A 45,206-nucleotide genomic window follows, 5' to 3' on the forward strand; every position below is an offset into this window, starting at 1 on the left:
TTCGCCTTCCCAGTGGATGGCGACCTGGTCGCCGTGGCCGTCGAGGACGTGGCGGTCGACGCAGTTGTAGGCGACGTTGAGCTCGCCGTCGGCGAACCATTTGGCGACGGGGGCGTCGGACCAGTCGAGCACTTCGGTGAACGGGGTGTGCCAGTGGAGCCGGCGGGCTTGTTCGGCCCAGAACCCGAGTCGATCCTTCTCCGCGGCGGCGTAGAGATCCGCCTGAGCGTTCGCCTGAGCCGTGAACTCGGCCGAGGGTGCGTAGACGTCAGGGAAAAAGGGCATTTTCGCTGCTTTCGGATGAGGTGTCGAGGCGTTCCTACCGCTGCTCATCGCCGTCTCGGCACGCGGATGATGAGGGCGTCGCCTTGTCCGCCGCCGCCGCACAAGGCAGCGGCACCGATGCCGCCGCCACGACGTCGCAGTTCGAGCGCCAGGTGTAGTGCGATTCGAGCTCCGGACATTCCCAGCGGATGACCTATCGCAATGGCACCACCGTTGACGTTCACTTTGCTTGCGTCGATACCGAGCTCACGCGCGGAGGCGATACCAACGGCAGCGAACGCCTCATTGATCTCGATCAGGTCCAGATCCTTGGGATCGATCCCCTCCTTCGCACACGCCTTGTCGATTGCGCGCGCCGGCTGAGACTGCAGAGATGAATCAGGACCGGCCACGACACCGTGGGCACCGATTTCCGCGATCCACTCGAGCCCGAGGGCCTCGGCCTTTGCTTTGCTCATCACGACAACGGCGGCCGCACCATCGTTGATCGTGGAGGCGTTTCCTGCTGTGATGGTGCCGGTCTTGGCGAACGCCGGCCGCAACTTGGCGAGTGAGTCGGTGGTGGTGTCGGCGCGGATGCCCTCGTCCTGAGTAACCACGATTGGGTCGCCTTTACGCTGTGGGATCGACACCGGTACAACCTCGCCGTCGAAGATGTTGTTTTTCCACGCCGCAGCCGCACGTTGATGTGATGCCGCGGCGAATGCGTCTTGCTCTTCACGGGTGTTTGCGCCTGCGCCTTCATTGCAGGCTTCGGTGAGCCCGCCCATCGCCTGATTGGTAAAAATGTCGTACAACCCGTCGTACGCGAGATGATCGCGCATGGTGACATCGCCGTATTTGTATCCTGCGCGGGACTTCTCGAGCATGTGTGGAGCCTGCGTCATCGACTCCTGACCGCCGGCGACAATCACTTCGAACTCTCCCGCACGAATCATCTGATCTGCCAACGCGATCGCGTCGATGCCGGACAGGCACACCTTGTTGATCGACAAGGCCGGCACATGCATCGGAATGCCTGCGGAGACTGCGGCCTGACGTGCGGGTATCTGACCGGCACCAGCGGTGAGAACCTGACCCATGATGACGTATTCGACGAGCTCGGGGGCGACACCGGACTTGTCCAGCGCACCTTTGATCGCGATTCCACCCAGGTCAGAACCGGAAAAACTCTTCAACGCACCGGACAATTTGCCGACTGGGGTTCGGGCTCCGGCCACGATCACGGACGAGATGGGGTCGCTCATGCTGTTGAGTCCTTTTCATTCGTTGGCGGGCGACAGACATCTGTCACCGAAGTCGAATTATTTGGCGAATGTTGGTGCGGGCGTGTTATTTGCGATGGAAATGAAAGCGGACTCTTTCGGAACAAGTCGGTCGACGTGCACGTCCGGTTCATCTCACAGAGCCGTTCAGTTCCCACGCAATGAGCGCTCGTTCTTTCGGCGTCGTTCCTCCCCAGATTCCGTGAGGTTCGTGATGGGCGAGTGCATAGTTGGCGCATTCGACACGAACTGGACAGTTCGAGCAGATGCGCTTGGCTTCCGTTTCCGCTCGATGCCGCTGGGGACCACGTAGTGACTCCGACGGAAAGAAGACCGAGGAGGCGTAACCATGGCAGTTCCCACTCCTCTGCCAGGCCCACACCTCCTCGGTCGGCACCGCAAGAATCGCTGTGCCGGTTCGGTATCGACGCATGATCCCGTCGACCAGTTCAGGCGACAACGTCACGGGTGCGGGAAGTGTTCGAGGATACGGTTGGCTGTGCTCGTGTCGACTCATTTCAATACGCCTACTAATCGATCTGGGCATCGCCCAGCAGTGCGCCACCGGGTGTGGCTACCGTGGGTCATTGGTTTCCTGTTTTCTCCATCAGAGTGAGCTACCACTGTCGGCTGTTGACGGCCTTGTACGACGCGATGGTTCCTGCAAACGTGTTGGACCGTAGTCAATCTGCGTTGTTCGACTCGTCGAAGACTTGTTGGACTACCCGCATAGCGGCAAGTGCAGCGGGTGCCCCGCAGTAACCCACGGCGTGGAGAATTGCCTCGGCGATTTGTTCACGAGACAGACCGTTGGTGAGCGCCCCCCGAACGTGTCCTCGAAGTTCGTCGTGGCTGCGCAGAGCGGTCAGCATTCCAATAGTGACCAAACTTCTTTGGGCTCTGTCCAGTTGCGGCCGCGACCACAAAGCGCCCCAGATATGTTCTGTGACAAAACTTTGTATGTCTTCCGAGTCGGTTCCTCGGGCGCGGTCGAAGGCACCCTGAACGAAGTCGACACCCATAACGGCCGATCGAACAGCTATCCCTTGCGCGAGCCCAGGCGTCGGTGCGTCATCACGCATCTACGGCCCCCGGTGACAGCGACTGATCCGCCCGTCGAACGTCTCCCTCACGTACCCGCGCGAGTATGCGACGAGCGTGTTGGATGACTGGGGCATCGACCATGTGCCCCTCGAAGGAGAAGACACCGCGATTGGTCTCCGCCGCGGCGAGCACACGCCCCGCCCAATCGATTTCCGTCTCGGCCGGGGCATAGGCCTCACGAATCACGCCAACCTGGGTGGGATGGATCGCTACTTTGCCGTCGAACCCGACTGCGACAGCGTCGTCGGCCTCGTCGCGTACGCCTGCCAGGTCGCCTATGTCGAGAAACACCGAGTCCAGCGCGAAAACGCCCTGTGCTTTTGCCGCCAAGAGTGTTTGCGATCGAACATGCTGTGCGACGTCGCGGTAACCGCCGTAGTTGAACCTACTGGAGTTACCACCAAGCGCCGCGACGAGGTCTTCGGCACCCCACATCGCTCCGACGGCGTTGTTGGCACCCAGCGCAACGTAGCTGTTTATCGCACCGAGAGGCGATTCGATCAGCGCAATCACGAGGCGCGGAGCGAGCGCTGCGATTTGTTGTGGGCCCTCGCATTTGGGGAGCATTACGATTTGGTAGTCAGTACGATCGAGTGCAGCGAGATCGGCTGACCAGTCCGCGCTTCCCTGGGGATTGATTCTGACGACTGTGGTGGCGGGGTCCAACGGTGTGGAGATGAGGGCTTCTCGTGCTGCGGCCTTGTCTGCTGGTGCCACACCGTCTTCGAGGTCGAGGATGACAACGTCCGCGCGAGCGGCGGCCTTGGCGAACCGTTCCGGTCGATCTGCCGGGCAAAACAACCAGGCAGGCCCAGGCGAAGACCACGTCATGACGGTTCCTCAGTGGGCCGCAATCGTACAAGGGTTTTGCGGACAGCCACGGCGACGATGTCTCCGTGCTGGTTTCGTCCGGTGTGGGTGAAGGTCACGATGCCTTCGCCGGGTCGGGACTTGGATTCACGTTTGTCGGTGATCGCGGTCTCGGCGTAGAGGGTGTCGCCGTGGAACAGCGGTTTGGGGAACGACACCTCCGAGAAACCGAGGTTCGCGACGATAGTTCCCTGCGTCAGTTGGGCGACCGACAAGCCCACGACAGTGGAGACCGTGAACATCGAGTTCACCAGGCGCTGCCCGAACGGCGTCGACTCGCTGAACGCCGCGTCGAGATGCAGTGCTTGCGTGTTCATCGTCTGCGTCGTGAACAGGGTGTTGTCGGCCTCGGTGATCGTGCGTCCCGGCCGGTGTTCGTAGATTGTGCCGAGTTCCATCTCCTCGAACCACAGGCCGCGTTGGCGAATCCGCTTGTCGCTCACAGTCCCAGGCTCCGCGCGATCAGCATCAGCTGAACCTCGGTGGTGCCTTCGCCGATTTCGAGGATTTTGCTGTCGCGGTAGTGCCGTGCGACGACGTACTCGTTCATGAAGCCGTATCCGCCGTGGATCTGCGTCGCGTCGCGGGCGTTGTCCATTGCGGCCTCGGAGGCGACGAGCTTGGCGATGGACGCGGCCTTCTTGAACGGCTTGCCCGCCAACATCAGTGCTGCCGCGTCGTAGTACGCGGTTCGAGCGGTGTGTGCGCGGGCCTCCATGCGGGCGATCTTGAACGAGATCGCCTGGTTGCGGGCGATCGGGGCACCGAACGCCTCGCGTTCCTTGGCATATTTGACGCTCTCGTCGACGCAGCCTTGAGCGGCACCGACCGATACTGCGGCGATCGCGATGCGGCCCTCGTCGAGGATGTGCAGGAAGTTCGCGTACCCGCGGCCCTCCTGGCCGAGCAAATTTTCCTGCGGGACTCGTACATCGGTGAAGCTGAGCGGGTGTGTGTCGGAGGCGTTCCAGCCGACCTTGTTGTAGGCCGGTTCGGCGACGAAGCCGGGGGTGTCGGTGGGAACGAGGATCGAGGAGATCTGCTTGCGTCCGGTCGCCTCGTCGACTCCCGTCACCGCGGTGACGGTGACGAGCTCGGTGATGTCGGTGCCGGAGTTGGTGATGAACTGCTTGCTGCCGTTGATGATCCAGTCGTTGCCGTCACGCTTGGCGGTGGTCTTGGTGCCGCCCGCGTCGCTGCCGGCACCGGGCTCGGTCAGACCGAACGCGGCCAGGGCCTTGCCTGCGGTGAGTTTGGGCAGCCACTGCTGCTTCTGTGCGTCGTTGCCGAAGCGGTAGACGGGCATGGCGCCGAGGGAGACGCCGGCTTCGAGTGTCATTGCGACGCTCTGGTCGACCTTGCCGAGCTCCTCGAGGGCCAGGCACAGGGCGAAGTAGTCGCCGCCCATGCCGCCGTATTCCTCGGGGAAGGGCAGACCGAACAGGCCCATCTCGGCCATCCCGGCGACGACCTCGTACGGGAAAGAGTGCTCGGCATCGTGTTTCGCCGAGACCGGGGCCACGACCGTCCGGGTGAAGTCGGCGACGGACTTCACCAGTTGCTGGTACTCGTCGGGCAGATTCGACGACGACAGATGATCGGTCATGATGGGTCCTCTTCGGTGTCGGTGGGAACGATTCGGGCGAGGAGCTGGTCGACGCGGACCTGATCTCCCACTGCAACAGTCAGTTCGACGGTGCCGTCGATCGGAGTGGTGAGTGTGTGTTCCATCTTCATGGCCTCGACCACGACGATCGCGGTGCCCGCCGTGACGGTGTCTCCGGATTCCACCGCAACTGCAATGATCGAACCGGGCATCGGTGAGAGAATTTCGGCATCGCCGGAGTGCGCGTCCTGTTCGCGGACACTGGGTTCGGCGACGGCGCGAAGTTGCCACGTTCCGCGGGAACTCGATACCCAGGTCGAGGCCCCGTCTCGTGCGAACGTGAGGGATTCTCGGCGGCCGTCGATAACAACGTTCACGATGTCGGCGGTGGACTCCGCGTGCAGCGACTTGGGAGGGTAGTCGTCGATGGCGACCTTCGCCGAGTCCGGTGTGCCGGAGATGGACACGTGCGCGGCTCTGTCGCCGACTACGAGGCGGAGGACGAACGGCGTGTGTGCCCCGACTCGCCATCCCGACGGCGATGCCCAGATGTCATCGCCTGCGGTGCGCCAGAGCTGTAGCCAATCCACTGCGGCAGCAGCAATCAGTGCTTCGTCGGTGACGGGAGCTGCGATAAAATCCTCGACGCGGCGGTCGAGCAGTCCGGTGTCGAGCTTGCCGGCGCGAACATCGTTGTCCGCGAGCAAGAATCGTGCGAATTCGATGTTGGTGACGACACCGAGGACCGCGGTCTCCGACAACGCTCGGTCGAGTGTGCGGAGGGCGCTGGGACGGTCGGGTCCGTAGGCGATGACCTTCGAGAGCATCGGGTCGTAGTTGCTGCCGACTTCGGTGCCGACAGCAAGCCCGGAGTCGATGCGCACGTTCTCGCCGGCGGGTTCGCGTAGCCCGACGACGGTGCCTCCCGTGGGGAGGAATCCGCGGCCAGGATCCTCGGCGTAAACACGCGTTTCGATTGCGTGCCCGGTCAAGGTGATGTCGTCCTGCGTGATCGTCAATGCTTCACCGGCGGCGATCCGGACCTGCCACTCGACGAGGTCGAGGCCGGTGACAAGTTCGGTGACCGGGTGTTCGACCTGCAGACGAGTATTCATTTCCATGAAGAAGAAGTCGTCGGGATGGTCGGCCGAAACGATGAACTCCACCGTCCCGGCACCGGTGTAGTCGACACTGCGGGCAGTGTTGCAGGCGGCCTCGCCGATACGTGCCCTGGTTGCCTCGTCGAGTAGAGGGGACGGCGCTTCTTCGATGACCTTCTGATGTCGGCGCTGCAGACTGCACTCGCGTTCACCGAGATGGATGACGTTGCCGTGTTGATCGGCGAGGATCTGTACCTCGATGTGGCGGGGCCGCAACACGAAGCGTTCGAGGAAGAGGGTGTCGTCGCCGAAGGAGGATGCTGCTTCCCGTCGCGCGCTGGCCAGCGCTGCGGGTAGATCTTCGGTGCGTTCAACCAGGCGCATGCCTTTGCCGCCGCCTCCGGCCGAAGGTTTGACCAATACCGGGAATCCGACATCCTCGGCTCCGATGATGAGGTCGTGATCGGTTAAGCCGGGTCGAGAGATACCGGGTACGACGGGGACACCGAAGGCGCTGACCGCGGCCTTGGCGGTGATCTTGTCGCCCATCACCTCGATTGCTCGGGCCGGCGGTCCGAGGAATGCGATATCGGCGGCTGCGCACGCAGAGGCGAAATCGGCATTTTCGGACAAGAAGCCGTAACCCGGGTGAATGGCCTGTGCGCCGGTACGTTTCGCTGCGTCGATCACCTTGTCGATGACAAGGTAGCTCTCGCGTGCGCTTGCAGGTCCGATGCGCACGGCGGTGTCGGCTTCGGCAACGTGGCGGGCACCTGCGTCGGCGTCGCTGTACACCGCGACGGACCGAATACCCATGCGGCGCAACGTACGCGCTACTCGTACAGCGATCTCGCCGCGGTTGGCGATCAGGACCGTATCGATCTGCCTCGTGCTGGTGGTCATATCACTCACATCCTGAAAACGCCGTAGGAGACCGCTTCGAGCGGCGCATTGGCGCACGCCGAGAGAGCGAGCCCGAGAACTTGCCGAGTGTCGGCCGGATCGATGATGCCGTCGTCCCAGAGCCGGGCCGTCGAATAGTAGGGATTGCCCTGATCTTCGTATTGCTGGCGGATGGGAGCTTTGAACTTCTCCTGGTCTTCTTCCGACCACGGCTTACCCGACGCATCCAGTTGGTCGCCCCGGACTGTGGCAAGGACGGACGCTGCCTGCTCGCCGCCCATCACCGAGATGCGCGCGTTGGGCCACATGAACAAGAAGCGTGGTGAATAGGCCCGCCCGCACATGGAGTAGTTGCCCGCACCGTAGGAACCGCCGATGACGACGGTGATCTTGGGAACCCGCGCGCAGGCCACGGCCGTCACCATCTTGGCACCGTGTTTGGCGATACCGCCTGCCTCGTAGTCACGGCCGACCATGAAGCCGGACAGGTTCTGCAGGAACACCAAGGGGATGCTGCGCTTGTCGCACAGCTCGATGAAGTGGGCACCTTTCATGGCCGACTCGGCGAACAGAACGCCGTTGTTGGCGATGATTCCGACGGGGTGGCCGTGGATGTGGGCGAATCCGGTGACGAGTGTCTTGCCGTAGTCGGCCTTGAACTCGTCGAATCGACCCGCGTCGACGACGCGGGTGATGACCTCTCGCGCATCGTATGGGGTTCGTGGGTCGGTGGGAACGACGTCGTACAGCTCGGTCTGAGCGGCAATGGGTTCACGCGTGGGGAGGATGTCCCACGGGACCGGGGTGCGCGGGCCGAGCGTGGAGATGATGGCGCGGACTCGCTTCAGTGCGTCGCGGTCGTCGTCGGCGAGATGGTCGGTGACGCCGGAGATCTTCGAGTGCAAGTCTCCACCGCCGAGTTCCTCGGCCGTGACGATCTCACCCGTGGCGGCTTTCACCAGCGGGGGTCCGCCGAGGAAAATTGTTCCTTGGTTCTTGACGATGATCGCTTCGTCGCTCATCGCCGGTACATAGGCACCGCCCGCGGTGCACGAACCCATCACCGCCGCGATCTGTGCAATTCCTTTGGCGCTCATGGTCGCTTGGTTGAAGAAGATGCGGCCGAAGTGGTCGCGGTCGGGAAACACCTCGTCCTGACGCGGGAGGAATGCGCCACCGGAGTCGACGAGGTAGATGCACGGGAGGGTGTTCTGCAGGGCGATTTCTTGAGCGCGGAGGTGTTTCTTGACCGTCATCGGGTAGTAGGTGCCGCCTTTGACGGTGGCGTCGTTGGCGACGATGACGCATTCGCGCCCCGAGACGCGGCCGATACCGGCGATCACACCGGCACCGGGGCACTCGTCGTCGTAGAGACCATTGGCGGCCAACGGTGAGATCTCGAGGAACGGGCTACCGGGATCGAGGAGCTCGTTCACCCGATCGCGGGGCAGCAGTTTTCCGCGAGCCACATGACGCTCGCGCGATTTCTTGTTTCCACCGAGCGCGGCTCGGGCGATTCGTTCGGCGAGCTGCTTGCTCAGCAGTTCGTGCTCGGTTCTGTTGGCGGTCAGTTCGATTGCCATATGGTGCGCGCCTCAGTCGTCGTCAAACCAGGTGATTTCAGTTAATCGCATGTAACTAATCGTATAGTAAACTACGATTAACTGAACTGTCCAGTGGCTGAGCAGAAATGATGCGATGACAACGCAACCGACGCACCACACCGAACCCAAACCGACGACGCTGCGCGAGCAGCGCAAAGCCGAAAGACGGTCACAGCTCTTGTCCGCCGCGGCATCGTTGTTCGCCGCGCGGGGATTCGCGTCCGTCAGACTCGAAGATCTCGGTTCTGCCGCGGGAGTAAGCGGCCCTGCCGTGTATCGACATTTCCCGAACAAGGAAGCAGTTCTCGTCGAACTGCTGGTCGACATCTCGGAATACCTCCTGGGCGGGGGCCGTGACGTGGTGGCGCGTCACACCGCTGCTGACGTGGTCACCAATAGAATCATCCTGGCGGAGCTGATCGATTTTCACATCGACTTCGCTCTAGGATCACCCGCCCTCATTCGCATTCAGGATCGCGACCTGTACAACGCACCGGAATCTGCGCAAAGACGAATTCGCCGCATGCAGCGGGAGTACGTAGAGCTGTGGGTTTCGAGCTTGTGTGCCGCAGAACCCAGAACGAGCGAGTCGGATGCCAGAACTAAGGCCCATGCGGTGTTCGGATTGATCAACTCGACTCCATACAGCGCAGGCAACACTCCGTCGAAGAATACGAAATCTCTACTGCGGGTGATGGCAATGGGATCACTCGGGTTGAGTACCGCCGAAAGATGAACTGGCGTGTCTTCCCGGTCCGCGACCTGCATCTGGTTCCCGAGCGGCTTTGCAGTGTTTCGATCGAAAAGGTCTTCACGGAGCGATGATTCGCGACATCGCGACCTCCGCGTACCCACCCTCAACCATAATCACTCGAGCGAGCACGCGACGCTGGCAGCGGTGTGCGATCTGGCAACTCGCGATCTTCCGATCGGATGTCTGCCGCGCGACGCTCTGCGGGTTCACGATCATCCGCCGACAGCCTCACACGCATGGTGGAGTTCCCCTCCTCGTGGGTAGTCAATGGCTCGATGCACCACCTTTTGAAGGTCATAGCGCTCGGTGCGTCGACATTTCGGCCATCATCGCCAACGCGTCAGCGACTGACGGACCAAGGACTCGAGGTGACATGCATGTCAATTTGAATTGGCCTTATCTGGCGCTCGGACTCCCCGATTCGCCTCACCGATAGTGTAACTGGCAACGAAAGTACACTTGACTATCAAGTCACACGGTGATGTCATGTGTTGGCGGTCACACTCAGACCGCTTCCTCCAATGTTCAGGAGAAGCATGAAGATCGGAATCATCCAGGTCCCAGCCGATCACGACCACGATCCAGCAGTGGTAGCAAGGCGCGCCGAAGAATTGGGGTTCGATTCCTACTGGCTGGGTGACCATCCAGTTGTCCCAGTCGACGAGAACCTCTTGAACTATCCCGGACGGTGGGAGGAAGGGGCCAACGAACCTCCGTCGCTGGTAATGAGAGAGTCTGACCCGCTGATCTGCCTGGCTCGTGCGTCCGCTGCCACCAGTACGATCAAATTAGGAACGGGAGTGCTTCTTCCTGCCGAACGAGGGGCTATTCTTGCTGGCTCGCAGATCGGAACACTCGACAACATAAGCGGCGGTCGGCTCCTACTCGGAGTCGGCACAGGTTGGAACGAGACGGAATGTGTTGTCATGGGTGGTGATTGGAAACGGCGATGGACCCAGGTCACCGAACACGTCGCCGCTATGAAAGCTCTGTGGACGACCGACCCATCGGAGTTCCATGGGGAGTACGTTGATTTTCCGCCAGTTCGATCATTCCCGAAACCATTGAGCAAACCACACCCTCCGGTTCTACTGGCTTCGATGGGATCACCGAAAGTGTTCCGCCGCATCGCCGAGTGGGGTGACGGCTGGATCCCGATCGTCCAGTCTGCGGAGGAGCTTGCCGAGGGAGTTCAGCAAATGCACGCAGCCGCGGACCAGGTCGGACGACGCCGCGAAGATCTGAGTGTGACGGTGTTCGGACTGCAGGGGCAATGGCGGTCTCGCAGCGAGGTCGAGGCCCTTCACCGTGCTGGCGCAGAGCGTGTGGTCGTCTGGCTTCAGGACGTCCCGCTGGAGGACCTGTTGGCCGAGATGCAATCCCTGGCCGACGAGTTCGGTTTGCTCTCGACTGCTGCTGCGAAGTCCTGAGGACCGACCGTCTCGGCGTCAGGCACCGAGTGCAGCGCGCTCAAACATCGGTATCGAGCCAACCTGGCCATCTGATTCAGCGATGGCCAGGTCGAGCGCACCGGTTGCGAGTATGCGGATACCGATCATCGACGTCGTTGAGCTCCAAACGGCATCGGGGTCCGACGACGGTGAATGGGCAATCAGTAGGTGTAGAAACCACGTCCAGTCTTGCGTCCCAAACGTCCGGCTTCGACCATGCGGCGCAGCAGCGGCGGCGGTACGTATTGCGACTCTCTGAACTCGTCGTACAGCGAGTCCGTCACAGCCAGGATCACGTCCAAACCAACTGTGTCGCAAAGCTTCAACGGTCCCATCGGATGTCCGCATCCTGCCACCATTCCTGAATCGATATCCTCGGCCCGGGCGAAGCCGGACTCGAGCATCCGAATGGCAGAAACGAGGTAGGGGACCAGTAGTGTGTTGACAATGAATCCCGCACGGTCGCCCGAGCGGATCGGGTCTTTGGACAAGCGTTCGGCTACGTAGTTCGTGACGTAGCTAGCCACTGATTCCGAAGTTCGCAGTCCGACCACTATCTCGACCAAAGCCATCACGGGAACCGGATTGAAGAAGTGCATGCCAACGACGCGTTCCGGGTGCGCAGTCGCATTCGCGAGACGGTTGATCGGAATGGAAGAGGTGTTGGAAGCCAAAACAGCCGTGGGCGAAACGACAGCGTCAAGTCTACGGAAGAGCTCCGACTTCATTTCTTCGATCTCTGGAAGCGCTTCGATGACCAGCTCCCGGTCGACGAAGTCGTCGACCGAGAGCGTAGTGGTGATCAGACTCCGTGCGTCGTCGCAAGCTTTTTGCGTGAGCTTTCCTCCGTGGACGGCGCGAAGAAGCGAACTGTTTATCCTCGCGGCAGCAGCAGTAACTGCTATTTCGTCGCGTTCGAGGATCAGGACAGGGTCGCCGGCGCGTGCCACGACCTCGGCAATGCCGGCTCCCATTGAACCGCCGCCAACGACTCCAACTTTGGTCTCCACCGGGTACTCCTTCTGTCAGCAGCAATCGAAGTAGGTCTGTAGCGCACGTGTCTGTGCGCGGAGTCAGGCCTCGGCTTCGTGAGTCGGTGCGGATCGGACCGGTGTCGAAGGCACCGTCGAGACGCCGTCGATCGCGGCGATGTCCTCGAGTGTCCGTCCTTTGGTGCGTTCACCGAAAACCCCTATGGTCACTGCGGCGAGGCCGGACGCTGCTGCCAAGAATATGAACACGGACGTGAAGCCCAATTGGCCGAGGATTGCGCCGATTGCGAACATGCAGATGACTGTCGCAAGTCGTCCCACGCTACTGGGAATTCCAGTTCCCAACGCGCGCAGATGAGTTGGGAAAATTTCCGGGATGTATGTGTAGATGACCGCGGTGTTGCAGTAGAGCAGCAGGCTGATAGCGACTCCGGACACCGTGAAGACCACGTTGGAATCGGTGGTGCCGAACACGACCAGCAGTAGCGCCGTCAACAGATAGATGACCATGATGGCGGTACGACGTTCGACGCGCTCGATGAACAGAAACGCGAGTAGCGCTCCAGGGCAGGCCGCGATCGCGAGTATCGACGTGTAGGTCAAGCTGCTGCTTGTGCTGAATCCATGCTCGGTGAGAAGGATTGGCATCCACGAGTTGTAGCCGTAGAACGCAGATGTCGCGAAGGCAAGCGTCAGAGACATGACGACCGCCCGCTTGAGATAGCCACTGCGCACCAAGTCGCGGGCGGTACCGGCTGGAACTGCCTGCGCGGTGACCGGAGCGGGAAGTTCGGCACCTGTGATGTGCACCGACTGGCGTTCGATGGCGTCGACGATCTCTGCACTTCGCGCGTCGACCGTGACCCCGGGATTCTGCTCGATCCATCGAACCGACTCCGGCAACAGTCGTGTGGCAACCAGCGCGACGATCAGTCCACTGCCGCCGGCGACGAACACCAAGCGCCATCCGTTGTCGCCCATCGGTACAACCCAGCGACTCAGCCAGGACATCAACGGGATGCCCAGTAGTGCGACGGCCAGCAACAATGATTGCACTTTCCCGCGGTAATTGCGGGGGAACATCTCGGCAACGTAGGTCAGTGCCGCAACTGTCACGGCATAGAGGCCCGCTCCGATGAAGAATCTGTATGCCGCAAGTTGCATGGGGCCGCCGGATGTCGCGGACAGAATCGACAGGACCGAGTAAAAAACCGTTCCCCACACCAACAGGCGTTTGCGGCCGAAGCGATCAGCGAGAATTCCGCCGACCACTGCGCCCAGCGACATTCCGAGAAAGGCACTTGCGCTGATGAATGCGACGACATCGACGGACAGCCCCCATTGCTCACGTAGCGTCGGGGCGACGTAGGCAAAGGCGTTCAGATCAGCCATTTCGAACACCAGCAGGCCGGCAACGACTGCGCCCCATATCTTGTGGCGCTTCGTGAGGACTGGAATGCGGTTCAATCGTTCTGTGAGTGTGTACTCCGTGGTAGCCATACCCGGCTCGACTTTCTGCCTGAGGAACTCGATGAAGGAGCGTTGGACTGAACTGATGCCCTTGGGTCAGGAGACGCATAGGGCGTGCGCAGCAGGTTGTGAGCACAGATCTCCGCGACTTCCGCTGAGGTCGGCGAACCAGGGGCGGCAGGCCGAGAGCGCGGCCCCTGTCGGGCAGGCAGTCGGCAAATTCGTAGTCGTCGCTGTACGACGAGATCAGCCTGATCTGCGTCGGAGTGTAAAGTAGCTTTACTTGACATTTAAGTCAATAGGGTGGGTCTGTCAAGTAGTGGGCGAAGTGCCTGGTGTCCATAGATCCGAGTCAGCGAACTGTTCCGGTCCAATCGGGTTGACATGCGCTATCGCCGTCGAAGAAATCTTCAAAGCACGCGCACTCGAGCGCCTGCCCCGGTGTCGTTGAATAGACTGTTGCTGAACATATTTGGGAACGACCAGTAGTACGACCCGTATCGGATGTTTGTGGAGTACGGCTGCGATCGGTTGTGTTCTAGGCGTGGGGCTGTCATGCAAAGGGCGACGGTAAGTCTCGGAGGCTCAGAGCTGAGCTGTGGTTTTGACTGATGAGTCGAAACTAGAACCCGTGGTTTGCGGTCGGGGAGCAGAAATAGAGGTAGCGACCGCGCCGAAAATTCGTCGTCGGCCATCGTCAATTTACGATGGCGTCGACGGATGGTCTGGACTAACTATGACGGGGCTGCTACGCGAGCGCCGTGGCTTGCCCAGGATCGGTCCACCGTCCACCGTCCACCGGCAAGCTGACGCCGGTCCCGAAGCTGGCTTTGTCGCTCAGGAGAAACGAGATAACCTCCGAGACCTCCTGGGTCTCTCCCATGCGCGGAATGGATTGAAACCGACCGCATCGTTCAGTGCTTGATTGAGATCTTTGCTCGAATCCATCGGTTCTTTCAGCATGGGTGTGAACCACACCGGGGTGAAGGGCATTGACGCGAATGTCGCGTTTGCCGTTTTCGATCGCAGCAGTCATCGCGAGACCTTCGATTTCGGCTGTGGTGCTGGTGTACGCAGACATGTTTTCGAAGCCGATCAGTCCGGCACGGGAACCGGTGTTTGTCTATCGCCCCCGATCGAGCGGCGAGCGTGTCGGAAGCAACCGTTTTGATGGCCCGTTGAGACAGAAGGTGCAGCCGCAGTCGTGGGCAGCGGAGGTGCCGGGGTGCCTCGAACGGCTGTGGTGTGCGAACCTGGGAGTGTGGTCACTCCTTTACCGAACTCTCCGCGCCCCGCCGCGGAGCCTTCTGTTCTGCCACCGGACACTGCATCGGCCCAGCCGACCACTCCCCGCGGTCGACGCACACGCAACGCATTAGTGCACGCAGCTCGCGAAGTATTCGAGGAACAGGGCTTTCACTCCACCAAGATCGCCGACATTCCACGGCGTGCGGCTATGTCCCACGGCTCCTTCTACACGTACTTCGACTCGAAGCATGCGATTTTTCGCGAGGTCGTCAATGCAGCGATGGGGGATCTTTTTCAGGCGACGCGATCGGGCTTGGGTGACGGCGGATCGCCGGTCGAACGCATCCGAGCGGCGAACACTCGATACTTCGCCTCCTACGCGCGTAACGCCGGTGTTCTCAGAGCCATCGAAGAGGCGTCGTTTCGCGATCCCTACTTCCACGACTTGCTGGCGCAGATACGTGCGGTTTTCGTGGATCGAATCACGACCGGCATCCGGCGTCTGCAAGAGCAGGGGCTCGCCGACCCGAAGCTGGACGCAGAACGGGCCGCTGCAAGCTTGGGCGGAATGGCGGAACAGGCTGCGCGCCATGCCTTTCTGTTCGGCGATTCGTTTGTCGATGAGCTGACCGTGGATACGCTCACACGGCTGTGGGCACGCGGGATCGGGCTCGATCCTGATTCGCGCGACTGACACGTGTTTCGACCCAGATGGTCTGGCGCTCGACGGTCGAGTGGTCAGCTGTCAGGGACCGAGTGCACTAGTGAATTCATGGCACCGAGCCAGCGGTCGGTGTCGGTCGCACGGTTCATGTAGAAGCGGTGCACGTCGGGGTGGGGCAGGATTAGGAATCGGTCATCCAGGATCCCTTGAAACGCCTGCTCGGCGACCTCTTCCGGGCTGAGTGTGCCGGTGCGTTCAGCGACCTCCGCGAGTGCGCCCAGTCCTCCCAGCATTTGGGTTCGCACCGCTTGTGGGCAGATTGCTTGCACCACGATGCCGCGGTGTCGGTACGTCATGGACAACCACTCGGCGAACGCGACCGCGGCGTGCTTCGATGCAGCGTAGGGTGCCGCCCCCGGCATGGTGAGTAACCCGGCGGCCGAGGCAGTTATGACAAACCGGCCGCCTCCATTGCCGATCCACAAGGGGACGAGTAGTCGAGCAGCTCGAACGTGTGCCATCACATTGACATCCAGTGCCAGTTGCCAGTCTTCATCAGAAGCATCGATATCGCCGACGCCTGAAACTCCGGCGTTGGCGATGAAGACGTCGACCTGACCGTATTCCAAAGTCGCGCCGGCTATCAGGGCGGCGATCCCGTCCTTCGACGCGCAGTCGGCCGTTACTGCGATCCCACTTACCTCGCGCGCAACTGTTTGTGCGCCTGCATCGTCGAGGTCGTTGACGGTGATGTTGGCACCAGCGGCAGCGAGCCTTACTGCCAACGCTCGGCCGATCCCCCCGGCAGCACCGGTGATGATGACGGATTTGCCGGTCAGGGGGGTCGGGTGAGGCTCTGTGGGCATCCGGCATCTCCAAGGTGTGTTCGGGGCAGCTGCATACAGCCAATCGCATAGTCGACATTACAGTCAATAGTTGGTCGGTGCGGAACTACCTCTGCGGCAGGGATATCAGCCTTAACGTGGAGATTTAGTCGCCATTGACACAGTGAATGTAGGCAGGGGTGTTGACAAACAAGTCATGTTAGTGATGCGATGTGATGGTCGTCACCGCCAAGGTCGATCAGTGATCGGCGAGATCGGTGACACCCGATTTACCACCGGCCAGCGCCTCGATGTGCGCGGCAGAACAGGAGCGACCAGCCATGACTGTGGACAATGGGACGAGACCAGCGGGTTCAGTAAGCGGCGATCGAACGTCGAACGGCGCTGAGACAACGGTCGACGCCGTCATCGTCGGCGCGGGGTTCGGAGGGCTGCGCGCCCTGCACGAGATGCGTGAGCTCGGCCTGTCGTCAATCGTCATCGAGGCAGCCGACAATGTGGGTGGCACGTGGTTCTGGAACCGCTACCCCGGTGCCCGCACCGACAGCGAAAGCTGGGTCTATGCCTTCCCGTTCCCGGAGATCCAGGACGAATGGGACTGGACCGAACGATTCCCGACGCAATCCGAGGCGCTCGGTTATCTGAACTTTGTCGCCGACCGCCTCGACATGCGCCGAAATATTCAGTTCGAGACCCGAGTGACGTCAGCCGAGTACGACGAGCAGAGCAGCGAGTGGATCGTCCGCACGGATACCGGTGACACGTTCCGGTGCACGTATTTCGTACCGGCCGCCGGTCCACTATCGGTGCCCTACAAGCCGGACTTCGCCGGCCTGGACGACTTCCGCGGGGAGTGGCACGTAACCGGACGCTGGCCCCACGAGGGTGTCGACTTCGCAGGCAAGCGGGTCGCAGTCATCGGTACCGGTGCCACCGGCGTGCAGCTCATTCCCATCATCTCGCACACCGCGTCCGAGGTGACCGTCTTTCAGCGCACACCCAACTTCGTACTTCCAGCACGGAACTACACTCTGACATCTGAAGAACGGCAGGGCATCCGGGCGAATTACGACAGTATCTGGGAGAAGAGCCGACTGCACTTCTTCGGCTTTCCCATGGACATGGCGGGTCGGACAATCAATGACGTCACCCCAGAGGAAGCCCAGAAAATACTCGAGTGGGGCTGGGAAATCGGCGGCTTTCACTTCATCTTCGAAACCTTCGACGACATCCTGGTTGACCCGAAGTCGAATCAGGTCGTCGCAGATTTCGTTCGCGACAAGATCCGATCCATCGTCACAGATCCCAAGACTGCGGACCTACTGTGCCCGGAGAACTACCCCATCGCCGGCAAGCGCCCTCCGTTGGGACACTTCTACTACGAGACTTTCAACCGCGAGAACGTCACCCTCATCGACGTGAGCGAGACAGCGATCTCTGGAATCACAGAAAAGGGTGTCAAGGTCGGCGACCGCGAGTACGAAGTCGACATTATCGTCTTCGCCACTGGATTCGACGCAGTGACCGGCAGCTATCGAGGCCTGGACATCCGCGGACGAGACGGGCGAACACTGGCCGATGCGTGGACCGACGGCCCCCGCACCCAGCTCGGAATCGGTGTCGAGGGATTCCCCAACATGTTCATGATCGGCGGTCCCCAGACGCCGTTCGCGAACATCCCCGTCGTCATCGACGGCGTCGTGGAGTGGATCGGAGATGCAATCCGGTTCATGCGTGACAAGAACGTCGCGACCATGGAGCCGACAGGGGAGTCCATGGAAATCTGGCGTCAGACCGTCAATGCCATCGTCGACGCCACCGTCCTGTCTCAGGGGCCGAACTCATGGTTCCTCGGCGACAACATTCCCGGTAAGCCACGAGCCGCACTCTTCTACTTCGGCGGAGTCGGTGCCTTCCGTGAAGCGTGCCAACAAGTCGCAAGTGGTGGCTATGACTCGTACGTCTTCAGTCCTGCCCAATCTGTCGCTGTCAGCAACTGAGTCCGACCCGTCACCGAAGGAGACATCACTATGGGAACAGCTCAACCGAACGCGCTCTTCGACCTCTACACCGAGATGGGGGTTCGGATGGGTGCCGAGCCGCCGATGGATCTTCCCACCATGAGGGACATGCTCGAAGGTCTGGCGGTACTCGCAACCGAGCCCACCGACGTCACCTACGAGGACGTCGACGCCGGCGGCGTACATGCCGTAATGATTACACCCTCGGGTGCACAAACAGATCGTGTGATCGTGTACGCACACGGTGGTGGGTGCGTGACCGGCTCCTCGGCAAGTCACCGTAAGCTTGCCGCCCACCTTGCCAAAGCGGCTGGATCCAGAGCGATCGTGCCGGACTACCGATTGGCTCCCGAAAATCCGTTCCCGGCGCAGATCGAGGATCTGATCATCGTGCACCGTTGGTTGCGCGATCAGGGGTACTCACCGGAATCGACTGCCGTGGCGGGGGATTCGGCTGGGGGTAACCTATCGATCAGTACGGCGCTTCGTCTGCGGGAACTAGGAGAGCCGCTCCCGGCAGCGATCGTTGCATTCTCACCGTGGCTGGACATGGAAGTCACCGGTGAGACGATGAAAACAAATGCCGACAACGACGCGCTGATCTCGCCGGAAGTGAGCGGGATGATGGCCGGTATGTACCTGGGCGAAACCAAGCCGAACACTGCTTTGGCGAACCCCCTGTACGCCGACTTGGCGGGCCTGCCTCCTCTGTTCGCGTCCGTGGGCGACGCGGAAACGCTGTTGGACAATGCGCAGCGCATTGTCGAGCAGGCGCGCACAGCGGGTGTCGAAGCGACACTGGAGGAATCGCCAGGCCAGCAACACGTCTACGTCTTCATGGCCGGCCGATCCAAAGAAGCGGACGAGACCATCGGCAATGCCGGGGAATGGCTCAAGGCCCGATTCGGTCGATGAGCTCTCGGTGACACCCACATCTGTGGGTGTCACCGCTTTCGTGGCTGACCTGGCAGCTCGACCGTCTTGATGGGTCCGCGTCACCCATACATCCACAGCTCACATTCGAAACACTGAGGGATCACTATGCAATTCACTACTGAGCACGACGCGTTCCGCAAGTTGGTCCGTGATGTCGTCGAACGGGATATCGTACCCCATCTCGACGAGTGGGAGAAGGCGGGCGCCTTCCCAGCCCACGAGCTGTTCCCGAAGCTCGGTGACCTCGGTCTGCTGGGCCTCGAGTACGACCCGGAGTACGGCGGCCAGGGCGCTGACCACTCCTTCACAGTTGTCCTGTGCGAGGAGCTCTACCGAGCCGGCGCAGCCGGTGTGCCCCTTGCCATCGGGGTGCAGGCCATGATGGCGACACCCTCTCTCGCCGAGTTCGGTACCGACGAACTCAAGCGGCGGTATCTCGCCCCGGCTATTGCTGGGACGCAGGTCTGTTCTGTCGCAGTAACCGAAGCGGGCGCTGGTTCCGATGTCGCAGGCATCCGCACTCGCGCAGTTCGCGACGGCGACGACTGGATCATCAACGGCAGCAAGCTATACATCACCAACGGAACCCAAGCAGACTGGCTGTGCCTGCTTGCCCGTACCTCCGATGAGGGCGGCTATCGAGGCATGAGTCAGATCATCGTCGAAACGAAGTCACCGGGCTTCTCTGTCTCCAAGAAGCTGGACAAGTTGGGGAATCGCTCTTCCGACACCGCTGAGCTGTACTTCGAGAACGTCCGCGTTCCGGTGTCCAACACAATTGGTGAAATCGGGCGGGGGTTCCAGCAGCAAATGTCGCAGTTCGTGATCGAGCGGATGTTCGGCGCATACGGAGTGGTGGGGGCCTGCCAATGGGCGCTGGAACGAACTCGTGAATTCGTTCGGGAGCGCAAAGCGTTCGGCAAGTCCCTTTCCGACAACCAGTACATCGCGTTTCGACTCACGGAACTCGCCGCGAAAGTCGATCTGCTGCAATCGCACAACTACCAATCGGCCGACGCACATATGGCCGGCGAGGACATCATCCGACAAGCGACTGTAGCCAAACTCATGGCTGGGCGTCTAGCTCGGGAAGTTGCCGACGAATGCCTTCAGTTCCATGGCGGCATGGGATATATGGAGGAGACGTGGACCGCTCGATTCCTACGTGACAGTCGTCTCCATTCCATCGGAGGAGGCGCTGACGAGGTCATGTTGCAGGTGCTCGCCCGCAGGGACGGACTGCTTGCGTGACCAGTGATTCGGCAAGCCCGACTTTGCTGGCGGGCCCGGCCGATAATCGAACCAAAATCCGTAACTTCGTAGACATGAGTGGAATGATGAAGCAGGCGAACACAGTTCAGACCGGAGGCGATACTCGTGCGTCCTGATGTTACTCAGGTGAGTCAGTTGGAGCTCAACCTTGCAACTCGGATGTCGGTCGGCGACCTCCTGACCCGTAGTGCCCGCTTGTTCGGGCATCGAACGGCGGTCGCCGATTCCCGCGAGGAAGTGACGTACTCCCAACTCGACAGCGCGGCCGAGGCGTTCGGGCGCGGACTCCTCGAGTCCGGTGTTCGTCGCCAAGAGCCAGTAGCCTTTCTGCTCGGCAACTCCTGGCGCTTCCTTGCCAGCTTCTTCGGCTGCGCAAAGGCCGGAATTGTTGCGTTGCCGATGAATCTCATGCTCTCGACCGACGACGTCGCGTGGATTCTGAAGGACTCGGGCACCACTACGGTGGTTGTCGATTCGGCGTACGTTCCTCTGTTGGAGGCAGCGCTGCCGTCCGTGCCTGCGGTCACGCGAATTGTGCTTATCGGTGACGAGGTTCCAGCCACCATCTGTGGTCGCGAGGTCGTTCGATGGGACGACGTCGCGGCCGACCCGAGTCCGCTCGAAGTCGTTGTCGACGACCGCGACACGATGCATTGCCTGTACACCTCGGGAACAACGGCACGCCCCAAAGGCGTACTGACGAGCCATGTGTCCGTGTACGTTGCGCTGATGAGTAACGCTCTACAACTCGAGCATCGCCGCGGCGACGAGTTCAGCGTTTTCCCCGTCGTATTGCCGCTGTTCCACACAACGGCACTGGATACTTTGACGTTGCCGATTCTGCTGACCGGTGGAACCGTCCTCCTCCCCGCAGGTTTCGAGGCGGAGTCCTTCTTGGATCTAGCCGAGAGCCGTGCCGCTACACACGTCATGCTGCTGCCCACCATGTTCAGCGCCGTGCTCGACTCGCCGAGTCTGGCGACTCGAAATCTGTCCTCGGTTCGGATGTGTATCTATGCCATGGCGCCGATGCCGGAGGAGCGCATCGGCCTGATCGCCTCGGCGTTTCCCAACGCGAAAATTCTGTTGGGCTCGGGCCAAACAGAGGTCGTCCCGGCCACTGTGTTTCAGTTCCCATCGCACCAGAAGACGAAGTCTGCGTCGTGGGGTCCACCGGTTGTCACAGTCGATGCGCAGATCATGGACCAGTCCGGCCAACTTCTCCCAGCGGGCGAAACCGGTGAAATCGTCTACCGAGGCCCGCATGTCATGTCGGGTTACTGGAACAATGCGTCCGCAAACGCTGCGGCCTTCGAGCACGGATGGTTCCACAGTGGCGACCTCGGGCATGTCGATGAAGAAGGCGTGATCTGGTTTACCGATCGTGTCAAAGACATCGTCAAGACCGGCGGCGAGAATGTGTCCTCAGTCGAGGTGGAACGTGTGCTGCTGAGCTGCCACGACGTCCTCGAAGCAGCAGTGATCGGCGTCCCTGACGACCGATGGGGCGAGTCTGTTACCGGCGTCGTCGTGCCGGTCGATCCCAACATCGACGCCGAGGCGCTTGCCGTTCGCTTGCTGGCCCATTGCAAGCAACACCTCGCGGGATTCCAGGTCCCCAAGCGGATCGATGTGGTGTCGGGGCTTCCGAAAACGGCCACAGGCAAGATTCAAAAAGCTGTGCTGCGCGACAGCTTTCGCATCTGATCGGACACTGAATCAGTTCCCCGAGAGATCGTGGGTGCGCCGGGCGTCGGGTCAACCGACGCCCGGCCTCCATGTTGGGCCGATGTCGTCTCAACGCAACCACGTACAGCACTCAGTGCGCCGGCGAGCCGGCGCGACGAAAGGTCGCTCATGATTGTTGCCCACAGTACGTATTCGCGTCCTCTTGCCGACGAAGACAAGGGCCTTGTTGCAGAACACCTCGCCTTCATCAAGCAGGGATTCGACGACGGAACGTTTGTCGCAGCGGGGGCCCGCCAATCCTCGATCGGCGGAGTGGTCCTCGCCCGCGGGGTCTCCGAAGATGACCTCCGCACGCTGATGCAGCAAGACCCCTTCGTTCGGGTAGGGCTTGTCGACGAGTACGTGATGCTTCCGTTCGACGTGTCGATGACTTCGATCAACGCGCTCGAGGAAAAATGAGCCGGGTTCCCGAAGGCAGCACGGTGAATACAGTCGTGTCCGACGCTTTGAACGGTCTTCTCCGGCCGATGATGTTCGGTGAGATCCCCGTGAGCAACCGCGTGATCATGGCTCCATTGACGCGGCTGCGCGCTGAACCGGATGGCACGCCTGGCGAAATTGTTGCGCGGTACTACGCCCAGCGCGCCTCTATGGGTCTGATCGTGTCGGAGGGAACGTTTTTCACCGAGGCTTCGCGCGGCTACTTGGGGCAACCAGGGTTGGTCGACGATGCGCATCAGGCCGCCTGGGCTCGAGTTGCTGCGGCCGTCCACGCTGCTGGTGGAAAGATCGTGGTGCAATTGATGCACGCGGGCCGTCTCACCCATCCGGGCATAACGGGAGGCCGCGAAGTGCTGGCACCGAGCGCGATTGCAGCCCCTGGCACCGCGCGAACCGAGGCGGGCAAAGAACGCTTTCCGATACCTACCGCACTGACAACGGCGTCGGCTGGGGATGTCGCCCATCAGTTTGCCAGGGCGGCTGAGCGGGCCGTGGCCGCAGGTATGGACGGCGTCGAAATCCACGCAGCAAACGGATATCTGCTTCACCAGTTCCTTGCACCGAACTCCAACCAGCGCACAGACCGGTACGGCGGCACACCTCGAAATCGAGCCAGACTGGTCGAAGAGGTGATCGACGCCGTCGGATGTGCAATCGGCTCGGGCCGGGTGGGGCTGCGAATCTCACCAGGGCACGACGTACAGGGAACGCTCGAGACGGATCCGGCCGACGTGGTGGCAACGTACGGCACTCTCGTCGATCACGTGAATCGAGGCGACCTGGCATATCTGTCGATTTTGCACGATAGTCCAGAGGGAAGCTTGGTCCAGGAACTTCGTCGCCGTTTCGCAGGGCCACTTGTTCTGAACACTGGATTCGCCTCCATCACAACGCAATCCGATGCCTCGGCCATGCTTCGCGACGCGGGTGCCGACGCAGTCGCTGTCGGCCGAGCTGCGATCGCGAATCCCGACCTCGTCGAGCGGTGGCGCGACGGATGTGCGTTGAATGTTCCACGGCCCCAAACTTTTTACGTCGGTGGTCCCGAGGGGTATGTCGACTATCCCCGTCGTTGAGTGATCGCTGAGAAGGGGACTTGCACGGTCACCGTGCGGGCATCCTCAGGCCGCCGTCCAACCGGACAGTCTCGCCATTCATGTAGTCGTTCGTCAACAGCTCGAGCGCCAGTCGGGCGAATTCTTGGGCGTATCCGGCGCGCTTGGGAAAGACAGCACTTCTCGCCAAGTTGTTCTTGTAAGCGTCGCCCTGTGGCAAAGAGTCGAAGATCGGCGTATCGAACAATCCTGGCGCGATCGAGTTGACGCGGATGCCGAACTCGGCGAGGTCCCGCGCCATCGGCAGCGTCATACCCACCACGCCTCCTTTGGCCGCAGCATAGGGCGTCTGGCCGACCTGCCCCTCGAAGGCAGCGATCGAGGCCGTGTGCAGGATCGACCCACGCGTCGCTCCATCGGACGTCGGTTGGCTCTTCGCCATGGCAGCGGCAGCGAGCCTGGCGCAGTTGTAGGCACCGATGAGATTGACCTGAACTTCTCTCGCGAATGCGTCGAGCGGCAACGGGTCGAAATCGGCCGATACGGTCCGACGCTCTTGGCCGAAGCCTGCAGCGTTGACCAATGCACGTAGAGGGCCCATGGTGACCGCGGCCTCGACCGCAGCCGCGACGGATTTCTCGTCCGTGACGTCGGCTCGGCAGAAGCGGCCTCCGATGTCACCGGCTACTGCCTCTCCCCGATCGGTCTGCAGGTCGAGAATGACCACTCGTGCCCCCTGGTGGGCCAACAACCTGGCTGTTGCCTCACCGAGGCCGGAAGCGCCCCCGGTGACAATGGCGGAAGATTCGCTGAGATCCATGACGCACGCCTCTCGATCGGTCTGTGTACAACAACCTTACGGTTAACCTGACAACATAATCAACTATGCATTGATAGAGATGTCGAGTTGAACGCGGCACAGTGGATGGAAAGTTGTAGTAAATATGGAAAAATATGACTGTGAAGTCATATTCGAGACCCGACAGGTCCTCGGACGCTGGCTCCACTGGAACCCGTCGGCGCGGTCGTCTGGCGAGACGAATCAGGTCTGCGGTGCCGACTTGCCGGCTTCGGTGGAGGGTGTGACGCCGATTGCGCGCGCCCAAAGCTTCGTCAACGTGGTGACAGCAGTTGCTTCGTCGTATTCGACACCGTGCACAAACCACAGGAGCGTGAAGTTCTCGACCATCCCGCCCAGAATGCTTGCTGTCAGATCTGGGTCGAGGTCAGGGTCGGCGATCCCGCGTGACTGCAGCGATCGGATACCCGCTGCGTTTCTTCTCAGGAACGGCTCGCGTATCTGAAGCTTCAACTCGCGAAAGTACGGCTCTCTGATGGCCATTTCCTCGATGACTGCAATCAGTCGGGCGTTGCGCCTGGCGACGGCCAGATAGGTCCGATTGGCTTCCCGGATGCGGCTGTAGGGATCTGACGCAACATCGACGGAAGGCCTGGAGGCAGTGAACATTTCACCGGTGATAACGGTGAAGATCTCGCCGAGTATCTCTTCTTTCGTTTTGAAATAGTGGTAGAACACCCCGTACGACGTGCCGGCCTGGGCAGCGATGTCCGAGATGCGGGCATCGCGAAAGCCCATCTGCTCGAACGTCTCGCGTGCAGCATGTATCAACGCAGAACGGGTACGTCGGCCGCGAGCCGTGGACGGCGTCTGAACCGACGACGTGGTTTGCCCACGGCTGACGACGGACGACGGGAGCGGGGGAGAGCCGATTCGACGTGCCACTGAGTTCCTTCGATTCGAGGCCCGTGGGTGTCATCATCGGCGTCGACGGGCGGGTAGGGCCGGTGTGAATGCTGCTGTCGATAGTAGGGCGTCGTCAGTCGCGGGCCGGAGACACCGAAGAAGTGTCGTTCAGACGATCTCGAACAACCCGGCTGCACCCATGCCTCCACCGACGCACATCGAGACGACCACGTAGCGAACGTTTCTACGCTTTCCCTCGATGAGAGCGTGACCCACGAGGCGGGCACCGGACATTCCGTAGGGGTGTCCCACCGAGATCGCACCGCCGTCGACGTTGTACCTATCGGGGTCGATGCCCAGTTCGTCTCGGCAGTACACAGCTTGAGAGGCGAAAGCTTCGTTGAGTTCCCACAATCCGATGTCGTCGATGGTGAGGCCATGCGTAGTGAGCAGTTTGGGGATGGCGAACATCGGTCCGATCCCCATCTCATCCGGTGCGCATCCAGCAACTGCGATACCGCGATATACACCGAGCGGTTGGATTCCTCGCCGTTGTGCCTCGCTCGCCTCCATGAGTACCGCCGCCGACGCGCCGTCCGAGAGCTGAGAAGAGTTTCCGGCGGTCACCGTGGAGGTGGGGGACACCGCGCCGTCGGGAGTTACCGGTGGCAAGGTAGACAGTCCGGCCAAGGTGGTCGACGGTCTGTTGCCCTCGTCTGCGGTCAACGTGACTCGCTGTCGCTCGACTGCACCCGATGACTTGTCGGCCACCGTTCTGACCGACTCGAGCGGAACGATCTCTGCATCGAAGCGGCCGTGCTCCTGTGCGTACGCGGTTCGCTGTTGGGACAGCAACGCAAACTCGTCTTGTCGATCTCTGCTGACGGAGTACCGATCAGCGACTGTCTCTGCAGTGTGCACCATGGGCATGTAAATATCCGGCGTGTGTTCTTCGAGCCAGGGATCTGTCGCACGGTAGAAGTTCTGGTGGGTGTTCTGCACGAGTGATATCGACTCGACTCCGCCTCCGACGGTGATCGTCATTCCATCGTGAAGTATTTGCTTGGCCGCAGTCGCGATAGCCATCAGTCCCGATGAACACTGCCGGTCGAGTGTCATCCCTGGAACGGAGTCAGGTAGGCCCGCACGAAGTATTGCCTGCCGTGCGCCGTTGCCACCGGTACTGCCTTGCTGTACTGCACATCCGAGGATGACATCGTCTATTTCACGTCCGTCGACACCTGCGCGGTCGACGGCGTGAGTCAGGGCGTGAGCAGCGAGATGCTGGCCCTGAGTGTCGTTGAACGCGCCGCGGTAGGCCTTGCCTATGGGTGTACGTGCCGTCGAGACGACTACGGCTTCTCGCATGGTGTGAACTCGCTTCTGTGGATGTGGCTGGATCGGTGAACGATCAGGCGTGGTAACTGGTCGTGCCGGATCGACCGACGACGATCTTCGGTACGACGGCGCGGGAGGAGAGTCGTAGCAGCATGTCCACCATCTCGACGATGTCATCGACACGAATCATCGTTTCTGGAGGTATCCGGTCGTGCACCCAGATCGCCATGTCGGTGTCCACGAAGGCCGGTGCGATGGCGGTTGCCGTGACCCCCTTGCCCGACTCTTCGGTATTGAACGTCTCGACCAACGAGATCAACGCAGCCTTGGTCGCTCCGTATACAGCGAGCCCGGCCTCGGCATAGAGGCCGGTGATCGACGACAGCGCAACAACTTTGGCTCCTCGATCGGGATTCGAGGCTGCCGCGGCGCGCAACGACGGTAGGGCCTGCTGGAGCATGGTCAGCGGCGCGCGCAGGTTGATATCGAGGGTCTTGTCCAACCGTCGGAGTGGATAAGTGTCGATAGTTCCGGACGAACCGAAGCCGGCGTTGAGGATGAGCGCGTCGAGCGTCTCGAAATGCTCGGTGTGGGCTGTTACTACGTTCCCGGCGGCCTCTGGGTCTGACAAGTCTCCGGCGGCGACTACGACGTCACTCGCTCCTGCCGCGCGTAATTCGCGAGCGACCGAGTCGAGGCGTTCGGGATCGCGTGCGTTGATGGTGAGCCCATGCCCCTGCTGTGCGAGGCGGGTGGCGATTCCAAGACCGATGCCGCGTGTGGCTCCGGTGACCAGGGCGGTGCGAATCATGATGTTGACCCCATCAGCGCGTGTAGTCCTGCAGCGATGAACTCGGGAACCGACTCCCCGGCTCTGTCGAAACCGTCGCCCACGGTCGCGCCCACCAGGAAGCGATGGTGAATGCCTTCGGCGATGACGGCGAGTTTCAGGTAGGCGAGCGCCATATAGAAGTTCCAGTGTGCGAGGTCACGACCCGAGGCCAGTGAATAGCGTTGCGCGAGATCATCTATCGACGGCATCCGGTCGCTGGTCCATGCTGCCGGCTCGCCGATGACGAGGTCGAACGAGGGGTTGCGATAGACACACATCGTGGCCACGTCGGATAGTGGATCCCCGAGCGCGGACAACTCCCAGTCCACTACCGCGGCCACGTGCCCGACGTCGTCGAGACCGAGGATGGTGTTGTCGATTCTATAGTCGCCGTGCACGATCGACGCCTCGGAGTGGTTCGGGATCGAGTCGGCGACAGCTGTGTGCAAACGACTCAGATCCGTGCTCTCACGTGTTTTGACCCGTTCCCACTGCTTGGCCCACAGTGCAACCTGACGAGTGAGATATCCGTCCGGGCGACCGAACTGTCGCAGACCGACGGCGTCGATGTCGACCTTGTGGAGTCCTCCGAGAATTCTCACCAACTCATCGACACACTTGTCGAGATCGGTATCGGAGACATCGACGAGATCTGCTGTTGTCCGAACAACGCGGCCGTCGATGCGCTCTACCAGGGTGAACGGCGCGCCGAGGACAGACACGTCCTCGCACAAGACCACGGTGCCTGCAACGGGCACATCTGTTTTCTGCAGCGCCGAGGTGATGGTGTACTCGCGGGCGACATCGTGCGCGGAAGGTGTCAGACCCGCGGTAGGTGGGCGGCGTAAAACCCACCGCGAAGTATCGTCCGAAAGGAAGTACGTCAGATTGGATTTGCCGCCCGAGATGAGTTCGGCCCGCAAATCGCCTCGCAGTGGCACATCGGAGTCGTTCAGGTAGGCACGCAATTTCTCCAGGTCGAGGCCTCGATGCTCCGTGTCGCTCACGAGGATGCACCAGCTTTCTGCTTGGCTCCGGCCTTCTGCGCTGCTCCGATGGCGCGCCGTGCAATTGCCCAGCGGTGCACCTCAGAAGCGCCGTCGTAGATTCGGAAACCGCGCACCTCTTGCGCAAGCCGTGCCAAGGGCAGATCCCCGGATACTCCGAGGCCACCGCACATCTGAATCGAGCGATCGACTATTCGGAACACTGCCTCCGCGCCGAACGTCTTCGCGATCGAGGTCTCGTCGCCTGCATGCTCGCCCTGATCGAGAGCCCAGCACGCACGAATGAGCAGAGCTCGTGTCGCCGCGATGTCGATCTCGTTGTCGGCGACCATCTGCTGAATCATGCCGAGGGCACCGAGCTTGCCGCCGAACGCCTCACGATGGGCAACGCGTTCGACAGCGATGTCGTGAGCGCGGCGTGCAGCCCCCAGCCATCGCATGACGTGCGTCATCCGGGCCGGACCCAACCTGACCTGGACGTAACGGAATCCCTGGTCCACCTCGCCGAGAACGCCACTGTCGGGGACGAACAGGTCCTCGAAGAACACCTCGCAGTGGCCGCCGATCATGGATTTGTCCGGGGTCTCGATGTGGCGACCGACGGTCAATCCGGGCACCACGGAGGGGGTGATGAACATGGTGGCACCGCCCCGGTCCCCGGGCACACCGGCGGTGCGCGCAAAGATGATGAAGAAGCCGGCCCCCTCGGCGCCGGTAATGAAGTACTTGTGCCCGTTGATCTTCCATCCGCCGGGCACCTTGTCCGCACGGGTGGTCAACGCGCTCGGGTCGGAGCCCGCGCCGGGGGCAGGTTCGGTCATGGCGAAGGCCGAGCGCATCTCTCCGCGAGCGAGTGGAGCAAGGAAGCGCTCTTTTTGCTCCTTGTTCGCGATGTGGTCGAGCATGTGTACGTTGCCCTCGTCGGGTGCGGCGATGTTCAACGCGACCGGGCCGAACAGCGAGTATCCGCCCTCCTCGAAAACCGGTGCGCGCTCGACCATGTTCAGTCCATGGCCCCCGTACTCGAGCGGGACGTGCGGACCGAAAACACCCGCGTCTCGGGCCGCGGCTTGCAGTGTTTCGCGCAGTTCATCTCCGCCGGCGGCAGCGATATCGCCGTGGTGAAGATCCTCGACGGGCAGCACCGTGCTTCGGGTGAATTCTCGGGTCTTCTCGACCAGCGTGGTGACTTCGGGGGACATCAGAAAATCGGTCATGGTCAAACCTCCATCGACGGGATGCATCTCGCCGAACGTTCGTTGATCAGCGAGCGCGAGGACATGTATTCCACTCGCGTGGTGACGGTCAGGCTGTGGAGTCGCCGCCGGGTACAGCCCAGTACGGTGGCCGCTTTTCGGAGAATGCGAGCATGCCCTCTTGCGCCTCCGGGGAAGCGAAGTAAGACGCGGTCAGATTCAGCATCTGGGCGAATTGTTCGGCCAGGGTGGTCGCCGAGGGATGAAGCATCTTCTTGACGCCAGCAAGGGCCCGTGGAGCGCCGAGTCCGGTTGTTTCGGTGAGTCGGGCGACCGCGGTATCGAGACCGTCAGCTGTGGCGACCTCACTGAGCAGACCGATTCGAGCCGCGTGCTGGGCATCGAAAGTCTCACCGGTCAGGAACAAGCGATGCAGATCTACCGATGCCACGCGCAGTCGAAGCGGCACCGAGATGACTGCGGGAACCACCCCGATCCTTGTCTCGCTGAAGCCGAGTGTCACGGTGTCCGCGGCAACCGCGAAGTCGCATGACGCCACCAGCCCGATACCTCCGGCACGGGCCGGGCCTCTCAGTACAGCGATCACTGGCTTCGGGGAAGTCAACAGCATCGTCATCAGATCGACGAGCTCCTGCCCGGACCGCGAGGTGTCGCCGGTGCGGGCTTCCTTCAGGTCTGCGCCGGCGCAGAACACCGAACCGGTGTGGGTGAGAACCACAACGCGGGTGGCCTCGTCGTCGATTGCGGTGCGCACGTGACCGAGTAGATCGGATCGAAGTTGTGCCGAGAGTGCGTTCCGGTTCTTCGGCGAGTCGAGAGTGACGACAGAGACTCCGCCTTCGGTCGCGAGGTGCGCTAGTTCCGAATTGTGCTCAGGTGCGCTCATCGCGATGCTTGCTTGTCTTCTGCGGGAGCAGATTCAGGCGCGGTCGGCGGATTGTCGATGAAGGCCGCGGGGATGTCGTGATGGCGGGCGCGAACGAACTCGCCGAGTCCCTTCCCCTGCGAGTCGAGATCAAGGTTGGCTGCGACCCCTCTGCCGAGTAGTCCGACGATGGTCACTCCGCATGCGCGCAGATGCGGCAATTCCCACATACGTAACGAGCACTCCGCAGCTTCCGGGATCAGAGCCCGAATCGCGTCCTCGGTCCACCAGGACCTGAGCCAGTCGTGCTCCCGATCGTCGCGGGCCCACAGGCCGAGGGTGGCGTTGCCGGCTTTGTCACCGGACCGTGCCCCTACGACTGTGCCCAGCGGTTGGCGCACGGTCGGGCCGAATTCAGTCACTTGCGCTCCGACGACAGGTGCTTCGATCGGTTCTGCGGGCGGTGTGGTGGGAGCCGGGGCAACCTCGAACTGCTTGTCTCCCAGAGTTACCCGCTGATGGAAGGCGTCTGCAGGCATCAGCGTCGGCCAGAATACGGTGACTTCGCTGCCTGCCGCAGGCGGACCGGTGAAGTACAGGCCCGGATAACTCGCAAGTCCGGTCTCGATCGCTGCCCTCGGGAAAGCGCGAACCTTTTCCGGGGAGGCATCCGTGACCGAAATGGTCAGCAAGGCAACGGCTTCGTTCGTGCTCGCTGGATCGGACTTGTCGGCACGGAGAAGTCGGACCGTCACCATCTCGAAGGCTTTTTCGCCGCCGGCGATATTTGCCCACATCGCGCGCTGGGCAAGCTCTGCCTTGGCCTCGATGTTGGCACCGGTAAGCACGAACGTCACCTCGTTGCGCCATCCTCCGGAGACCAGTGCGCCCACCTTGATCGTTGCGGGTGCCGTTTCGCCGCGCACTCCCGAGATCTGAACGCGGTCCGTATCGAGCTGGGTGAGCCGAGCGGTGTCGAGCCGGGTGATGACGTCGGGGTTGGCGTATCGCGGTCCGTCGATTTCGTAGAGTAGCTGCGCAGTCACCGTTTCCACGGTCACCGCGCCTCCTGTGCCCGGGTGTTTGGTGATGACGCATGAACCGTCGGCGGCAATCTCTGCGATCGGGAAGCCGACGTGGGCCATGCCGTCCAACTCGGAGAAGAACGAGAAGTTTCCGCCGGTGGCTTGTGCCCCGCACTCGATGACGTGTCCCGCGGTAACGGCTCCGGCCAACGCATCCCAGTCGGTCCTCGACCAGCCGAAGTGCCACGCGGCCGGCCCGATGATGATGGCTGCGTCGGTGACTCGGCCGGTGACGACAACATCGGCTCCGGCATCGAGCGCCTCCTTGATTCCCCAGGCTCCGAGGTATGCGCTGACGACGTCGGGCTCGCGGTCGATGTCGGCGAACGATTGCCCGGTATCGAGGTGTGGTGCGTCCCAGCCACTTCGGCGGGCAAGTGCGAAGGCGTCGGTGGCGTCGTCACCGTCGACGACAGCGACCCGGACGGTTCGGCCGGCGCTTTGGGCGATGCGCCTTATCTCTTCGGCACAGGCGTGCGGGTTGAGACCACCTGCGTTGGAGACTATTTTGATGTGCCGGTCCAGGCAGGTGGCGAGCACGTCCTCCAGTTGCCGGACGAATGTGCGTGCGAATCCGGCTTCGGGGGAGCGTTTACGTTGTTTGACGAGAACGCCCATGGTCAGTTCCGCGAGCCAGTCACCGGTGAGTACGTCGACGGGTCCGCCGTCGACGATCTCGCGGGCCGCGGCGAGGCGGTCGCCGAAGAAGCCGGAGCAGTTGGCTATCCGCAGGGGGCGTGATTCGCTCATGAGGGATCCACCGCCGACAGAGTCACCAGAACGGTATGAGCCTCGACGTATTGGCCTACCTCCACGTGGATGTGCTCGACGGTTCCGTCCATCGCGGCCGTCGCCGGGTGTTCCATCTTCATCGCTTCGACCGTGACCAGCTTCTGTCCAGCGGTGACGACGTCGCCGATCTTCACGGCGATGGCAACGACTGTGCCGGGAATTTCGTTGACCGGACCCAACGCGGTTGCCGCTCCGGAATCAGGATCAGGAAGGCGAGGAGAACGCCGCCAACCCGACTGACTGCTCGAATCGTTGACCCAGATCGACTCGTCAGGATGGGTGACGACCGTGCAGGGATAGTCGACTCCGTCGTACTGCACTCGTACCGAGTCGGACGTGAGATCGAGGAGGCGAAACTCATGCCGTGTCCCGTCGATCTCTAGCTCGAGGTCGGCGTCCCCTGACCAACCATTCTGGTGGTAGCCGATCTCGATGGCAGTGTCGTCTCCGAGGCGGTGCCAGGTGGCGTGCGTGAGCGTCCGGGCGGCGAGCGGCCGGAATCCGGGACGGGCATGACCACGCATCGGGTCGTGGGCGGCGCGTCTCGAGGTGGACACGGCCACCGCCGCTGCGAGGTGTACCCGCTCAGCGGTCCTGGCAGCAGGATTCAGCAGGTGGGGATGATTGTCGAGAAAGTCGGTACGGGTGGCTCCGTCGAGGAAATCCGGATCACGGAGGAGCGCTGCCAGGAAGCTGCGGTTGGTCGTGACACCGTGCACGTGAGTGGCGTCGATGGCCGAGGCGAGCGCGAATGCTGCGTCGGTTCTGTTCCCGGCATGAGCGACGATTTTGGCGATCATCGGGTCGTAGAACGGGGAAATCTCGGCCGGGGCGACTATTCCGTCCTCGTATCGGAGTCCGATGCGGTCGGGATGGCTGTAACGGTGCAACTGTCCTGGAGTCGGGAGGTAGTCGTTCGCAGGGTCTTCGGCGTAGAGCCGTACTTCGATTGCGTGCCCGTCGATTCGGACGTCGCTCTGCTCGAATCCCAATGTTTCACCGCGCGCCACGCGCAATTGGAGTGCGACCAAGTCCATTCCGGTCACTTCTTCGGTGACGGGGTGCTCGACCTGTAGGCGGGTGTTCATCTCGAGGAAGTAGAAGCCTCCGGTCTCGTCGTCGTAGAGGTATTCCACTGTGCCGGCACCGACATACCCGAGCTCACGGACGAGTGACACTGCGGTCGAGCCCATTCGTTCGCGTGCGTCGGGTCCGATGACGGGTGAGGGTGCTTCTTCGAGCACCTTCTGATGGCGACGCTGAATGGAGCACTCGCGTTCTCCGAGATGCACTGCGTTGCCGTGCTTGTCGCCAAAAACCTGGATTTCGATGTGTCGTGAATACCGCAGGTACTTCTCGAGGAACACGGTCGAGTTGCCGAACAAGTTCGCGCCTTCTCGGCGCGAGGAGGCCACACCGTCGATGAGGTCCTCGGAACGTTCGATCAGGCGCATTCCCTTGCCGCCGCCTCCTGCCACGGCTTTGGCCAATAGCGGATATCCCACTTCGGCTGCTGCGCTCTCCCATTCCGAGGTGTCGTCTCCGGTGATGACCGCGTCGGGCAGGACTGGCACGTCTGCTTTGCGCGCCCATTCCTTCGCGCGGTCCTTGAGACCCATCACGCGCATCGATTGTGCGCTCGGGCCAACGAAATTGATGCCGGCTGCTTCACATGCCTCGGCGAATTCAGGGTTCTCCGAGAGGAACCCGTAGCCGGGGTGGACGGCGTCGGCACCGGTGCGCCGGGCGGCGTCGAGGATCTTGTCGACTTTCAGATAGGAGTCGGCGCTGCTGGACCCTCCGATTGCGACAGCGAAATCGGCGTCGGTGACGTGCGGTGATCGCGCGTCGGGGTCCGAGTAGACCGCGACGGTGCGAATGCCCATCGCGCGGGCGGTGCGAATGACACGCCGTGCTATTTCGCCGCGGTTGGCGACGAGCAATGTGTTGATCGGTGTGTGGTTCACAGAACTCTCACAATCGGAACGTAGCGAACCGGGACGTGCCGGTCACCGGTGCGGAATGTACGGCGGAAAGGGCGAGACCGAGAACGGCGCGGGTGTCGCGAGGATCGATGATCCCGTCGTCCCACAGTCGTCCGGTGGCGTATACAGCACCGGACTGACTCTCGATCAAGTCTTCGATCTCGCGGCGGACCCTGGCGTCGTCGGCGTCGCTGAACTCGGTGCCGGCACGCTGAGCTGCTGTTTTCTTGATGATGGACATGACCCCGCCGAGCTGTGCTCCGCCCATGACTGCGATGCGGTGGTTGGGCCAGGTGAAGACGAATCGGGGGTCGTATGCGCGGCCCGACATCGCGTAGTTTCCCGCGCCGTACGAAGCACCGATCATCAAAGTCACATGGGGGACAGTGGAATTCGAGACAGCATTGATCAGCTTCGAGCCATCCTTGATAATTCCACCTCGTTCTGCTGCCGAGCCGACCATGAAGCCGGTGATGTTCTGGATGAACAGCAACGGGATGTCGCGAGAATTCGCCAGCTGAATGAAATGTGCCCCTTTGTTCGCTTCATCCGAGAACAAGATGCCGTTGTTGGCGATGACACCTACCGGGAATCCCGCGATCGAGCCCCATCCGGTGACCAACTGAGTGCCGAACAGTGGTTTGAACTCGTCGAAGCGGGAGCCGTCCAACACGCGAGCAAGAATCTCCCTCACCTCCACCGATCGCTTCGAGTCGGCCGCAGCGCACGCGAGCAGTTCGCTCTGGTCGTGAACCGGAGGATCAGCGGGCAGAGTGGCACCCGGGCCGGCTTTGGTCCACTGCAGATCCGCCACGATCTGACGCCCCAATCGCAAGGCGTCGCGCTCGTCCTCGGCGAGGTAATCTGCCAACCCGGAAACGCGGGCGTGCATTTCGGCACCACCGAGCGATTCGTCGTCGATCTCCTCGTTGATCGCCATCTTCACCAGAGGAGGTCCGCCGAGGTAGACGGTGGCAGCTTCCTTGACGAGGACCGTGTATTGGCTCATACCGGGCACATAGGCACCACCCGCGGTCGAACTGCCGAACACCAACGAGATGGTGGGAATGCCCGATGCTGTGAGCCGGGTGATTTCGCGAAAGCTGCGTCCGCCGTTCACGAAAATATCTGCCTGCTTGGGTAGATCTGCCCCGCCGGATTCGACGAGCGTGATCACAGGTAGCCGGTTCCGGGCCGCGATGTCGAGTGCTCGGAGTTGTTTCGCCACCGCGTCCGGGTTGAGTGAGCCACCCTTCACCGTCGGCTGGTTGGCGATGATCATGCACTCGACACCGCTGACGGGTCCGATGCCGGTGATGAGCCGGCCCCCGGGCTGTTCGTCCGGGTCGTGTGCCCCTGCGTAAGTGGACAGTTCGAGGAACGGGGCGTCTTCGTCGAGCAGAAGATCGACGCGCTCGCGTGCGAGCAGTTTGCCGCGACCGCGATGGCGTTGGACTGCCTTCTCTCCGCCCGACGCAAGGACGCGATCAGCAAGAGCGGACAGAGGTTCCAGAGCGTCCAGCATCGCGGAACGGTCGAGCAGAAATTGCTCCGACCTGACGTCGAATCGTGTGGGTATGACCGTCATTGGTGCACCTCGATGAGTCGGAGATTCAGGGGTCGGCAGCGTCACGTCAACTGAGGGCATCAGCGCCGAGTGATCGGCAGAGATGCACCGACCTCGGTTGCATCGATGAGCTACATCCATCGAGACCTACACAACACCAAGTTGACTGACAAATCAAGTACGGATCCGCTGAAGATGGGTTCTACCTGGACGACTAGGTAGTCGCCCCTGATCGGCTAACCATGGACTGATCGGATCATCAACTACGGGCCCGCTGTGTCCGACTCTCGAACCGGACACCCTTTCGCTCGAGCCTTTCACCTCAGATTGCTGCAGTACTACGCCATGTAGGAAGGGGATATGAAGGGGGTTGTGCTCATCGATGAAGTTGATCCTGATGTCGATCTTGAGCAGTCGCGAGTACGTGCATTTCCTAGCCTTACTGGTAGCGACCGCAAAACTCCGATGGCTTCCTGGGCTCTCCGACGGCGATGGGGTCGAGGCATTGGGCGGCGCTCACATCGCTCGAGTCGGGGCATCTCGAGTCGCAGATCCTCGGCCACTTGTTGCAGGAGGTGAGGATTGTTTCGAAGGGCTGACGCTGACCTCGGTTTCATCGGTGGTCGTAAGCGGTCTGAAGTCGGCAGCACTACACATGAATTGATACTCGGACGTGATCCGGACCAGTCGAGAGGTGATCCTGGGCGGGTTACGGGGTGGTGTTTCCAGCTCCTGGCGGTGCCGGACAGTGTGCTGGTGCACGCGGATGGCACAGGTGCCAGTGCACAGGGCTGACGACGACGCGGTAGACCATTGGCGCTCGCTCACTGTGCCTGAAGTTTTTGACTTCGGTACCAGTCGAACCCGCGATCGGGTCTTGACTCTGCAGTCAAGTGATGATTAAGTGTGATCCAGATCGCACCCTCGGGATAAGGGGAAGACATTCGTGCCAGATATGCCGATGCGGTGGGTCGAATCAGGCGAATGCGGCAACTGCGGCAACTGCCTAAAGCCGGCAGCGATCAGCGTGTGGCTGGCCTCGGACGAGTCGAAGTACGTGTCCGGCCAAGAATTGGCTATCGATGGCGGTCACATGTTGTTGCCCGGCCTCAACATGGCCAATATCGCCGAGGCGGCAGCGGCAGCCAACGGCTAGCAGCCTGACCAAATCGTGGTCCCGGACCGGTTGGACCCAGGAGTGCATGCTGAACCGAACCGGCCCGGACCAGTTTCAACCACCCAACCTTCAGTTCGACCCAACTCGTCCCGGCCGCCGCCATTAGTCCGAATCGCAAGGAATACCGTTGAATAGCAATATTATTCAGAGCAAGTCGTCAGTGCAGCCGACCACACTGCCCGGGTTGCTCAGCGATGCATTGCCCGGGCACGAGTCGATATTTCTGCTGTGTTCGGATCGAAACTGGACTTACGCAGAGTTCTCCCGCACGGTCGACAGCCTTGCCTCGGGTCTTCTTTCACTGGGAATCCGACGCGGCGATCGCGTGGCCATTGCCGCACCCAACTCGGCGCAGTGGCTTCTTACGTGGTTCGCAGTCACCAAAATCGGTGCCGTTCTCGTCACGCTCAACGTGGCATACCGTGAGCGGGAATTCCGCTTCATGCTCAATCAGTCCGGGGCTGTCATGTTGATCAGCTGTGCTCGCGATGGCGAGTTCGACTTCGTCGATTTCTTGGACGAGCTGAGGCCACGTATTCCCACGGTGAGCCACTACGTCTTTCTCGGAGAGCGCGGATTCGAGGATAGCCGCCAGTGGGAGGATCTCTTGGTCGACGACGTCGACATTCAGGCGCTTACCCACGCCGAATCCTTGGTGGAAGAGCATGATCCGGCGGTGATTCTGTACACCTCGGGAACTACCGGAGATCCCAAGGGTGCCACGTTGACCCACACCAGCATCATTGCCTCCGCGCGCGCTCAAGCTGCACACCTCGATCAAACAAGCGACGACGTAGCGATCGGACACATGCCCCTCAACCACGTCGGCGGCATGACGTGCACTGTGGCTGCCGCCATGAGTGTGCGAGGCAAAGTAGCACTCTTGCCCAGATACAGCCCGACAGTGGCTCTGCAGGCTATCGAGCGGCACGCAGTGACGATATTCATCGGGGTACCCACTATGTACACCTTGGTATTGGATCTTCCGGAGTTTGCTGCTAGGGACACCTCCTCAATCCGCACGTGCGTGATCGGCGGTTCCAACGTGGAACCGGCAATGGGACGGCGCATTCTCGACACGTTCCCGGGCTCGCGGTTGGCCAACTTGTACGGACTTTCCGAAACGTCCGGAGGATGCATAATTTCTGCTGCAGACGACGACTTGGCCACTCTCGTCGAGACGCTCGGCGTCGGTATCGGTGACTTCGAGGTCCGCGTCACCGACGACGAGCACAACCCGCTGCCGTCGGGCAGTGAAGGTGAGTTACATATTCGAGGTAGGTGCGTAACCAGTGGGTACTGGGGAAACCCGGTCGAAACCGCCAAAGCGTTCCTCGATGACGGGTGGCTGGTGACCGGGGACATTGCTGTCATTCGGTCGGATGGGCGAGTAGCCCTGTGCGGACGGCAGAAAGAGATGTACGTGCGTAGTGGCTACAACGTGTATCCCGTGGAAATCGAAAATGTGCTGGCCGCAGACGAGACGGTTGCGATGTGCGCTGTCGTCGGCGCACCCGACACACTGCTCGGCGAAGTCGGGTACGCGTACGTGGTCCCGGTGCCGGGGAGCATCGTCGATGTCGATGCATTACTGGCCAAGTGTGCTAGCCAACTGGCCCGCTACAAGATCCCTGCCCGAATCCACATTGTGCAATCGTTGCCGCTGACTCCGTCCGGCAAAATCAAGAAGGTTGAGTTGCAGTCGGCGGCACGGGCGGCGGCGGAATCGAGTTGAGCGTTCTCGTTGTCGTCGTGAAGGTCTCGACAATCTGGGCGGACAGGAGAACCTCAATACCGTGCGCCTCTATCCCTGCTGGTGTTGGTAGAACGGGTTGTCCTCGGAAGCTGCGCGCAGCGCAACGCTCGCATACCGCTCGTATCAACACTGAACTTGAACGACCTGGAGGTGCCTCACTTTGAGGGGCGCATTTACGAGCGCGATTCGTCAACTACCCACGGTGTTTGACGTCACGTCGACCCGACTCCGGAGTCGCCCTGCGAAAATGCGCTTGGATTGCTCCGAACGGTGTCCAATCCAGGTCAAGCCAATTGGCTCTGAAAGGTCGTCGAGTCGTCTCGGCTATCGTCTACTCGATCAGATCGGAGTTTGCCGATCGGGATGCCCGGAAGTGAATGTAGTCGTATGCGGAGACGACTCCAGCACGCAGGAAGGGGTCTTGGTCCATCAGAGCCTTGACATGGTCCAAGTGCGCGAGAGGTTCCATCGGCCGGCGATCTGTTCCGCACCGATTCCTGGATTGGGAAAATCGTCTCCGAAACGCTGCGCGTCATTCGGGGCGCGCTTCATGTGCCGGACACCGGGGCTGTTACGTGTTGTCACTCACTACTGAGACGATTCGCCAGGCGGCAGCATCTCGTGCCAAAAGAAATACGTCGATTGCATTTGATGGCTCTTGGTGGATGAAATTCATCGTAAAATTCTGATGTACTACCGCGACGGAGCCGAATACGTCAACGGTTCGGGTGGTCGGTGTCTCTGTGTAGCCGTGGTCGCTGAGGTTGTGTTGCATTTGCGCTCGACTGTATTCCTCGAGGCTCATGACCGTAATTGCGTCATCCTGTGGAAACACGCGCAGCGCAAGGGTTGCAGATGGGACGAACAACCGGCAGAAGTCCTGCCATTGAGGCTGCTCTCCTGGCTCGAATCCGATCAGTTCGTAAGCTTCGTCGACGATCGAGCCGATACGTTCTTTCTCGGTCACTGGATCACCCGCGCATACAGTGTCGGGCCGATCTTCGGCAGTGCAGCGCAGGGTCCAGTGTGCGCTCCGAGATCCTCGACGTTGGCCTTCGCATTGTGGTGCTTACCGTTATGGGGCATGCCTCGTCCTTTCGGAGCGCTTGGTACGTAGTTCACGCCGTAGCCGGCCGGGGATCGATGACGAAAGCTCCGATGTCGCGGTGGGCAAGCGCCTCGCTGATGTTGCCGTGCAACAACTCTCGTGCTTCGATGTTCGATCTCAGGTGGGCGTCCATGTGTGCCGTGATGAGACCTCGCCACGCCTGATGCGCTTTGGCACCTGGGACAATTTCGTCCGCTGGTACGACCGATGCGGCGACGAGTGGCCAGTTGCCGCATTCGCGTTGTGGGAAGAATGCGGCAATTCGGTGTGCGAATTCGCGCAGCCACTCCTGGCCGGTGTCGATGTCGTCGACGAAGTGGTTGTGATCGGCGGATTGCAGCACCACCATTTGGCGATCTTGGGTAGGGACACGACGGAGAAGTTCCAGTTGACCGTCGAGCGGCAGGAGCGCATCGCGATCGGCGGCGAGGAGGAGTGTTGCAGCCGGTTGCTTCCAGTCCAGGTCCAGGAGTGCCCTGAACAGGTTGGATTCGTTCGGGACGACGGGGGAGCGCCCGCCGGCGGGGCACATGGGGACGATGGCTGCGATCCGGGCGTCGCTCGCCGGTGCTTGGAGTGAACTCCAGCCTCCGAAGCTTGCGCCGGTGATACCGACCGCGCTGACGTCGACATCGAGGGATGCTTCGGCTCGGTCGACGAGGAAGGTGATGTCGCCCTTCCGAGCATCTGCGATTGCTGTCAGGTGATCGTGGAGCGCGCGCGGGTCGGTGGGCTGCGTCTGGGCCGACAAGAATGCGTCGACGTCGGTGTACGTGCTCAGAACAACATCCGGAGAGACAACGATGTATCCGTGACTGGCCAGGTGGGTTCCGATGAACGTCGACTCGCGCCGGAAGCCGGCCCAACCGTGGATCAGCAGAATCAAACGGTGGGGTCCTGGTAGTGCGGGTGCGTTGCGTATCGCTGCTTGTTTCGAGAGCTCGACGTCCGTGTCGTTCTCTGTGACCCAGCCTGGGGTGAACGAATCCTGTCGTTGAGGATCTAGGTCGTGACCGCGGACTTCGTCTGTGGCCGGGTACCAGATTTCGACGGGTAGCTCGCGGTTGCGCTCGTCGTCGAACCACGAGTCCGTGCGTACGCCTACTGGATGTCGTCCGCGATCGAATGAGTTGTAGGTCATGAAGACTCCTGGTTGTGCTGATCTGGCGATGATCTGGGGTCCGCACTGTGCGGGGTTGTGTGATCGCGGCGGAGGAGTGCCCACGCCATCCCGCCGAGGAAGAGAAGGAACATCAGGGCCGAAACAATCACGTTGGCAGCGCCGGTGCGTGCGGTGAACAGTTCGATATTTGCGATGATTGCCGCGATGACTGCTGCCAGGCAAGCGGCGGCCAGTCCTGAGGTGACGAGGACGACGGTTCTGGTTCGGGATGGGGTCCGACGGTAGAAATAGCAGATGATTGCGATGCCGGCCAGAAGTTCGAGGAGAGGAATGCCGATGATGGCGGGGGTACTTCCAAGGATGTACAGATCGAGGTAGGGATCCCCGTTGAAGAATGCGAAAGCGGCGATGACGACGAAAGTCAGTGCGGTATGCGACACGCTTGCTTTCCACGGCGTTCCCGACTTCTGGCGAGTTGTGTTGAGCCACTTCGGGGCCATGCCGTTCGACCCCATGGTCGCCAGGTACCGCGCGGTGGCGTTGTGGAACGCGAGGATGGAAGCGAACCAGCTCGCAACTATCAAGACCTCGAATACTTTGACTGCCCAGGTGCCCACATATGTCTGAGTCGCTGTGAAGAACATGGTTGTCGGATCTGTGGCGGCAGCCGAGACTGCACCGATATTTCCGTACGCGGTGATCAATGCCCAAGTAACGAAGGAATACAAGGCCGCCAGCGCCACTATCACGAGGTATGTTGCACGTGCGATGGAACGTTTGTTCTTCACTTCATTGGAATAGATTGCAGTCGCCTCGAAGCCTGCGAAGGCAGCGAAAGTAACTGCGAACATTGCACCGCTGTGCCCTCCGAAGACTTCCTTCGGTTGCCAGGGTGCGATCGAGGGGCCCTCTGCCCCTCCTTGCCACACAATGACGCAGGCCACTACGAGGAGCATGGCGATCTCGACGACAATAATGGCCCCGAGGATCTTGGCGTTGGCTTCGATCCTCAGGATGCCGAACACACCCATCAATGCTGCAACTCCGAGCGCCCATACGATCCAGGGCACCTCGAAGCCCAGCAGATCTTGACTCGCGATGTCCGCGAACACGGCGAACGCACCAGTGGCACCGATCGCTGCAAGGGCGTAGGTCGCCACTGCGACGTACGCGGCTCCCACCCCGGGGACCCGGCCGATGCCTTCGACCACGAATTCGTACAGTCCGCCGACCCGTTGGACCCGTTGGGCCATGGCGACAAAACCGACGGCGAAGAGCAACAGGACGACAGCGGTGACGATGAAGGCGCCCACCGTGCCGATGCCCCCGCGTCCGATGGCCAGGGGAACGGCACTGAGCACGAACCCCACGGGAGCCGCAGCTGCCACGACGAAGAAGAGCAAGTGCGGGGTGCCGAGGGTTTTTCGGCGAGAGGGCTGCGCGGGAATCTCTGCGTTGTGCTCGATCGCGGCCATGGGTGCTCCTCCAGAAGCAATCGTGACTCGGAGGTCTTCGCGCCGTTGGGAAGTCATTCCAAGCGTCGCCAAATCGTTTTGGCGATTGCCGAGGAGTGTGCCAAATCGTTTTTGCGTTTGTCAAGCGGTGCGATAGTGTCACGTGCATGGCGGGCGGCGGTCGAGCGAAGATCACTGACGTTGCGAGAGCAGCGGGAGTCTCTGTCACGACGGTCTCGCATGCGTTGAACGGTAAAGGGCGGGTCGATGCACAGACCCGTAGCCATGTTCAGCAGGTGGCCGCGCAGCTGCAGTACGTGCCGTCCCGGGCAGCTCGTCACCTTGTAGCCGGTGGTTCGGATGTGGTCGGGCTGACATTTCCGTCGATCGCCCGCTTGCCCATCGGCGAGTTGATGAGCACGGATTGGTATTCGCAGGTTGCCCTGACGGCGAGTCAGGCCGCCTTCGAGCATGGCGGAGCTCTCACGCTCCTGCCGCCGTTCGTCGAGACGATGAACTTGTCGAAATTCGGCCTGCGCGGGGTAGTGGTGCTCGAGCCCACGAGGGGCGACTTGCGCACCGAGATGCTCCGACAGTCGGCGATCCCGTACGTCACGATGGGCCTCGACCCAGGCCATCCAGACGTGCTCACCGTGACCCCGGATACGGCCCACGGTATCGAGAAACTCTTGTCACATCTACGAGCCATGGGAGCTCAGCGGATCGCTGTTCTATCTACCGATAGCGGATGGCACAACGAGGTTGTTGCGACTGAGGCGGCGCGCGAGTGGGCAAGCGTGAACAGATGCGCACTCAAGCTTCGAACAGTCGCTTTGGCCGAACAAGACACGCGCGCTGGGATTGTCGGTGCCGCTCGAGCTGCTACTTACGACCTCCTCACAAGTGACGAGGTCCCGGACGCCATCGTCGGTCTGTTCGAGGACTTCGGCATCGGCATCCTCGACGCCGCTTCCCAGCTAGGCCTGCGTGTGCCGGCAGATTTGCTCGTCGCTCAAGATGTCGACGGCTTCAAGGCCCAGCATTCGCGCCCACCGATCACTGCGCTCGACTTGCACGCAAGTGAGCAGGTGGCTTCGGCGATCGATCTTCTCATCTCCGATTCCCCGTCCGCGTCGATCACGGTACCCACCACTCTTCGGATCCGGGAATCCTCGAGCCGCTGAGCATCGAAGCGGGACCCCCTTGCGCCCCGCTTCGCCTACCTTCACCGCGGAGACCAAACGCGTCCTCCGCTGACCTCTCGAAGGCATCTTTCGACGGTCTCGAAATCGACGTGCTTTGTTCGTGCAGTGCGGATATCTCTATGTCCTCTTCCCGGCGAGCATGAGATCGCGGGTCTCCTCTGGGGTGCTGGTGCGTGATTAGAGACCATCTGCCTCCGGGAGACCCGCCCTCGTTGGCGGCGTCACACGGGTGGGAATTTCAGTGAGCGTCAGTGGGGAATTTCGATGAGCGCCGTCACCAGTTCGGCTTGCTTCAGTGGACTTACACATGGGCCAAACTGGGATGTCACCCGAGGCGTGACGCAGGAACGATCCTGTTCCACGCCGCGTGAGTGGACAACGCCAAGGGGCGCGCTGGACAGACGAACTGAGCGGCTTGAGTGCTTTATGTTCTCCGTATGACCAACGGGGACTCGTTCACGGCATTTCCAATACGGATCGAGCAACGCACGCGGTTAACAGGAACGGTCATACGGCAGTCGACGCCAGGATTGACCGACCTGGTCGGGGCGGTGGGTGTTGTAGCCTCCACCGAGGAGCCGGTAATAATGGTTGCAATGGAGCTACCTCGAGCGCGGTCGGCACGTCGAAACAAATCCGAACAGGAAATCGAGGACGTCGCGGCTCTTGTGCGCGATCACCTATCGGTCCCGAATTTAGAGCGAATCAGTCCCGGGCCACTTAGGAACGAGCCACCGGATTGCGTAGTAACCATTGGCGGGCATGAATTCGCTGTGGAAACCGCTCAGTTGATGCTCCCGTCGAAGGCGAACTATCCCAATGCGGTCGGGCGTTGGAAACATTTCGAGCAGCTTCGGGAACACCTGTTTCGCCACAGTGGACGCTTACAGCCACGCCTCCGTCAGCATCGAGGTTCCATGGTGTCGGTGTGGTTCAATTTCGGCGGAGAGAACCGACTCCCACCTCGCGGCAAAGAGATTGAACAGATGATCGACCACCTAAAGTCGGTGTCCCCGCCCGCCGAGGAAGTTGTCAACCAACGATACCGGGCGTCGGACACGATACCGGCGAATACTGTCATAAATCAGAACGCGGCTTGGAGCGTTGGTTGCACTTGGGCGGCCTTGCCTGCGGACTACAGGTCGAGCCTGCGGGCGACTTTGGGATTCGACATCGGGTTGGCGTATCACGACACCTTTACACGGTCCGACCTTCGGGCCGAGGTGAAGCGAGTCGTGCAGCAGCACGATGACACCTGAGGTTCCCCCCGGAAAGTGGACAGTGGTTACGCGGCCATGACAGGCGCGATCAGTGACTGTTCGTAGTTGGCGGGGCTGAGCATCCCGATTGTGGAG

Annotated in this window: 39 protein-coding genes and 1 pseudogene; 13 read left to right on the plus strand and 27 right to left on the minus strand. The window is 61.2% G+C overall.

Annotation, left to right across the window (positions count from 1 at the left end; all coding sequences use genetic code 11):
* The 9 genes from CH286_RS16175 to CH286_RS16215 form a co-directional block, all read right to left on the minus strand.
* Window positions 1-285: acetyl-coenzyme A synthetase N-terminal domain-containing protein (locus CH286_RS16175; protein ID WP_303396149.1), on the minus strand; the 285-nt coding region annotated here is incomplete at its 3' end.
* Between the two features lie 44 nt (window positions 286-329).
* On the minus strand, window positions 330-1,532 hold the full coding sequence (locus tag CH286_RS16180) for an acetyl-CoA C-acetyltransferase (RefSeq protein ID WP_094609744.1): 1,203 nt from the start codon (window positions 1,530-1,532) through the stop codon (window positions 330-332).
* A gap of 148 nt (window positions 1,533-1,680) precedes the next feature.
* A complete protein-coding gene (locus CH286_RS16185) occupies window positions 1,681-2,097 on the minus strand; it encodes a WhiB family transcriptional regulator (protein WP_369597541.1) in 417 nt (138 codons plus the stop codon).
* Window positions 2,098-2,233: 136 nt separating this feature from the next.
* Complete coding sequence (locus CH286_RS16190) at window positions 2,234-2,632, minus strand: carboxymuconolactone decarboxylase family protein (RefSeq protein ID WP_094609745.1); 399 nt, start codon at window positions 2,630-2,632, stop codon at window positions 2,234-2,236.
* Window positions 2,625-3,485, minus strand: a complete 861-nt coding sequence (locus CH286_RS16195; protein WP_094609746.1) for an HpcH/HpaI aldolase/citrate lyase family protein — start codon at window positions 3,483-3,485, stop codon at window positions 2,625-2,627. The genes CH286_RS16190 and CH286_RS16195 overlap by 8 nt, the downstream gene beginning before the upstream one ends.
* Window positions 3,482-3,967, minus strand: coding sequence for a MaoC family dehydratase (locus CH286_RS16200; protein WP_217902932.1), 486 nt, complete (start codon window positions 3,965-3,967; stop codon window positions 3,482-3,484). Before CH286_RS16200 ends, CH286_RS16195 begins: the two co-directional genes overlap by 4 nt.
* Window positions 3,964-5,130, minus strand: coding sequence for an acyl-CoA dehydrogenase family protein (locus CH286_RS16205; protein WP_094609747.1), 1,167 nt, complete (start codon window positions 5,128-5,130; stop codon window positions 3,964-3,966). Before CH286_RS16205 ends, CH286_RS16200 begins: the two co-directional genes overlap by 4 nt.
* Entirely contained in the window at window positions 5,127-7,133 is a 2,007-nt protein-coding gene (locus CH286_RS16210) for an acetyl-CoA carboxylase biotin carboxylase subunit (RefSeq protein ID WP_094609777.1), read from the minus strand. Before CH286_RS16210 ends, CH286_RS16205 begins: the two co-directional genes overlap by 4 nt.
* A gap of 5 nt (window positions 7,134-7,138) precedes the next feature.
* On the minus strand, window positions 7,139-8,716 hold the full coding sequence (locus tag CH286_RS16215; RefSeq protein WP_094609748.1) for a carboxyl transferase domain-containing protein: 1,578 nt from the start codon (window positions 8,714-8,716) through the stop codon (window positions 7,139-7,141).
* A 115-nt stretch (window positions 8,717-8,831) separates the two neighbouring features.
* Here CH286_RS16215 and CH286_RS16220 point away from each other — a divergent pair, with 115 nt between their 5' ends.
* Window positions 8,832-9,473: a TetR/AcrR family transcriptional regulator gene (locus tag CH286_RS16220; RefSeq protein WP_094609749.1), complete on the plus strand. Its 642-nt coding sequence runs from the start codon at window positions 8,832-8,834 to the stop codon at window positions 9,471-9,473.
* Window positions 9,474-10,027: 554 nt separating this feature from the next.
* On the plus strand, window positions 10,028-10,921 hold the full coding sequence (locus CH286_RS16225; RefSeq protein ID WP_176458264.1) for a TIGR03619 family F420-dependent LLM class oxidoreductase: 894 nt from the start codon (window positions 10,028-10,030) through the stop codon (window positions 10,919-10,921).
* 182 nt (window positions 10,922-11,103) lie between these two features.
* On the opposite strand, the gene CH286_RS16230 is transcribed toward CH286_RS16225, so the two are convergent.
* The 3 genes and pseudogenes from CH286_RS16230 to CH286_RS16240 all read right to left on the minus strand — a co-directional run.
* Window positions 11,104-11,952: a 3-hydroxybutyryl-CoA dehydrogenase gene (locus CH286_RS16230; RefSeq protein ID WP_255182675.1), complete on the minus strand. Its 849-nt coding sequence runs from the start codon at window positions 11,950-11,952 to the stop codon at window positions 11,104-11,106.
* A gap of 63 nt (window positions 11,953-12,015) precedes the next feature.
* Window positions 12,016-13,326 (minus strand): MFS transporter, encoded by a 1,311-nt coding sequence (locus CH286_RS16235; protein WP_255182676.1) that lies wholly within the window; start codon window positions 13,324-13,326, stop codon window positions 12,016-12,018.
* Window positions 13,327-14,152: 826 nt separating this feature from the next.
* Window positions 14,153-14,512: pseudogene (locus tag CH286_RS16240) on the minus strand (SDR family NAD(P)-dependent oxidoreductase); the annotation flags it as partial.
* 153 nt (window positions 14,513-14,665) lie between these two features.
* Between CH286_RS16240 and CH286_RS16245 the strand changes: the two are divergent.
* Window positions 14,666-15,346 (plus strand): TetR/AcrR family transcriptional regulator, encoded by a 681-nt coding sequence (locus CH286_RS16245; RefSeq protein WP_255182677.1) that lies wholly within the window; start codon window positions 14,666-14,668, stop codon window positions 15,344-15,346.
* Window positions 15,347-15,390: 44 nt separating this feature from the next.
* On the opposite strand, the gene CH286_RS16250 is transcribed toward CH286_RS16245, so the two are convergent.
* A complete protein-coding gene (locus CH286_RS16250; protein ID WP_094609755.1) occupies window positions 15,391-16,182 on the minus strand; it encodes an SDR family NAD(P)-dependent oxidoreductase in 792 nt (263 codons plus the stop codon).
* 299 nt (window positions 16,183-16,481) lie between these two features.
* Between CH286_RS16250 and CH286_RS16255 the strand changes: the two genes are divergently transcribed.
* The 6 genes from CH286_RS16255 to CH286_RS16280 all read left to right on the plus strand — a co-directional run bounded on the left by CH286_RS16255 (window position 16,482) and on the right by CH286_RS16280 (window position 23,656).
* Complete coding sequence (locus CH286_RS16255; protein WP_094609756.1) at window positions 16,482-18,161, plus strand: flavin-containing monooxygenase; 1,680 nt, start codon at window positions 16,482-16,484, stop codon at window positions 18,159-18,161.
* Window positions 18,162-18,191: 30 nt separating this feature from the next.
* Window positions 18,192-19,097, plus strand: a complete 906-nt coding sequence (locus CH286_RS16260; protein WP_094609757.1) for an alpha/beta hydrolase — start codon at window positions 18,192-18,194, stop codon at window positions 19,095-19,097.
* 126 nt (window positions 19,098-19,223) lie between these two features.
* The gene (locus CH286_RS16265) at window positions 19,224-20,369 is read left to right on the plus strand and encodes an acyl-CoA dehydrogenase family protein (RefSeq protein ID WP_094609758.1); all 1,146 of its coding nucleotides are present in this window, start codon (window positions 19,224-19,226) and stop codon (window positions 20,367-20,369) included.
* Window positions 20,370-20,516: 147 nt separating this feature from the next.
* Entirely contained in the window at window positions 20,517-22,097 is a 1,581-nt protein-coding gene (locus tag CH286_RS16270) for an AMP-binding protein (protein ID WP_255182678.1), read from the plus strand.
* Between the two features lie 150 nt (window positions 22,098-22,247).
* Window positions 22,248-22,538 carry a YciI family protein gene (locus tag CH286_RS16275; RefSeq protein WP_094609760.1) on the plus strand — a complete coding sequence of 97 codons (291 nt, stop codon included), beginning with the start codon at window positions 22,248-22,250 and terminating at the stop codon, window positions 22,536-22,538.
* A 68-nt stretch (window positions 22,539-22,606) separates the two neighbouring features.
* Window positions 22,607-23,656, plus strand: a complete 1,050-nt coding sequence (locus CH286_RS16280; protein WP_094609778.1) for an oxidoreductase — start codon at window positions 22,607-22,609, stop codon at window positions 23,654-23,656.
* A gap of 28 nt (window positions 23,657-23,684) precedes the next feature.
* Here the strand turns inward: CH286_RS16280 and CH286_RS16285 are convergent, their stop codons facing one another.
* The 10 genes from CH286_RS16285 to CH286_RS16330 all read right to left on the minus strand — a co-directional run bounded on the left by CH286_RS16285 (window position 23,685) and on the right by CH286_RS16330 (window position 36,049).
* A complete protein-coding gene (locus CH286_RS16285) occupies window positions 23,685-24,455 on the minus strand; it encodes an SDR family oxidoreductase (protein ID WP_094609761.1) in 771 nt (256 codons plus the stop codon).
* A 222-nt stretch (window positions 24,456-24,677) separates the two neighbouring features.
* Window positions 24,678-25,379 carry a TetR/AcrR family transcriptional regulator gene (locus CH286_RS16290; RefSeq protein ID WP_094609762.1) on the minus strand — a complete coding sequence of 234 codons (702 nt, stop codon included), beginning with the start codon at window positions 25,377-25,379 and terminating at the stop codon, window positions 24,678-24,680.
* A 129-nt stretch (window positions 25,380-25,508) separates the two neighbouring features.
* A complete protein-coding gene (locus CH286_RS16295) occupies window positions 25,509-26,708 on the minus strand; it encodes an acetyl-CoA C-acyltransferase (RefSeq protein WP_094609763.1) in 1,200 nt (399 codons plus the stop codon).
* Between the two features lie 43 nt (window positions 26,709-26,751).
* On the minus strand, window positions 26,752-27,489 hold the full coding sequence (locus CH286_RS16300; RefSeq protein WP_094609764.1) for an SDR family NAD(P)-dependent oxidoreductase: 738 nt from the start codon (window positions 27,487-27,489) through the stop codon (window positions 26,752-26,754).
* On the minus strand, window positions 27,486-28,517 hold the full coding sequence (locus tag CH286_RS16305) for a phosphotransferase family protein (RefSeq protein ID WP_094609765.1): 1,032 nt from the start codon (window positions 28,515-28,517) through the stop codon (window positions 27,486-27,488). The genes CH286_RS16300 and CH286_RS16305 overlap by 4 nt, the downstream gene beginning before the upstream one ends.
* Window positions 28,514-29,734 carry an acyl-CoA dehydrogenase family protein gene (locus tag CH286_RS16310; RefSeq protein ID WP_094609779.1) on the minus strand — a complete coding sequence of 407 codons (1,221 nt, stop codon included), beginning with the start codon at window positions 29,732-29,734 and terminating at the stop codon, window positions 28,514-28,516. The genes CH286_RS16305 and CH286_RS16310 overlap by 4 nt, the downstream gene beginning before the upstream one ends.
* A gap of 88 nt (window positions 29,735-29,822) precedes the next feature.
* The gene (locus CH286_RS16315; protein ID WP_094609766.1) at window positions 29,823-30,620 is read right to left on the minus strand and encodes an enoyl-CoA hydratase-related protein; all 798 of its coding nucleotides are present in this window, start codon (window positions 30,618-30,620) and stop codon (window positions 29,823-29,825) included.
* Complete coding sequence (locus CH286_RS16320; RefSeq protein ID WP_094609767.1) at window positions 30,617-32,434, minus strand: acyclic terpene utilization AtuA family protein; 1,818 nt, start codon at window positions 32,432-32,434, stop codon at window positions 30,617-30,619. The genes CH286_RS16315 and CH286_RS16320 overlap by 4 nt, the downstream gene beginning before the upstream one ends.
* Window positions 32,431-34,443 (minus strand): ATP-binding protein, encoded by a 2,013-nt coding sequence (locus CH286_RS16325; RefSeq protein ID WP_217902933.1) that lies wholly within the window; start codon window positions 34,441-34,443, stop codon window positions 32,431-32,433. The genes CH286_RS16320 and CH286_RS16325 overlap by 4 nt, the downstream gene beginning before the upstream one ends.
* A gap of 7 nt (window positions 34,444-34,450) precedes the next feature.
* Window positions 34,451-36,049 carry an acyl-CoA carboxylase subunit beta gene (locus tag CH286_RS16330; RefSeq protein ID WP_094609768.1) on the minus strand — a complete coding sequence of 533 codons (1,599 nt, stop codon included), beginning with the start codon at window positions 36,047-36,049 and terminating at the stop codon, window positions 34,451-34,453.
* Between the two features lie 925 nt (window positions 36,050-36,974).
* Here CH286_RS16330 and CH286_RS16335 point away from each other — a divergent pair.
* Both CH286_RS16335 and CH286_RS16340 read left to right on the plus strand, forming a co-directional pair.
* Window positions 36,975-37,184, plus strand: coding sequence for a hypothetical protein (locus tag CH286_RS16335; protein ID WP_176458265.1), 210 nt, complete (start codon window positions 36,975-36,977; stop codon window positions 37,182-37,184).
* A 148-nt stretch (window positions 37,185-37,332) separates the two neighbouring features.
* Window positions 37,333-38,940 (plus strand): class I adenylate-forming enzyme family protein, encoded by a 1,608-nt coding sequence (locus CH286_RS16340; protein ID WP_094609769.1) that lies wholly within the window; start codon window positions 37,333-37,335, stop codon window positions 38,938-38,940.
* 592 nt (window positions 38,941-39,532) lie between these two features.
* Here the strand turns inward: CH286_RS16340 and CH286_RS16345 are convergent.
* From CH286_RS16345 to CH286_RS16355, 4 genes are read right to left on the minus strand one after another with little or no spacing between them, the layout of a single operon-like run.
* The gene (locus tag CH286_RS16345) at window positions 39,533-39,928 is read right to left on the minus strand and encodes a nuclear transport factor 2 family protein (protein ID WP_094609770.1); all 396 of its coding nucleotides are present in this window, start codon (window positions 39,926-39,928) and stop codon (window positions 39,533-39,535) included.
* Window positions 39,925-40,047, minus strand: coding sequence for a hypothetical protein (locus tag CH286_RS28230; protein ID WP_255182679.1), 123 nt, complete (start codon window positions 40,045-40,047; stop codon window positions 39,925-39,927). The genes CH286_RS16345 and CH286_RS28230 overlap by 4 nt, the downstream gene beginning before the upstream one ends.
* 32 nt (window positions 40,048-40,079) lie before the next feature.
* Window positions 40,080-41,210: an alpha/beta hydrolase family protein gene (locus CH286_RS16350; protein ID WP_094609771.1), complete on the minus strand. Its 1,131-nt coding sequence runs from the start codon at window positions 41,208-41,210 to the stop codon at window positions 40,080-40,082.
* Window positions 41,207-42,667 (minus strand): APC family permease, encoded by a 1,461-nt coding sequence (locus CH286_RS16355; protein ID WP_176458266.1) that lies wholly within the window; start codon window positions 42,665-42,667, stop codon window positions 41,207-41,209. Before CH286_RS16355 ends, CH286_RS16350 begins: the two co-directional genes overlap by 4 nt.
* 146 nt (window positions 42,668-42,813) lie before the next feature.
* On the opposite strand from CH286_RS16355, the gene CH286_RS16360 reads away from it, so the two are divergent.
* Window positions 42,814-43,830, plus strand: coding sequence for a LacI family DNA-binding transcriptional regulator (locus CH286_RS16360; RefSeq protein ID WP_094609773.1), 1,017 nt, complete (start codon window positions 42,814-42,816; stop codon window positions 43,828-43,830).
* 458 nt (window positions 43,831-44,288) lie between these two features.
* A complete protein-coding gene (locus tag CH286_RS27655) occupies window positions 44,289-45,110 on the plus strand; it encodes a hypothetical protein (RefSeq protein ID WP_141215853.1) in 822 nt (273 codons plus the stop codon).
* Window positions 45,111-45,206 lie beyond the last annotated feature (96 nt).

Source organism: Rhodococcus sp. WWJCD1, assembly GCF_002258735.1.
In the GTDB taxonomy this organism is placed as follows: domain Bacteria; phylum Actinomycetota; class Actinomycetes; order Mycobacteriales; family Mycobacteriaceae; genus Rhodococcoides.

Excerpts from the sequence above, each read along its gene's own strand:
- CH286_RS16180 (WP_094609744.1), bottom strand. The coding sequence starts at position 1,532 with ATGAGCGACCCCATCTCGTCCGTGATCGTGGCCGGAGCCCGAACCCCA.
- CH286_RS16185 (WP_369597541.1), bottom strand. The coding sequence starts at position 2,097 with ATGCCCAGATCGATTAGTAGGCGTATTGAAATGAGTCGACACGAGCAC.
- CH286_RS16190 (WP_094609745.1), bottom strand. The coding sequence starts at position 2,632 with ATGCGTGATGACGCACCGACGCCTGGGCTCGCGCAAGGGATAGCTGTT.
- CH286_RS16195 (WP_094609746.1), bottom strand. The coding sequence starts at position 3,485 with ATGACGTGGTCTTCGCCTGGGCCTGCCTGGTTGTTTTGCCCGGCAGAT.
- CH286_RS16205 (WP_094609747.1), bottom strand. The coding sequence starts at position 5,130 with ATGACCGATCATCTGTCGTCGTCGAATCTGCCCGACGAGTACCAGCAA.
- CH286_RS16210 (WP_094609777.1), bottom strand. The coding sequence starts at position 7,133 with ATGACCACCAGCACGAGGCAGATCGATACGGTCCTGATCGCCAACCGC.
- CH286_RS16215 (WP_094609748.1), bottom strand. The coding sequence starts at position 8,716 with ATGGCAATCGAACTGACCGCCAACAGAACCGAGCACGAACTGCTGAGC.
- CH286_RS16220 (WP_094609749.1), top strand. The coding sequence starts at position 8,832 with ATGACAACGCAACCGACGCACCACACCGAACCCAAACCGACGACGCTG.
- CH286_RS16225 (WP_176458264.1), top strand. The coding sequence starts at position 10,028 with ATGAAGATCGGAATCATCCAGGTCCCAGCCGATCACGACCACGATCCA.
- CH286_RS16235 (WP_255182676.1), bottom strand. The coding sequence starts at position 13,326 with ATGGCTGATCTGAACGCCTTTGCCTACGTCGCCCCGACGCTACGTGAG.
- CH286_RS16250 (WP_094609755.1), bottom strand. The coding sequence starts at position 16,182 with ATGCCCACAGAGCCTCACCCGACCCCCCTGACCGGCAAATCCGTCATC.
- CH286_RS16255 (WP_094609756.1), top strand. The coding sequence starts at position 16,482 with ATGACTGTGGACAATGGGACGAGACCAGCGGGTTCAGTAAGCGGCGAT.
- CH286_RS16260 (WP_094609757.1), top strand. The coding sequence starts at position 18,192 with ATGGGAACAGCTCAACCGAACGCGCTCTTCGACCTCTACACCGAGATG.
- CH286_RS16265 (WP_094609758.1), top strand. The coding sequence starts at position 19,224 with ATGCAATTCACTACTGAGCACGACGCGTTCCGCAAGTTGGTCCGTGAT.
- CH286_RS16275 (WP_094609760.1), top strand. The coding sequence starts at position 22,248 with ATGATTGTTGCCCACAGTACGTATTCGCGTCCTCTTGCCGACGAAGAC.
- CH286_RS16280 (WP_094609778.1), top strand. The coding sequence starts at position 22,607 with ATGATGTTCGGTGAGATCCCCGTGAGCAACCGCGTGATCATGGCTCCA.
- CH286_RS16285 (WP_094609761.1), bottom strand. The coding sequence starts at position 24,455 with ATGGATCTCAGCGAATCTTCCGCCATTGTCACCGGGGGCGCTTCCGGC.
- CH286_RS16295 (WP_094609763.1), bottom strand. The coding sequence starts at position 26,708 with ATGCGAGAAGCCGTAGTCGTCTCGACGGCACGTACACCCATAGGCAAG.
- CH286_RS16300 (WP_094609764.1), bottom strand. The coding sequence starts at position 27,489 with ATGATTCGCACCGCCCTGGTCACCGGAGCCACACGCGGCATCGGTCTT.
- CH286_RS16310 (WP_094609779.1), bottom strand. The coding sequence starts at position 29,734 with ATGACCGATTTTCTGATGTCCCCCGAAGTCACCACGCTGGTCGAGAAG.
- CH286_RS16315 (WP_094609766.1), bottom strand. The coding sequence starts at position 30,620 with ATGAGCGCACCTGAGCACAATTCGGAACTAGCGCACCTCGCGACCGAA.
- CH286_RS16320 (WP_094609767.1), bottom strand. The coding sequence starts at position 32,434 with ATGAGCGAATCACGCCCCCTGCGGATAGCCAACTGCTCCGGCTTCTTC.
- CH286_RS16330 (WP_094609768.1), bottom strand. The coding sequence starts at position 36,049 with ATGACGGTCATACCCACACGATTCGACGTCAGGTCGGAGCAATTTCTG.
- CH286_RS28230 (WP_255182679.1), bottom strand. The coding sequence starts at position 40,047 with ATGCCCCATAACGGTAAGCACCACAATGCGAAGGCCAACGTCGAGGAT.
- CH286_RS16350 (WP_094609771.1), bottom strand. The coding sequence starts at position 41,210 with ATGACCTACAACTCATTCGATCGCGGACGACATCCAGTAGGCGTACGC.
- CH286_RS16355 (WP_176458266.1), bottom strand. The coding sequence starts at position 42,667 with ATGGCCGCGATCGAGCACAACGCAGAGATTCCCGCGCAGCCCTCTCGC.
- CH286_RS16360 (WP_094609773.1), top strand. The coding sequence starts at position 42,814 with ATGGCGGGCGGCGGTCGAGCGAAGATCACTGACGTTGCGAGAGCAGCG.
- CH286_RS27655 (WP_141215853.1), top strand. The coding sequence starts at position 44,289 with ATGACCAACGGGGACTCGTTCACGGCATTTCCAATACGGATCGAGCAA.